This is a genomic window from Suipraeoptans intestinalis (genome assembly GCF_034091795.1).
Lineage (GTDB): Bacteria > Bacillota > Clostridia > Lachnospirales > Lachnospiraceae > Suipraeoptans > Suipraeoptans intestinalis.
In genome coordinates, this window is record NZ_JAXFXH010000002.1 from 1 (window position 1) to 57671 (window position 57671).

Consider the following 57671-nt stretch of genomic DNA (forward strand, 5'->3'; position numbering starts at 1 on the left):
AAATAATTATCCACCCGCATAGCGGGTGGTTTTTCAGTTTCGGGCATAGCCCTAATACCACTAGCCACGCACAAGTGCGTTCTCTTATTGGCCTGCCAGCCACGCGTGGGTTTACTTGCTACCCGTAAACGGGTCTCTTGGATCAAATAGACTTAATTGATCTATTTCCCGATCTTGCTTTAGCTGGTTGGCTATATAACTTTTTATTGCTGCAATGTTCTTTCCTACTGTGTCGACATAGTATCCCTTGCACCAAAACTCGCGGTTTCGGTATGCAAACTTCATATTTCCATACTTCTGAAATATCATTAAACTACTCTTCCCTTTTAAGTATCCCATAAATCCCGAAACGCTCATTTTGGGTGGGATACTCAGTAGTAAATGAATGTGATCCGGACATATTTCTCCTTCAATTATATCTACTCCTTTCCACTGGCATAACGTTCTGATAATATCCCGTATGTCTTCTCTTTTTTCATTGAAGAATACTTTTCTTCGATATTTTGGTGCAAACACCACATGGTATTTACAATTCCACTTTGTATGTGCTAAACTTTTCACGTCTGTATTTTGTTCTGACATTATACGGTCCTCCTAATGTGTTTAATTTACGTAACTGGCAGGTCACGTTTTTATTATACACATTAGGAGTATAAATATCTGAATACATCGCTAAAGCTCCTATAGAACCACGCGACTATCGCGTGGTTTTCCTAATACAAAAAAAGGCCGCTTCCCGCAGCCTTTTCTTTCCACAACAGGCTCTGGGGCCACTTGCCTCCGCCTGTCTGTCTGTTGTTCTTTTTCTGTTTGATCCTGACATTCACCGCCCGGTCCCTGCTCCCGGCTTTTCCTGCTCGGTTGCTGCTTCCCGGTCCTGACGTTCACTGTCCGGCTCTTATTTTTTCTTGATCCTGACGTTTACCGCCCGGTCCCTGCTTCCGGCTTTTCCTGCCCGGTTGCTGCTTCCCGGTCCTGACGTTCACTGCCCGGCTCTTATTTTTTCTCGATCCTGACGTTTACCGCCTGATTCTCTTCCAGCTCTGCACTGACACTGAGCTTGCCGCTGACATTCGTTTTCATGACCCCTGCATTGACCTCATTCAGATAGACGATATACTCGCTGTCGCTCTCCAGCTCCAACGTCAGCTGGGCGTCCTGCAGTCCCGATACCTGAAACCAGGCGCCTGCCTCTGTGGAGCGGAAGCCCTCTACCGCTGTCCCCGGAACGGACTCATACACAAACATTCCGTTTTTTTCCAGTTTGGTGATCCCGGAAAAGGTCTTTACCTTGTAGATGTCTCCTTCAAATTCAAACTCTTCCAGTTTTGTCTTTACGTCCAGTGTATAGTCGCCGAAACTAAGTGTTCCGTCCTTTTCAGCTCTCAAAAGCTCTTTCACTGCTGCCATCTTCTTTTCCTCCTAAGGTTTTTGTCTTCCCATTATATAATAAAAATGTGTTACTTTGTAGCAATTCCTGAAAATTTTATCGCTTTTTTAGAAATCATGACAGTCACCTCTTCCCCTCTCTGAATCTCTCCCTTCAGTAAAGCTTCTGCCAGGCCGTCCTCCAGATGGGTCTGAATCGCTCTTCTAAGAGGTCTTGCCCCATATTTTCTGTCGCTTCCTACCTCTGCCAGATAGGTTTTCACAGAATCTCTGATGAGCAGCGTGATTCCCAGCTGCTCTTTGGCCCGTTTTACCAGTTCTTTACACAGCAGCCCCACGATCTTCTTCTGCTCCTCCTGGCTGAGAGGACGAAAGACCAGCACCTCATCAATACGGTTCAGAAATTCCGGACGGAACAGTCTTTTTACCTCATTCATCACACCCGCCTTCATCTGTCTGTAATCCGCTTCTTTGTCTTCCCCGGCTCCAAATCCCAGCTTTTTCGGCTGAATGATCGACTTTGCTCCCACATTGGATGTCATGATGATCACCGTATTTTTGAAATCGATCTTTCTGCCCTGCGCATCCGTCATATGTCCGTCGTCCAGCACCTGCAGAAGAATATGGAACACATCCGGATGTGCCTTTTCCACCTCATCAAAAAGAACCACCGAGTACGGCTGACGCCGCACTCTTTCGCTCAGCTGTCCTCCCTCTTCATGGCCTACGTATCCCGGAGGAGATCCGATCATTTTAGCCACACTGTGCTTTTCCATGTACTCCGACATATCTACCCGGATCATGGCATCCTCTCTTCCAAACAGTGCCTGGGAAAGTGCTTTGGAAAGCTCTGTTTTCCCTACTCCGGTAGGCCCCAGAAACAAAAAGGAGCCAATGGGTCTTTTTTCATCTTTCAGTCCTACTCTCCCCCGTCTGACTGCACGCGCCACCGCCGCTACGGCTTCATCCTGGCCGATCACCCGCTGATGCAGGCTCTTTTCCAGTCGCTGCAGCCGGATTCCTTCCTTCTCTGTCAGCTTTTGCACCGGGATCCTGGTCCATTCCGCCACGACCTCCGCCACTTCTTTTTCCGTTACCTGCGGTCGTTTTCTGGCGTTCTTTCTTCTGCTTTGCTTCTGTTCTGCTTTTCTTTGGTTCGACTGCCATTCTCCTTTTTCCCGGAACAGACGGGCCGCCGTCTGGGTGTCCCCCGCAGCCAGAGCCGCCTCGATCTCCCTGGTATATTCCTGCTCTTTCGCAAACAGAGGCAGTGTTTCCTCTTCTTTCTGAAAGCCTGCCAGCTTTACTTTGGCGCAGGTTTCATCCAACACGTCAATGGCTTTGTCCGGCAAAAACCTGTCGGTAATGTATCTCTGGGAAAGCTTTACCGCCGCTTTCACCGCATCCTGTCTGATCTCCACGCCGTGATGGGCTTCGTATTTTTCCTGCAGTCCTTCCAGGATCTCCAGCGTCTTTGTTTCATCCGGCTCCTCCACCGTAACCGGCTGGAACCGCCGCTCCAGGGCCGCGTCTTTTTCAATATATTTACGGTATTCTGTCAGGGTGGTGGCTCCGATCAGCTGCACCTCACCTCTGGCCAGGGAGGGCTTTAAAATGTTGGAAGCGTCCATCGCTCCCTCGGCTCCTCCTGCTCCTACCATCGTATGCAGCTCGTCCAGAAACAGGATCACTTCTTTGTCCTGCTTCACCTCCTGGATCAGACGCTTCAGCCTTTCCTCAAACTCTCCCCGGTACTTGGATCCCGCGATCATAGCCGCCAGATCCATCGTCAGGATCCTTTTATTTTGCATGGATGCCGGAACCCTTCCGGAGGCGATCCTGTTCGCCAGTCCTTCGAGAACTGCTGTTTTTCCCACTCCCGGCTCTCCCACCAGACACGGATTGTTTTTTGTCCGCCTGCTTAGGATCTGCATCAGCCGGTGAATCTCCGTATCCCTTCCGATCACAGGATCTAGCAGCCCTTCCTTCGCCTTTGCCGTCAGATCCGTTCCGTACTGTTCCAGCATCCCTTCTTTTCTTCCATGCGTCTCTCCGCCCTCTGCCGGAACCCGGATATCGATCCCTTCCGCCTCCGCCACCTCCTGCATCATCTTTTGAAGATCCATATTCAAAGTGATCAGGATCCTGGTTCCCACACAGTCTACATCCCGCAGCAAAGCCAGGAGCAGATGCCCCGTCCCCATGATCTCGCTCTCATATCTAAGCGCTTCCTGCCTGCTTTCTTCCAAAATGTACCGGAGTCTGGGGCTTTCCTGAATCGTCTGCCCTTTTCGGTCTTCCCCCACCGGCGTCACCAGCGCTTCCATCACCTGGATCACTCTGTCCTCTTCAACGTTATTGGCTGCCAGCACCTGACCTGCCACTCCGGTTTCCACATGGCACAATCCCAGAAGGAGATGTTCGGTCCCCACATAGGGATGCCCCATCTTTTTTGCCATACTCTGTGCATATTTTAAAACGGCTTCTACCTGTTTTGCGTCTTTCATTCTCTGCTTTCCTTTCCATTTCCATATTCTTCAAAAATCTCATCTACCAGCCGATGTACCTCTTCCCTGGAAATCTGCTTGCAGTATCCTCTGGCAAGCAGGATTTTCAATTGTGCCCGTAATCGTTCCAAATACTCTGCCCGATCCCTGTCTATGGCGATCACGGCTCCCCTTCTTCGATCCAGCCTGAGAAAACCTTCTTCTCTTAGGCTGCTGTACGCCTTATTGACCGTATGCATGTTGATCCCTACCGTATCGGCCAGCTGGCGCACAGAAGGAAGGGTATCTCCTTCTTTCAGCTCCTCCATTGCGATCCTCATAATGATCTGGTTCTGCAACTGGACGTAGAACGCCTCTCCGCTTTCAAAATCAATCTCTATCCACATAGTTCTCACTTCCATTTTCATTGTTATAGGCATACTATAACACAAGCAAAGAGAGCTTACAACACTAGATTGTAAGCTCTCTTCTTGCAACTTTGAAGGAATTAAGTTTGGAATCTTGTCATTTAGCTAAGAGTCTTAACGTCTACGTACTCATAGCCTTCGAAACTGTCAGCTACTGCCTTGCAGGTCAGTTTGCCGTCATAAGTATTGATAGCGGAGTAGATCACGTCATTGTCCTTGCAAGCCTGCTCCAGACCCTTGTTTGCGATCTGCAGTCCATAGCTGAGTGTAGCATTGGTCAATGCGATCGTAGATGTTCTCGGAACTGCTCCCGGCATATTTCCTACACAGTAGTGTACTACGCCGTCTACTACGTAGATCGGATCATCATGGTAGGTTACCTTCGTGGTCTCGCCGCATCCGCCCTGGTCAACTGCTACGTCAACAAATACGGAGCCCGGCTTCATCTCTTTCAGGTACTCTTTCTTGAACAGCTTCGGAGCGGATTTTCCTGGAATCAATACGCTTCCGATTACCAGATCTGCTTCCTTAACAGCTTTCTCGATATTTGCATCTGTAGATACCAGCGTCTGGATCCTTGCTCCGAAGATATCATCCAGATATGCCAGTCTCTGCAGATTGATGTCCATGATCGTTACATCCGCACCCATACCTACAGCAATCTTGCAAGCATTGGTTCCTACGGAGCCTCCGCCCAGGATCACTACCTTTGCCTTCGGTGTTCCCGGTACGCCGGAAAGAAGAACGCCTTCTCCTCCGAAGATCTTCTCCAGATATTTTGCGCCTTCCTGGATGCTCAGACGGCCTGCGATCTGGCTCATCGGTGCAAGAAGCGGGATAGATCCGTTTCTCTCGATCAATGTCTCATAAGCAACACCTTTCACCTTGTGTGCCAGCAGAGCATCTGTCTGCGGCTTATCAGCTGCCAAGTGCAGGTATGTGTAAAGGATCAGTCCTTCGTGGAACAGATCATACTCTTCCGGCAACGGCTCTTTTACTTTTATCATCATTTCGCAGGTATCCCACACTTCTTTTGCGCAGTCGATCAGTTTTGCGCCTGCTGCAGCATATTCGTCATCTGTAAACCCGGAACCGATTCCTGCTCCCTTTTCGATCAGCACTTCGTGTCCTGCGTTTACATAACTCTTTACGTTGTCCGGTGTCATACCTACACGAAACTCGTTGTTCTTAATTTCTTTTACGCATCCTACTTTCACTTCTTCTTACCTCCTAATTGTGTAATAATTGAAATGTACCCCTGCTCATTCCCCCGTACTGGAGCAAAGGGCATAATGAACAATAAAATTGCTTTTTCAAGTAATTTATTGTTCACTTCTATCTAAAATCATACTAGCACACTCTTTTTCAGAGTTCAATAAAAGTTATTTTTTTAACGTATAATTCCAGTTGTTTTCTTTTTTCGTCAATTGCAACTACAATTATTCTTGCACTTTTTCCGCCTTTTTGTTTATAATAGCACCTGTAGAGTGCGGTATGTTTTTTTTCGGGAACAATTTGTCTCACTCTGCTTATTTCACTGGAGGAGGTTATCCATGAAAGAGATTTCATCTTTGATCCAAAATACATCCCTTACCAAAACGCAAAAAATCATCGCCAATTTTGTGCTGTCTTCCCTGTCTGACGCCAGCTTTATGACGTCCACAGAGATCGCTCTGGCGCTGGGCGTCAGTGAATCCTCTGTCGTTCGGTTCAGTCGCGCCCTCGGATTCGACGGCTTTATTGAGTTTCAAAAGTCCCTGCGGCAAGAATATCAAAACACGGTACTCAGCATTTCCAGCTCCGTCACCGTCCCTGCCCAGAGAGTCAGCAAATCGGCCCGGTTGGAGAGCAGTGCGGAATCCATCCGCCGCCATTATAAAAATGTTACCCAGAATCTGGAGGCTGCACTGGAGCGAAACTCTGCCGCCAGGTTCAGCGAGGCTGCCAGGATCCTTTCTTCCAGCAAGCGGAAATACATCGCAGCGTCCAGAGGAAACACCTGCCTTGCCAACTACGCTCTGCTTTATCTGAAGCATATGCTGCCGCACGTGGAAAATACCGCTTCCACCTCCATCACACCTTTCGACCATATGTGCAGCATGACCAAAGATGACTGTCTTTTGATCTTTAGCTTTCCGCGCTACTCTGCACTGGACAAGATCACCCTGGAGCTGGCTCTGGAATCAGAAGCAAAGATCATTCTGATCACCGACAGCGAGGATGCGCAGCTGGCTCCCCATGCGTCTGTCGTTCTGACTGCCCCCATCAACAGCAATCTCTTTTTCAATTCTTTCGTAGGCGCCCAGTTTGTGCTGGAGGCGCTTCTGGATGTGGTCAGCCGCAATGCAAAAGGAGTGGAAAAACGATTGAAGAAGATCGACCGGTACCTGGAACAAATCGGCACCTATTAGAGAGATGAGATATATAGCGATATTCTGACTCTTTAATTTTCAGGTATGCAAAAAGACGGTAGAAATACCGTCTCAGACTGTAGAAAGTCCCGGCAAAAGCCGGGTTTTTCTACAGTCTGTCCACTTGCATAGAAGGTGGTTTATTTTTGTCTGCGACACAAGATTAACCCGCCTCACCCCCTTTATTTATAAGGGGTTGTGGCGGGTTAGAGCAACGTATTTTGTCGTATAACTCTTGATTTCTTGCTACTTGTTAGGGTGACCCTAAGACCCCCGAAGTGATTATAATTTTTATCCTACTTTGCCTTTACTCAGCTCAAATATTGCTGTCCAAAATATCTCCTATCGTTTCATATATTGACACTGTTTCTAAAAAATCTATATCCTTGGCATACGGATTTCCTTTTACATATTTATTCCAAAGAGTTTTTACGGAGTCGCTCTTTTTAAGCAAGTCTGCAACCTCTTTATGCTTAAGTACAGACTCAAAAGTTGCTCTGTGCTTGCTTGTTTTTTCTATCGCTTCCGATAAATTTCCAGTGTCAATTTTATCACCATATAGCCTATATATCATATACAAATCATAAAAATCTCTTGCCCTTGTCGTGGTAATATTGCGACCGGAAATGGTCTCAAATTTTTCTGCAAGAATTGTTTCAATGGAATAAGTTATGATGGGAATTTTTCTATCCTCCAATATTGTTGAATAGGCATAATTCATCTCTCTCGGAGTGATTATATCGCCGGTAGTTATATCAATATTAAGGACGGCATTGATTTTTCCAAATGTGCATGAAATACTTGCACAAAAATCTTCATATATATCTTTTTCTCTTATAGGAGATAGCTTAACCAAACGATAATTCACCTCTGAATCTATTTCGATTTCCAAAATCTCATTTATAATTTTTGTCATAGTTTCTTCGTTCAAGGGAATACCTTTTATGGTCGTATCCATATCCATAGTGCTTCTCATATCGACCCCGATAAGAGAAGAAATTAATAAGCCGCCCTTTAAAATAATGTTGTTTCTGTACCTCGATTTAGAAAGCTTTTCCAGTATTCCTTCAAATAAACACATCTGAAGAAGAGAATTGGGATTGACACCTGTTTTCTTGGAAATATTCCTGATTGCCCCCTTCATTTGTTCTGGTGTCTTCATAACAACACCTCCGTGTATTGTCTTAGATGATCTTCCATTTTCATGGCGATAGCGTACTTAGATAACTTCAATAAGTCTTTGTCATTGGATGAAAAATATAGTTTTATTGCCTCGCTAAAAATGAAAGTATCCACTCGATTTTTGTCTTTAATAAGATCTAAAAGCGTTCTCTCCTTGTCATAAACCGCTACTTCTCTGCCGTATGGATTTTTTATTAGAGTTTTCCCAATGTCATAATAATCAGTACGAACATACTTGAAAACAATATCATCTCTTTCCGCTTTAATCCTGCTAACATTGGCACCTTTCATAACACTCATAATATAAATAAGCGGCATTCTGGTAGATAAACCATGTAAGTAAGCGGCAGTTTCATGGGAAAAAATGCCTTTAGGCACTCTGTGAGAAAAATATACATACTCGTCTATTTCTTCCCCCGGAAGAGCATAAAGACCGTTTGCAATTTTGACAATTTCATATTTTGAAAGAGCCTCTTTTAACACATCTTTATGAATACCAAAACCAAGAGCCTCTTTAGTAGTAATAAGCCCATCATTTTCATTCATTTTTTTCAGTAAACATTCTTTCTGAATCATACCAATCACCGCCTTTTCGTACTTAAATTATGTGTTTTATAAGCACAAAAGTCAATATTTTTTCGTCAACATTTACTCTTTAGATTTTAGTAATTAAAGAGCATTTGTAAAGTATAAAGCAAAAATACAGAAGCTCTTTGAGAAAAATATTCCCTAAAAAGCTTCTGCACCTGTTTAGAGTTATAGGACAAAATGTGTTGGCCTACTCCGCCTCTTCGATCGCTTTTCCGATGTCGCTTCGCATATATTTCTTCTCAAAGTCCACCCAGGAAGCAGCCTCATAGGCGTTTTTTCTAGCTTCCTTCAGATCCTTTCCCAAAGCCACCACGCCCAGTACACGCCCTCCGTTAGTCACGATCTTTCCGTCCTTCACCTTGGTTCCCGCATGAAAGCACCGGTACCCTTCCTTTTCGGAAAAAGCCTCCAGTCCCCGGATCTCATATCCCTTTTCATAATGCAGGGGGTATCCTCCGCTTGCCAGTACCACGCAGACTGCCGCATTGTCCTCAAACTCCAGTCGGATCTCTTCCAGCCTGCCGTCTATGCAGGCTTCCATCACCTGAATGATATCGGTTTTCATTCGGGGAAGCACCACCTGCGCCTCCGGATCTCCGAATCTGGCATTGTATTCCAGGACCTTCGGCCCCTCCTCTGTCAGCATCAATCCAAAAAAGATAATGCCGCAAAAGGGACGTCCCTCCGCCCGCATCGCATCTACCGTCGCCTGGTAGATATGCTTCCGACAGAACGCGTCCACCTCTTCTGTATAAAACGGGCTGGGAGAAAAGGTTCCCATCCCTCCCGTGTTTGGTCCCTGGTCTCCATCCAGGGCGCGCTTGTGATCCTGTGCCGATGTCATGATCCGGACGGTGTTTCCGTCTACAAAGGACAGCACGGATACCTCCCGTCCCGTCATAAACTCCTCTATTACCAGTTCCTTCCCTGCCTCCCCGAATCTGCGTTCCACCATAATGGCAGAAACTCCCGCCTTTGCCTCTTCCAGCGTTTCACAGATGAGCACTCCTTTTCCCAAGGCCAGGCCGTCCGCTTTCAGTACGATAGGGAAGCGGGCATGCTCCAGATACGCAAGCGCCTCCTCTGCTTCTGTAAACGTTTCGTAATCCGCTGTAGGGATTCCATATTTTTTCATCAGCTTTTTGGCAAAAGCCTTGGAGCCCTCCAGGATCGCCGCATCCCGGCGGGGACCGAAGGTGCGAATCCCGGCGTCCTCCAGGATATCTACCAGGCCTCCCACCAGAGGATCATCCATGCCCACGATCACCAGGTCTATCTGCTGATCCAGCGCAAACTGCCTGATCCCGTCAAAATCCATCACTTCAATGGGCACACACTTTGCATACTCCGCTATCCCGGCATTGCCCGGCGCTGCATAAATCTCATCTACCTGTTCGCTTTTTGCCACGGAAAAAGCAATCGCATGCTCTCTTCCGCCTCCGCCTACGATCAAGACCTTCATATTTTTCCTCCTACGAACCTTATCCGTCCTTCCGATGTACTCTGCCGTCCCTTACTTCCGCTTTTCCTGCTGCGATCAGGGAGATCGCCTCCGGCAGCAGCTTCCACTCTGCCTCTTCCATGACCCGTCTCTGCAGGGACTGCGGCGTATCTTCCTGCCTTACTTCCACTGCCTTCTGTAAAAGAATGGGGCCGGTATCTGTCCCTTCGTCCACAAAATGAACGGTTGCTCCCGTCAGCTTCACCCCTCGTCTCAGCGCCGCTTCATGTACCCGCAGGCCATAATATCCTTTCCCGCAAAAGGAAGGGATGAGGGATGGGTGGATGTTAATGATACGGTTCTGGTACTGTCTGATCATCTCCTTGGGGATCACCACCAGAAATCCAGCCAGTACGATCAGATCCGGATTCCGTTCCTTTACCGCGCAAAGCAGCGCCTTTTCAAAAGCGCTTCTGTCCGGAAAGTCTCCGGGTGAAACACAGCCGGTCCAAACCTGTGCTTTTTTTGCTCTCTCCAGTGCATAGACTCCCGGATTGTTGCTGATCACACCTGCCAGCTCCACCCCGGGAAGTTCCCCTCTTTCCTTGGCATCCAGGATCGCCTGCAGATTGGTGCCTCCACCGGAAACCAGTACAAGGACCCTGCAGGTGCCGGACTCTATTTTTTCTGGCATAATGTAACTCCCTTTTCTCCGTCTTCTATATGTCCTACCACATAAGCGCTCTCTCCTGCCGCCTCAAGCGCCGAAAGGGTTGTTTCCGCATCCTCTTTTTCTACTGCCAGCAGCATTCCGATCCCCATATTGTAGGTGTTGTACATCATATCCTCTTCGATCTGGCCGTCTCTTTGCAGCTTCCGGAAAATGGGAGGAATAGGATAGCTTTCTTTTTCTATCACAGCCCGAACGCCTTCTCTTAACATTCTTGGAATATTTTCATAAAATCCGCCGCCGGTGATATGGCTGCAGCCTTTGATCACGACGCCTGCTTCCTTTACACTGCGAAGCGCTTTTACATAGATCCGGGTAGGCACGATCAACGCCTCTCCCAGCGTCATCCCCAGCTCTTCATAATAGACGTCCAGGGCCTCCTTTGTCATGTCAAACACCTTGCGCACCAGAGAAAATCCGTTGCTGTGGACTCCGGAGGAGGCGATTCCTATCAGCACGTCTCCCTCCCGCAGGTCTGCGCCTGTGATCAGGTTCTTTTCGTCCACAACTCCCACTGCAAATCCTGCCAGGTCATATTCCTCTTCCGGATAAAACCCGGGCATTTCTGCCGTTTCCCCGCCGATCAGAGCCGCGCCGGACTGCACGCAGCCTTCTGCCACTCCCTTAACGATCTGAGCGATTTTTTCCGGAACATTTTTCCCACAGGCAATATAATCCAGGAAAAATAAGGGCTCCCCTCCCGCACATGCAATATCGTTGACGCACATTGCCACACAGTCGATGCCTACCGTGTCATGCTTGTCCAGAAGAAATGCCAGCTTCAGTTTCGTCCCCACTCCGTCCGTTCCCGACACCAGGGTAGGCTTTTCCATCTCCTGAAACCCTTTCATGGAAAACGCTCCGGAAAATCCCCCGATGTTGGTCAGCACTTCCGGTCTCATGGTCTTTTTAATGTGATCCTTCATCAATTCTACCGAGCGGTATCCCGCCTCGATATCCACGCCTGCCTTCTTGTAATCCATCCTTTTTCTCCTTACTGTTCCCTGCTTCTTTTTGTGGTTTCCTTATTTGCCCTGACTGTTTATATACGCTTCATATCCGATCTCTGCCAGCTTGTCCGCCTTCTTCTGTACCGTCTCCTCCATCTCCGCCGAGTATGCTTTCAGCCTTTCCAGCAGATCGCTGTCGGAGGTTGCCAGGATCTTGGCTGCCAGGATCGCTCCGTTCATTCCTCCGTCGATGGCTACGGTAGCTACCGGGATTCCCGGCGGCATCTGCACGATGGAAAAAAGTGCGTCCTCTCCCGCCAGATGTTTGCCGGACATGGGAACTCCTATCACCGGCATGGGAAACAGCGCCGCACACATTCCCGGAAGATGTGCCGCCATTCCTGCACCTGCAATGATCACCTTGATCCCTTTTCCTTCTGCTGCCTTCGCCCATTCAAAAAAGGTCTCCGGCATCCGGTGGGCAGAAATAATGGTCATTTCATAGTCCACTCCCAGTTTCTCCAGCATGGCTGCCGCCTTGCTCATCACCTTCAGATCCGAGTCGCTCCCCATTACAATTCCTACTTTTGGCATAATCTTCATCCTTTCATATATAAGTTTAGCAAATAAATCATACATTATTTATAAGTACTTTTCAACGGTTCATTTAAAAACTCTGTCCCCTCCAATACAAATTCCCCGTTTCGGATCAGGCAGACACTTCCCTCCTTTCCAGTGACAACAATGTCTCCCAGCTCTCCGTAGGGAATGGTGATGTCTGTGTGGCACTGGAAATATGCTTTGGCCGGATCCTCCTTTCTTTTCAGGGAGATGGCGTTATCTCTGGCGATGATCTCTTTTCCGTCCGGGTTAAAAACCGGGATCTCCTCGCTCCAGGTATAGCAGGTGTCTCCCACCGCAAAATGGGGACCCATTTTTTCTGCGATCAGGATCGGAAGCTTTCCTTCTATCCCATATTTCCGGGAAACGGCATAGGCCGTAGTATTGGTCCCGATGGCAAATTCTCCCATGGGAAGAGAGGGATGACGATGCAGGATATTTTCAAAGACATATCTCCTGTTTTCTTCCTCTGTTTCAAAATTTCCGCAAGAATAGTCCGTTACCATACCATCCTGAAACCACAGCTTCAGATCCCGGTACAAAAGTCCGTTAAGGTAGACCTTTGTTACATGCAAAAGCCCGCTCGTTCCTTCCAGAACCGGAGAGGTAAACACTTCTCCCGCCGGTATGTTTACGTCTGCCACACAGTTCTCAAAGATCGTTTCTTTGTCCGGGGCAGTCAGTTCATGGAGCCTTACCGTCAGATCTGTCTCGTTCTTTCCCCGTCCCGTGATCCTGACGGACGTTCCCTGGTCCAGCCGGTCGATCAGCTTCTGCTGGACTTCTGTGTATACTCCGGCATCCAGTGTGTTGATCCTGACGATCTCCCGAAAGATCTCTTCATATGCTGTGCCGATCTCCCACACAGGGTATGCTACGATGGTATAGCTTCTTTCCTCTCCCTTGATGTAGCGATTGACGATCTCTCCCTGCTTCGCCGCCATTTCTCTTGCCAGATTTTCCTGCTTCTTTGTCAGGCGGATGGCCTCTTCCTTTTGCCGGGGTTCAAACGGCTTTTCTCCAAAGGTTTCCATGCAGGCCGGTCCTGCCATGTTCCCCGCCTGCTTTTTGACGCTTTCGTAAGCGTTTTGTATTACTTCCAGCTTTCTCTCCAGGAAACGCCCGTCCAAAAACAGTCCCTGGTCATTTTTATGATCATACTCGTACTGTCCGTTCGGCATCCCCCCTACGAAACCCAACCGCCTTCCGCCGGGTCTGGTCAAAACGCTGACTCCTCCCCGGTAGATCACCGGCTTTAGTCCCCTTTTTTCAAATTCTTCTATCGCTTTTTTTATGATCCGTTCAAATCCCAGCGTATACCGGATGTTCACCGCATCCTTTTTCGACAGATCCTTTCCGGTATTGACAAACCCTCTTACATAGCCCTCTACAAACGCTTTGGCTATCCTGCGGATCTCTTCTTCCGGCAGACCGCTTAAATATCTGGCACTCTCCCGTTCATTGGCTCCCACGTATTCCCCCGCCTGATACAGATAGCGAAGATCCTGCAGATCCGACTGCTGTACAAATTTTGTCAGAAAATCTTCCGCAGGATCCACCTGCTGTTTTACATAGTCTGCCGCAAACACGTCGCAATAGTCGCTGGCATACCAGTAGATACAGTCCTTTACATGGGTAACGGAAGGCTCTTCCCCCTCAAACAGGTGGTAGATCTCCAGAAACAGCTCCAGAAGAATATCCAGATATTCCGTCTTTTTTTCCACCGCATAGGAGATCCCGCCCCGGATCTCGCTGTACAAAAAACAAAGCGGCTGCCCATAAGCATGCCCCAGCTGCGATACGGCAAACGCCGGATTTGCATAGCTGGATCCATACTGCTCTGGCAGCAGCTCTCCATACAGTCTTTGATTCCATTCTTCCCAGTCTTCCAGGGAAAGCTCGTCTTGTTTTCCGCTCTCCCAAAGCCTCTTCCATTCATCCAGCTGAAGGATCCAGTCCGCCGCCTGCCGGAAGTAAGAGCCAAAAGGCTCCGCCACTCTCTCTTCTTTCTCTATCTGGGCGATCCGTTCCTTCGCCAGCTGATATCTTTCTTCTACCATCGTCTTTCTCCTCTTTATTTCAAACAGCCCCGAACAAAAACGGCCAGCATGGAAAGCAGGATGCACCCGTTCAGCGCCAGCCCGATCTTACAGGTAATGTATCGTTTTTCTCTTTCTTTGAGTCCCTTCCGTCCGGCCTGGATCCCCTTCCACGCCAAAAATGCCACGCCAAAGCCGGCGATCCCGCTAAAAACGCTGATCTCGCCCTTTTTCAGAAACGCTACCGTCAGAAGCCCCAGCAGGATGACAGTCGCGACCCCTCCCAGAAAGCAGGACTCTTTCCCCCACTTTGCATGTTTCAGTGCTTTTTGGCCATACTTGGTCTTGATCAGCTTTTTTCTTCGTTTTTCTCTTTCTTTTGCTGCCTCTTTTGCCCTATCTTTTTCTGTTTTTATTTTTCTTACTGCGAACATTTTTTCTCCTTATTGCTGCACAGACCATAAAAAGGAGGTACCCTAAGAGACTTCCTGCCGTATTCAGCAGCAGGTCGTCCACGTCAAAGCTCCCTACCTTTGTCAAAAGCTGAAAGGTCTCCACCAGAAGACTTAGCCCAAACCCATAGAAAACGGTTAGGAACAAGCTCCTCCCCCTGCTTGCCATGGGCAGGAAAAACCCCAGCGGGATGAAGATCACCACATTTCCCACAATGTTCATTCCCACACTTAAAAGTCCTACCTGGTTTCTATAATACCAGAATCGCTTGATTTCTTTAAACAATTCCAGGTTGTAATGATATTCCTGAAACGTGCCGCTCCTTCCGTACCAGTCGGAAAACAGAAGAAAGTAGATCACAAATGCCAGATACAGGACAAACAGGATCTTTCCCAACAACCGTGTTTTTTTGCTCTGCTTCAATAAATTGCCCAGCCTTCCTTTTGTCTAAAATGTCAGTCCCTTTTTTGCCTGGTGGAGCCTTGCTCCTCCTATGATCGCAAGGATCCCTGTAGTCACTCCTACTGTGATCAGAACCACTCCTATGATCACATTCACTACCGTTCCAAAGCTCATTGCCCGATATGCCTTTTCGTTCATCTTATTTCCTCCTGTTTCACCCCATAGATTTCATAATATGCGTCAATCGCTTCTTTCATTTTATCGTCGATAAGGATCCTTCCCTGTATCGGCCTGTTATACAGATGCTCCACCACCTCTTTCATCGTAACGATGGCTGCCGTAGGAAATCCGTAAGCCTTCCGGATCTCTGTCAGGGCAGAATCAGCGCCTGTTCCTCTTTCCATGCGATCCACAGACACCATCAGTCCCTTCACCTGTACTTCCCCCTGCGCCTTCAAAACAGGAAGCGTCTCTCCGATGGAAGTCCCTGCCGTGGTCACATCCTCGATCAAAACCACCCGGTCTCCATCTTTCAGCGGACTGCCCAGCAGGATCCCTGTGTCTCCATGGTCTTTGACCTCTTTTCTGTTGGAACAATAGCAGACCTCCGTATCATACAGATCCCCAAACGCCATAGACGTTGCCACACTTAAAGGGATCCCCTTGTACGCCGGCCCAAACAGTACATCAAACTCCGTCCCAAAATGCTCCCGGATAGCCCGTGCGTAATACTCGCCCAGTTTTTTCAGCTGTTTTCCCGTCCGATAGAATCCCGTATTCACAAAAAACGGTGTCTTTCTTCCGCTTTTCGTTATGAAATCGCCAAATTTCAACACGTCACATGCTACCATAAACTCAATAAATTCCTGCTTGTATCGTTCCATGACTCTATCCTTTCTTCTTGTATCTTTCTCTGCCCGTCTCCACAGCTTCCCTGTCTGCTCCTAGCGGCAGGTCACCTTCCCTACCATCTCCGCTATCGAAGCAAATCCGTGCCTCTCCTGATAGGCTGCAATCCCTTCCAGGATCTTTATCGTTGCCCCGGGATCATAAAAATTTGCCGTTCCCACGGAAACCGCCGTAGCCCCTGCCAGTAAAAATTCCACCGCATCCTCCCAGGAGGAAATCCCTCCCATGCCGATAATGGGGATCTTTACCGCCTGTGCCGTCTGATAGACCATGCGAACCGCTATCGGTTTAATAGCCGGCCCCGAAAGACCTCCGGTGCGGTTTGCCAGTGCAAAGCACTGCTTTTCCACATCAATCTGCATTCCCGTCAGCGTGTTGATCAAAGACAGAACATCCGCTCCGCCTGCTTCCGCCGCCTTTGCGATCTCTGTAATGTCCGTAACGTTAGGGCTTAGCTTCATGATGATCGGCTGTCGGGCTTTTTCCTTGATCCGCGCCGTGATCTGTTCCACTCCTTTGGGATCCTGTCCAAAAGCGATCCCTCCCGCTTTTACATTTGGGCAGGAGATATTGATCTCCAAAAGATCCACCGCCTCGTCGGCCAGCCGTTCTACCACCTCCAAATAGTCCTCTGTCGTTCTTCCGCAGACGTTGACGATCACTCTGGTATCCTGCTGTGCAAGCATGGGCAGATCTCTTTTGCAGAACACTTCCACTCCCGGATTCTGCAATCCGATGGCATTTAACATCCCGGAGGCTGTCTCCGCAATGCGCGGAGTGGGGTTTCCTTCCCAGGGGACATTGGCGACGCCTTTTGTCACCACTGCTCCCAGTCTGCTAAGATCTACAAATTCACTATATTCTGCCCCGGAGCCAAAAGTTCCGGAGGCTGTCATCACGGGATTTTTCAGTTCCACTCCTGCCAGATTGACACACAAACTCATAGCCATTCCACCTCCGATGCTTCAAAGACCGGTCCTTCTTTACACACCCGTTTGTTTTTCACCCGGCTGTGCTCATCCACTTCCCTGGATCCGCATACACAGGCCAGGCACGCGCCGATCCCGCAGGCCATCCGTTCCTCCAGCGACAGGTAACACAGGATTCCTCGCTCCCTGGCGTAGGCCTGCACTGCCTGCAGCATGGGGGTCGGCCCACAGGCATAGATCACGTCTCCCTCCAGGTTCTTCTCCCGAATGGCGTCCAGGATCGTCCCTTTGCTCCCTGCGCTTCCATCCTCCGTAGCCAGATACAGGTGGCTGCAGGCAGACAGCTCTTCTGTCAAAAACAACCGGTCTCTGTAGCCGGCCACTACCGTCACAGCTTCTTTTCCTGTCTTTTCCTCAAACTCCGCCGCCTCTTTTAAGTCTTTTGCCAGCTGCAGCATCGGAGGGATCCCAATCCCTCCTCCCAGAAGGAGAGGCCGCCGTCCTCTTCCCAGCGGAAATCCATTGCCCAGAGGTCCCATGATCTCCACGTACTGTCCTGCCTGTTTTTCGGATAAAATCGCCGTTCCTGTCCGTTTTCCTGTGACCCGGTAGACCAGTCGGATCTTTCCCGCCTCCCTGTCGATCTCACAGATGCTGATAGGGCGCGGAAGCAGCTTGCTCCCGTCTCCGGTAAATAAAGATACAAACTGTCCGGCTTTTGCCTCCCTGGCAATGTCCTGTACCTGGATCCACATGCTGTAGATCCGGGGTGAGATCTCTGTCTGTTCCAGGATCTTGCCCTGCGTTTTCTGCCTGCTCATCTCATTCTCCTGCTTCTTCTGTTTTCTCTGTTTTTCTATTCCCTGTATGTCCTATCTTTCCCAGGCCTGCCGCAAATCCGCCTTCATGTCCAGCGCCGCCTGTCTGGCCGCCCCCGCATATCCTTCCTCTCCGAAGGAGGCGTAGGACGCCTGCCGATAAGCTGCTATGATCCCTCTGGAGGAATTGACGATAGCGCCCAGCCCATCCTCATTGAAAAATGCTTTCAGATCCTTTCCGCTTCCTCCCTGCGCCCCGTAGCCCGGAACCAGGATAAAGGTATTCGGCATCAGTTTGCGCAGGCTTTTTCCAATCTCGGGATAAGTGGCTCCTACTACCGCTCCCACATAGCTGTAGGATTCTCCCATCAGCTCTTCTCCCCAGCGGGATACCTGCTCTCCCACCCATTCATACAGTGGTCGTCCCTCTATCTGTCTGTCCTGGAATTCTCCACTGGAGGGGTTGGAGGTTTTTACCAACACGAAGATCCCCTTCTTTTCTGCTTTGCATACGTCTAAAAACGGGCGGATCCCATCCGATCCCAGATAGGGATTGACCGTCACAAAATCCTCCGTGAACGGAGCATATTCCCTGCTGCCCACTTTGACTTTTCCCAAATGCCCTACCGCATAGGCCAATGAGGTGGAGCCGATGTCTCCCCGCTTGATATCTCCGATCACCAGCAGCCCTTTTTCTTTGGCATACGCTGCCGTTTTCTGAAACGCTTCAAGCCCGGGAATTCCGAACTGTTCATACATGGCGATCTGTGGCTTTACCGCCGGCACCACGTCCCAGATCTGGTCAATAATCCCTCTGTTAAATTCCCAGATGGCTTCCCCTGCTCCTGCCAGCGTTTCCCCGAACTTTGCAAAGGCTTCCCTTTTGAGCCTCTCCGGCACATAATCCAGCATGGGGTCCAGCCCCACAACGATAGGCGCCTCTGTTTCCTGAATCTTTTTTATCAGCTGATCGATCATTTCTTTTCCTCCGGATCTCTTCTCTCCTGCAGGTCCAATCCTCCTGCCGCTTCTTTTCTGCTTTCCCGGGGCTCCCCGGTTCTGTCTTATCTGGCCTCGTAGACCACCTTGCCGCCCACCAGGGTTTTTTTCACCTGCCCCTGTACGCTTCTTCCGGCAAAAGGCGTGTTTGTCCCTTTTGACACAAACGTCTCCTTTTGGATCTTTCCTTCCGCCCGGGGATCAAAAATGGTAATGTCCGCCAGGCAGCCCGCTGTCAGGCTTCCTCTGTCAGAAAGTCCCAGGATCCTGGCCGGGGCAGTACTCATTCTCTCTACCATCTCCATTCTTCCAAGGATTCCTGTCTTTACCAGTTCCGTATGGATCAGGGACAGGGAGGTTTCCAGTCCCACGACCCCAAAAGCCGCCTCTTTCATGGAGCAGTCCTTCTCTTTACCGGCATGGGGAGCATGGTCTGTTGCCACCGCGTCCAAAATCCCTTCTGCCAGACCTCTTCGCAAGGCCTCCACGTCTTCTCTGTCTCTCAGCGGCGGATTCATCTTGTAATTCCCGTCATCTTCCGGGATCTCTTCTGCCGTCAGGATCAGATGATGGGGACAAACCTCGGCCGTCACAGCAAGTCCTGCTTCCTTTGCCGCCTCTACCATGGCAACGCTGTCTTTTGTAGAACAATGGCAAAGGTGCAGCTTTACTCCCGTTTCCTTCGCCAGCAGGATATCTCTGGCAACGATCACGTCCTCCACGCTATTGGTGATCCCCCGAAGCCCCAGTTCCCTTGCTCTTGCTCCTGCATTCATGACCCCGTCTTCTACCAGCCGGATTTCCTCACAGTGGGCAAACACGGACAGTCCTTCTTCTTTTGCCAGCTTCATCGCCTGCCGGTACAGTCCCGCATCCACCACAGACTTTCCATCCTCGCTGATGGCGTGACACCCGGCCTTTGCCATCCCCCGGATATCCGCCAGAGACTTCCCGCCCTGCTCTTTCGTAACGGCTCCCAGTTGGATCACCCTTGCCGGCGATTCCACCTTCGCCCTGTCGTGTACCGCTTTTACTTTGTCTCCGTCGTCGATGGGAGGGTTGGTGTTCGGCATGGCGCAGACAGTCGTGATCCCGCCTTTTACCGCCGCTTTTCCTCCCGTTTCCAGCGTTTCCTTATATGTAAATCCAGGATCTCTCAAATGTACATGCAGATCGATCAGTCCCGGCATCACCCAGCAGCCCTCTGCGTCGATCACCAGATCCGCTTCCTCCCTGCCAAGAGGCGGATTCTCCCGGGAAGCATCTATGATCCGGTCTCCACGGATCCAGATATCTCCTACTTCGTCCCGTCCTGTCCGGGGATCCAGGATCTGTCCATTTCGAATCAATGTTACCATAGCCTTATCCTTTCTTTTTGCCGCCGTTGTATCAACTTATTGTACCATAGGACACTATAAAAGGGAATGCCAAACTAAGCATTCCCCCTTGTCTCTTTCTCTTGTTGGTTCTGTTTTTTACTGGGCTGAGATGGCTTTTACCGCCTCCGCCACCCAGGCATCCTCTCCGGGCTCTGTCTGACTTTCTGTCCCGGATCCTGAAGCAGGCGCTTCCAGTTTCACATCCGGCGTGATCCCTTTTCCGTTGATATTTCTGCCCTTTGGCGTGAAGTATTCTGCAATGGTCAGTTTTACGCTGGACCCGTCTTTCAGTTCAAATATCTGCTGCACGACGCCTTTCCCGTAGGTCTGCGTCCCCACGATTTTTCCGATTCCATAATCCTGGATCGCTCCCGCAAAGATCTCCGACGCGCTGGCACTGTTGCCGTCTACCAGTACCGCCAGGGGCTTGGTAAACTGATGCTCTGCATCCGAGGTTTCCTCCGTACGTGCTCCGCTCTTATCCTCCATGTAGACGATCAGCCCCTCCGGAAGCATGGTGTCCAGCATCTGACACACGGTATCCAGGCTTCCTCCCGGATTGCCTCTAAGATCCACTACCAGACCTGTCATTCCCTGCTGGGTAAGATCGTCCATCGCTTTCTGATACTGTTCTGCCGTCACGGCGTCAAACTCTGTCACCTGAATATATCCGATCTGATTTTCCAGCATCCGGTAGTCTACCGTCTGCACCTGCACCGTGTCGCGCACCGCCGTGACTGTCAGTTCTTCCTCTCCTTCGCCGCGGGTCACTGTGATCTTCACCTCTGTGCCTTTTTCCCCCTTGATCATGGAAACCACTTCCTGCAGGGTCATTCCCGTCACATCCGTGTCGTCTACCTTGATCACAACATCTCCGGCCTTTAATCCTGCCTTGTCCGCCGGATATCCTTTATAGATCTTAACCAGTTCCACCTCCTGAGTGTCCTTGTTCATGTTTAAGATCGCACCAACCCCCGAAAATTCACCAGAGGTCATTTCGTTAAATTCCTTGGTCTCTTCTTTTGTAAAATAGGATGAATAAGGATCTCCCAGCCCCGCCACATATCCTTTCAGCATACTTTCCTGCAAAGTCTTTTCGTCCACTTCGCCAATGTATACTTCCTGGATCATGGATCGGATGGCTTTTACCTTCCCTTCCATGGAAGCATTGCCTGCCAGCCCCGCCAGACGCCGCCCTACTCCGATACAGCCTACGATCAACAGCACAGCAAGGGCACCGCACAGCGCCCCTGCCAGAAAACTTTTTTTATTTTTCATTTTGTATGTTCCTTACTTTATAAAATTCCACGGACTTACCGGTGTTCCGTTTACGTTTACCTGGAAATGCAGGTGCGGTCCCGTAGAGTTTCCCGTCGTCCCCACATATCCTACATTTTCTCCCCGTGATACACGCTGTCCCTGGCTGACGCTGAACGCGCTCAGGTGAAGATACCAGGTCACCATGCCGTTTCCATGATTGATGATAACCGCCTGGCCTCCCGTTCCAAACCAGCCCACGTGGGTTACGGTACCTGCCTCTGCCGCATATACCGGAGTCCCGGTAGGCGCTGCAAAGTCCACTCCGTCATGACGCGCCGTCGCTCCCGGAAGAGGCTGCACACGATAGCCGTAGTCACTGGATACACAGGTGTATCCCGGACAGGGATGAGAAAATGTCCCGCTGCCGGAAACATTCGCGCTGACCTGGGAAACCATTACCGGAGAGGAGGCTGCTGTCGCCTTGCTGGCCGCTGCTGCCGCTGCCGCCATTTCTTCTCTCTTTCTCTGCGCTTCTGCCGCCGCTGCCTCCAGTTCTGCGATCTTCGCCTTTGCATCTCCCAGCTCGCCGTCCAGACTGCTGATCTCTACTTCCTTATTTGCCACCAGCGTGCTCAGGGTATTCTTATTGCTCTCCAGATCCTTCTGTAGCTTCTCCAGTTCTGCGTATTGTGCCTGCAGGTCTTTCTCCTGTTTTTCCACGCTCCTTACGATATCCTGAAACTCTGTCAGCATGTCTCTGTCATACTGCGATATCGTACTGATATACTCTGCATTGTTCAGAAAGTCTGAAATATTCTTGGATTTGCAGAGGATTTCAATAAACTGTGTATTGCCGTTTTCATACATATAACGGATCCGCTTTTTCATGCTTTCATACTGATCGTTTTCATCATTCTTCGCATCGATCAGCTCTGCCGCCTTTTTGTTGATCTCGTCTTCCTTTTCGCTGATCTTGCTTTCCGTATCCTGCATCTTCTTAACGATTTCCGTCAGTTGCTGTGTCAGCGCCGCCTTCTCCCCTTCGGCGGTCTGCTTTTTGTTTTCCAGTTCCTGTGCCTTTTGCTTTGCATCATCGATACTGGTAGCATGTACCGGAAATACCAGACTCACACACAACACCAATGCCAGCAATCCGCAAAGTCTCTTTCTTACCTGCATCATACAACCCCCTTATGCTCGCTTTCTTGTCTACACTTTCAAATGCTTACGAATCGTTACAAAGCTTCCCAAAAATCCGATGCCCACTCCCATGGCGATCCCGATCGGAAGCAGTGTACGGTACACATGCGTAACCGGAAGAAAATCTATGATATTTCTCAAAAGACTGAATTTGGTCATAATATAGGTGATGGCCTTGTCGTACATGAAATACAATAACACCAGAGGAATCAGCGCTCCGATGGCTCCGATGATCAGACCCTCTATGACGAACGGTGCCCGGACAAATCCATCCTTGGCTCCGATGTACTTCATGATGGCGATCTCTTCCCGTCTGACCGCCACACCCATGGTAACGGTATTGCTGATCAGAAATACGGAAACTGCCAGCAGGATAGTGATGATGACCGCCGACACATACCACAGCAACCGATTGACGCTGGTCAGCGTCTTGGCTACCACATCCGACTTGTTGACCTTGCGGACCCCTTCCAGCTTTTCTGCGTAAGAGACTACGCTCTTTTGCTTTTCTACTTCTTTCATGTAGACTTCATAATGATCTGAGTTGGCCAGCGGATTATCTGCACTGAAGCCATCTGCCAGATCCGCGGATTCCTGGAAATAGTCACCCTTGAACTTCTCCCATGCGCTGTCTCCGCTGACATAATTGACGGACAGAACCCCGTCCAGTTCCTTTAGCTGCTCTCCGATCCGATCCTTCTGGGATTCTTCCACGTCGTCATTGAAAAATACGGTAATGGCCACGCCCTCTTCCGCTTTTTCCACAATATAGTTAAAATTCATTACAATCGAATAAAACAAGCCGAACAAGAAGATACATGCCGCCATGGTCGCAATGGACGCAATAGAGAACATTTTATTTCTGCCGATGTTCTTGACGCCTTGTTTTAAGGAATAACCCACTGTACTAATTCTCATTTTTATACCCACCTTTTTTCTCGTCGCTTACAATTACACCCTTCTTCATGGTAATTACCCGCTTCTTCATCGCATTTACGATTTCCTGGTTGTGGGTAACCACCAGCACTGTCGTGCCTCTTTCATTGGCTTCTTCCAACAGTTTCATGATCTCCCATGAATTGGTCGGGTCCAGGTTTCCTGTCGGCTCATCCGCCAGCAGGATCGCCGGCTCATTTACGATAGCTCTGGCAATGGCAACTCTTTGCTGCTCTCCCCCTGAAAGCTCCTTCGGAAAAGATTTGTATTTTTGTGCCAGTCCCACCAACGACAATGCGGCCGGCACCTTTTTCTTGATCACACGGGAAGGTGTTTCTGTTACCCTCTGTGCGAAAGCGATATTCTCGTAAATATTTCTGTCCTTTAACAGACGGAAGTCCTGAAAGACTACCCCGATCCCTCTCCTGTAAAGGGGGATCTTTCTGTGCTTCATGCGGTTCAGATTCTGTCCGTTGACCACAATGCTCCCCGTAGTGGGCTCCAGCTCTTTCATGATCAGCCGGATCAAAGTCGATTTGCCGGATCCGCTGTCTCCTACAATAAAGACGAACTCTCCCTGCTCTATCTTGACATTGACTCCGTTCAGGGCTGCGATCCCCTTGGAATATTCTTTCGTGACCTCTTTTAATTCAATCATAGTTTCCTCCTAATTATTAATACTCCAGAGTCTCCATATAATTCATATATTTTACCACCATCAGCGCGATCTTAAACGTGATGGCATCCTCAAACACGCGCAGATCGAGCCCTGTGCTCTTCTGAAGCTTATCCAACCGGTAAACCAGCGTGTTGCGGTGAATATACAATTGTCTGGACGTCTCTGATACGTTCAGATTATTCTCGAAGAATTTGTTGATGGTCACCAACGTCTCCTCGTCGAAATCATCTGGAGATTTCCCCTCAAAAATCTCACGAATAAACATTTTGCAAAGCGGGATGGGCAGCTGATAGATCAGCCTTCCGATACCCAGCGTACTGTATGCGATCACATTCCTTTCCCCAAAGAAGATCTTGCCTACATCCAGTGCAAGCTTTGCTTCTTTGTAAGATTTTGACACTTCCTTGATGTCGTTGACCACCGTTCCATAGGCGATCAGCGCCTCTTCTTCTCCTTCCTCTGCCAGAAGTGTCCGAAGGCTCTGTGCGACCTTGTCCAACTCGGCGTGACCGTCCCCGGCCTCCACTTCCTTGACCACGATGATGTTTTTTTCATCTACCGCCGTCACAAAGTCTCTTGTGCGATTGCCTAAAAATCCCCGCACGCTGTCCAGCACACTGCTGTCTTTCTCGTGCTTGGTCTCTATGATAAAGATCACACGCCTGACCTCTGTGTCGATATGAAGCTTCTTGGCCCGATTGTATATGTCCACCAGCAGCAGATTGTCCAGCAGGAGATTCTTGATGAAGTTGTCCTTGTCAAACCTCTCCTTATATGCTACCAGAAGATTCTGGATTTGGAAAGAGGCGATCTTTCCCACCATATATACATCGTCGCCGCCGCCATTTGCAAGTAAAATATACTCCAACTGATGGTCATCAAAGATCTTGAAAAACTGATGTCCCTGTATCACCTGGCTGTCCGCCGGGGAATCCACAAAGGAAACGATCTCTTCCTCATAACTTTGCTGCTCTGTAAACGTAGTCGCCAAAGGTTTTCCATCTGTATCCAGAATGCAAAAGTCGATTCTTGTGATCCCTTTTAATCCCTCAATGGTATTTTGAAGTATTTGATTAGATATCATATGCCATCTCCTCCACTCGTTTCAATATGCACTTTTCACAACAAACCCTCTTGCAAAGTAGTAAAATTGCATACTGCTAAACACATACTAATACATTTAACCAAAAAAATAAAGAGGAAATCCTGTTTTTTTGTTAATTTCCTCTTTGCCTTTTTTCTGTTGTAATCAAGAGTCCTCTTTTGATGACTTTTCCAGCTCTTTTTTGAAGATGTGTTTGATGATGAACCGTCCCACCGGCCCCGGCTTTGATTTTCTGGCAATACTGCGAAGGCTTTCTCCCGCTCCCAGCCAGATTCTTACATCCAGCCGATCCCTGTTGGTGCAAAGGAAACTTTCCTGCAGCGGAGAGGGAAGAAGCGAGATCACACAGTCCGCCTCCTGCCCGTTAATGGCGTTGACCAGCCTGTCGTCCGCCCCGGCTTCCTCTGTCACACCCACATCTTCCAACAGTTGAATGCCTCCATACTTTCTCTTCAGATACCGGCAGCAGTCCTCCGCCTCCTTCCGGGTCTGGGCCAGCACATACACTCTGGCATGCTTTTTGTGAAGATACCGGAAAAACATTTTCAAAAATGTCTTTTCCTCCGTCTCCTGCAAAACCCTTCTTTCCCGGATGGACGCTGCCTCCAAAACCAGACCGTCGCCGGACAGGATCATGTCCGACTCTTTCAGGATCTCCTTGCATCTGACATCCTCGTTCAGATTCATCAGTTCTGTCGCCGTTACCATCCGGATCACGCTGACCGGGTCGGTCTCCATATATGTAATTGCCTTTTTTAACGCCTCTTTTGCAAAACAGGGCTGTATTTCTATATCTAAAATATTGATCCCGTTGTCCATCTCTTCCACCTGCTCTTTTCTTACAGTGGTCGATTATAGCAAAGGGTTCCTTTCTTTTCAACCTTTGTCAGCAAATGTTCACACTTCTTAACATTCGTAACATTTTTGGAATGTTTTTTAATAATTGTTCTGGTTCCCCGGATTTTCCGGCATGATCACCGCCGCGATCAGATAGGTAAAGAGACCGATCCCGCCTCCAAATCCCAGAAGCACTACTCCCAGTCTGACCAGCGTAGGATCCACGTTAAAATATTCTGCAATCCCTCCGCATACACCACAGATCATTTTGTTGTTTTTTGAACGGTATAATCTTTTTTCCATCATCCATTTCTCCTTTCATCTCTAATCTCTATTTGCTATTCATTTCCGTTTACCTGCTGCTTCTGTCCGTTAAACGTTACCCGGATCGCACCCACGCCACATTCTGCAGAGATGCTCTTCTCTGTCGTTCCTTCCGCCGTCTCTTCCCGGCTCAGCGCCGTAAAGCTTTTATTTCCGATCTCGACTTCACCTACGCCGCATTCCACCTCGTATCCGTACTCTTCCTGCGTCCCGTCCAGATCCGCTTCGATCTCTCCTACTCCGCAGTTGAGATCCAGGCTTTCTCCCACATGTCCCGACACAGAGATCTTTCCGGCAGAACAGCCTACATCAATTCCCGTTGCCCACACCTGCGAAAGCGTTCCTTCTCCGGCGCTCATATCCACGGACAGTTCTTCCGTCCGGATCCCTTCTATCCGAAGGGTTCCCGTATCCTGCGCCACCGATACTTCCTCCATCCGGCTGTTTTTGGGTACCCGGATAATGATCTTTCCATTTTGGAACTGTCGGTTCCCAAACCACATCATCCATTTCTTTACTTTGGCCTCCACATGCAGTGTCCCCTCTTCTTCCCGGATCACTGTCCTGGTGTTTTTGTGAAGCCCTCGGGTTTCCACCGTTACCTCCTCCGTGTCGGCAGAGAGGATCTCCACTGCATTGGCATCGGCTTCTACTTCTATCTCTCTTATATTCTGAAAGGTTTTTGTCTCGTCTTCTTTTCTGTTGCTGCCGGTGGCTTCTCCTTCCTTATAGTGAAGTCTTCCGCCCGGCCGCCAGTCTGTTGAGATCTTGAAATTTCCCGGGACTTTTTCTTTTATCTTCTGCCAGTCTACCCCTATACAGAATGCCGCTGTACAAAGTAACAGTCCTGTCATTGTCAGAGCAGCACAGGTGATCCAGAATATCTTCCATCCTTTTTTCATTAGGACGCCACCTCCCTTCTACGAAACGGTATCCGACAAAGATATACAAATCCTCTGCATCCTGCCGCAAAAACCTTGGCCGCAACCCAGACAGACGCCACCGCCAGCATGGCTCCCAGCGCCAGCAGCACCAGTCCTGCGCCCATCAGCGCCAGCCCCATTGCGACTTCCGGTACGACACACAGGATTCCGGAGCAAAACACGATCGCTCCTGTCACCACCATTGCTATGGCTCCTACCACCAGTGCCACAAAGACTCCCAGAACGGCAGCTACTATGCCGATCACCACCGCCAGTACTCCGCCGATGGCCGGACTTGCAAGGATGCAGATCCCTACGATAAGAAGTATCTTTAAAATCCTGTTGTTTTGCTGGTTCAACTCTCCCTGTGGAGCCTTTGGTCCCGGAACCACTTCCGTTCCCCTTTGCTCCCATTTGGGAACTCCCAGTCCCTCTCTGATAGTATCTGCTACCTTCCGGGGGCTTCCCAGTTCTTCTATTACTTCTGCTTCATTCGTCTCGCCGGCATCTCTGAAATAATCTTCATAGTACTGAAGCGCCTCTTTGCGCTCGTCTGCCGGCAGATCCTGTAATAATGCAGCAAGCTGTGTCATAAACTCTGCACGTTTCATGCTGTCGCACCTCCCTCAAATATTCCCATGATCTTTCGTGAATAATTCTTCCATTCCACACGATAAAGATTCAACTGTGCCTCTCCCTTCTCCGTTACCTTATAATAACGGCGGTTTCGGCCGTCAAACTGTCTGTCATAAACCTCCAGACACTCATCCTTTTGCAGTCTCCTCAAAACAGGATATAAGGTGGATTCTGAAACGTCCAGCACCACACGAACGTCCTGCGTGATCTTATAACCGTAGGTTCCTTCCTCCTCACGGGAAACTACCGCCAGTACGATCGCATCCAACAGTGCTGCTCCGGTATTAAATACCATTTCATCACTTCCTTTGCATTAAACAATATTGTTCGAACACGCATATTATATTTCATATAATATTGTTTGTCAATGCAGTATTGTATCTTTTTTCTATTCTTTTTTCGGAGGCTCTCAGAGCAGTTGCAGACTTTCCTTTAATGCAAAGGAATAGATCCATTTTTCCTTGACGGTTTTTCCTTGCCCGGCGCTCAACGCTTTTGCGTAATACTCCAGTTGTATCTGGTATTTGTCCGCCAATTCCCGGGGATGCTGTACCCGATCCGTCTTGTAGTCCAGTACCACGATCCCATCTTCCTCTTCCCACCAGGCGTCTATCATCCCCTGGATCAGAAGAGGCTCCTTCGTCTCCTCCCCTTCCTCCAACTCCATTACAAAGGGCTGCTCTCTGTGCAGGGTTCCTTTTTTCTGTGCCTCCTGCATTCGTTTTCCCACGTCACTGTTCAGAAAGGTTTCTATTTCCTGCAGGTCGATGCACGCTGCCATTTCCTCTGACAGCCGCCCCGTCTGCAGCAGATGATCCAGCTGCCGTTTCAGCTCTGTTTCTTCTGCCAAAGAGACATCCAGCTTTTCCAGAAAACTATGGTACGCCGTTCCTCTGAACGCTCCGGTAGGCGCCTGCGCCCCTTGCAGAAACCGAGGTAAAAGCGGGATCGGATCCGGCTCCTCATACAGATAGTCTCCTTCCGCCGGATCCTGACCGTCTGCTGCCCGCTTTAATTCCGACACGGTATACTTCCATTTTTTCTTGATTCCGGGCGGATAGGGATAAGCGTAGGCTTCCTGCTCTTCCAGGGTCCGGTGCAGTTTTTCCTGGCAGACAGTCTGTCCCAGCCCCTCTGACAGCATGGTTTCTTTGTCCCATGTTCTTTCCCTGTCCTTCTCCTCTTCCCCAAGGATCTCCGATGGGGTCAGGCATTTTACGGAAATGGGGATCTCTTCTGTCAGGCGCACACAGGCAGGCAGGATCCAGTCCCAGTAAGAAACCGCTCCCAAAAGACTGTAGAAGGGCAGGGCAGCTTCTTTTCTCCAGCGTGTTTGCTCATAGGAGGCCAGCTTTTTCCTTCCTCCTTCCAGAAGTCCTGTAAGGATCAGCTTTTCCTTCGCCCTTGTCAGCGCCACGTACAGAACCCGCAATTCTTCTCCCATCCCGTCCTGCAGCTCCTCCTTCTGGATGACGGCCTTGATCAGGCTTTTGGTTCTGGTTCTTCGGCTCAGATCCGCCGCATCTAAACCTATCCCCTCTGTTGCGTGCAGGACCACGCTGCTTCTGGTATCCTGTTTATTGATCTTGCGCCCCATTCCGGCCACGATCACAATAGGGAATTCCAGACCCTTACTTTTGTGGATCGTCATCACTCTTACCACGTCCGACTGCTCGTCCTCTGTTCCGGCCTCTCCCAGTTCCACCTCGTTTTTTTGCAGTTGTTCCACATATCTGACAAAATGATAGACCCCTTTGTAACTGGTGGTATCAAACGTCCTGGCTTTTTCCACCAGAAAATCCAGATTGGCCTTTCTCTGCTTTCCTCCCGGCATGGCTGCCATATAAGTTCCATAGCCCGTCTTTTTCAGGATCAGTCGGATCAGCTGATGTACCGGTGTATGGGATAAAAGGGTGGCAAACTCGTCCAGCATGGTAAAACATTCCTGCAGTTTTTCCCGGATGGAAGCATCTTCCCCTTCTTCTTTGTATGTCATGACTGCGTCATAAAAGGAAAGCTGCGGTCGAAAGCTTTTGATCCTGGCCAGCTCCCACTCTCTCAGCCCTGTGACCGGCGAGGTCAGAACGGACGCCAGCGGGATCTCCTGCCTGCGATTGTCCAGCACCCGCAGATAGTCCAGCAGACCGCCCACCTCTATGGTCTCAAAATATCCCTCCTTGTTGACGGCATGGGCCGGGATCCCTTCCTGTCCCAGCACCTCCACCAGCGTTTCTGCCATCTTGGACATACTCCTTGCCAGGATCACAATATCCGAATAGGCGGCGGGTCTTAGGGCTCCGCTTTCTTTGTCCTTCACTTTCTGAGATCGGATCAGCTCCCGGATCCGCAGGGCAATGGCTTTCGCCTCCAGCCGGACAGCCTCCTTTCCCACAATCTTTTCTCCGTCTTCCTGACTTTCTATACAGAGGATCTCCGTATCGCACTGACCGCTTTCCGGATACTCTGCTCCCGGATACAGAGCCACCTCGTCCGTATAGTCGATCCCTCCCAGGCTTTTGACCATGCACTGACGAAACAGAAAGTTTACACTGGAAAGCACCTCCTTCCGGCTGCGGAAATTTTTGTGCAGATCCACCCTCTGGGTCGGCCCTTCCTCTCTGCTGTAGGTATCAAACTTTTCCAGAAACAGCTCCGGTCTGGACAGACGGAACCGATAGATACTCTGCTTCACGTCTCCTACCATGAAAATATTGTAGGTTCCCGTTTCCATTCCGGAAATACTGGTCAGTATCGTCTCCTGGATCAGATTACTGTCCTGGTACTCGTCGATCATGATCTCCCGGATCTGTTTCCTGTATTCCCCGGCAATGGCAGTGGGTACAAACCTCCCCTCCCGGGACTCTGTCAGGATCCGTAAGGCATACTGCTCCATGTCTGAAAAATCAATGAGATGCCGCTCCTTCTTTTTGGCCTGATAAACTGCTCCAAATTCCAGCACCAGCTCTGCCAGCTCCTCCACTGCTTCTTTGCACCGTCCCAGGTCTGCCACCATTTCCTCCATTGGCTGGAAAAAATACTGTTTTTGCAGCTCCTGCAGCTCTTTTTTGTATTGATCCCTGATTTCCTTTACCAGTTCCTGGTATTCCGGCAGGGCCTCCGGTTCTTTTTTTCTGGAAAGCGGGGAAAATTTCATCTCTGCGAACTGCTTCTGCCATCCGCCGAGGGATTCTTCCCGCCACAGACTGCGTAAAAGCTCTTCGTCTTTGTCCAGATTATCCAGATATTTGGCGGGTCCCCCTTCCATCACGCAGATCTCCCTACACTGGCGGATCTGTTCCAGTACCTCTGTCAGGCAAAGCCTTACTTCTTCTTTAATAGTGGTTCCGCAGGATCCCTCCTCCAATTCTTTCACCGTATGGACGTCATAGGCTTTGCTCTGCCCTTTCAGCCAGGTTTCCCAGTCCGGATAGCTCCTGGCATAGTCATAGACCCTAAGGATCAGCTTTTCAATACTTTCATCTCCCTGCCGGCCTGCATAGCTGTCTATCACCTGCAGGAACCGCTCATCTTTCTGCTGATACTTTTCCTCCAGAAGCTCCTCCAGCGCCTCTTTTTTCAGAAGCTTCAGTTCCCCTTCCTCTCCTGTCCGAAACCCCGGCTCCAGATCTGTCACGTGGAAATATTCCCGAATGACCGACATACAGAAGCTGTGTATGGTCATGATCCTGGCCTGGTGGATAAAGTTTGCCTGTTTTTCTAAATGCTCATCCTGTGGATTTTCTTCCACTTTTTTCTCAATGGCTTTGCGGATGCGCTCTTTCATCTCTGCCGCCGCAGCCTCTGTAAAGGTTACCACCAGAAGCTGATCCACGCCGACAGGCTCCTCCTGATCGGTCAGCCGTTGTACGATCCGCTCTACCAGCACTGCCGTTTTCCCGGAGCCGGCCGCTGCTGACACCAGGATGTTCCGGTTTCGCAGATCAATGACTTTCTGCTGATCCTTCGTCCACTTCATCGCCGTCTCCTCCTTTCCTCGTTCGCAGCCGTTCCAGCACTTCCTCTTTTTTCATAGCTTCCAGCTCCTTATAAGAAAAGCCTGAAACCTTTTTATCAAACCTACATATATTGCTATAGGGACAATAATCGCATCCGGTTCTGTTTTGCTTGCGATAAGGGCGGATATCCGCCTCCCCCTTAAGGATCCTGTCCGAGATCTCCTCCGACTTCTCCTGTGCATAATCCAGTAGCATCCAGAATTCTTCTTCCGTCAGCACTTTGGAATGGGCAGCCAAAGTCCCGTCCTTGTTCCACTTTAGCGGTAGTATGTCCGCCTGCCGCTCTGTATTTAAGTGGCGAAGGATCTCCTTGTCTCCATTGATGACCCCGTCCGGCTTCAGCTCCGCCAGAAGCTGTCCTTCTCTTTTCTTTTGGAGCTCTGCTTCGCTTTCTTTCTCCTTTGGCTGCAGCTTCTGCACCCAGGGCTCCTGCACCCGGTAGTAAAACATGCCGGCAGGAAGGATCTCCTTGTCCGGCCACTCCTGTCTGCCCAGCTTCAGCGCCTCCCTCATATAGATCATCAGCTGCATCTGAAGCCCGTCATATAATTCGGAAAGATCCAGTTCTTTTCTTCCCGTTTTGTAATCCATGATCTTCAGATAGGCCTTGTCTCCGGCCATGCATACGTCTACCCGGTCGATCTTCCCGTGGCCAAACTCCTTTTCCTCCCAGACCGGCTCAAACTCTCCCGCTGCCAGCTGTCTGGTCAGAGCCCATACCGACCAGTCCATCAAGCGCTGTACCCGCACGGCTGTATAGGCGTTTCTGGCCGTGCTTTTTAAGATCTGGTTCCCGTACTCCTCCACGGCTTCCTCCACGCTCTGCCTGCTCCAGGCTTCTTGTTCTTCCCGAGTCAGCTGCGTCCAGGTTTTCCCTTCCTCCCGGATCCTTTTTGCATACCGTTCCAGCGCATCGTGGCACACATTTCCCAGATCGACCTTCTGAAATCCGTATTCCTGCCGTTCTCTCAGCCTAAGGCCGTATGCGAGAAAATGGGCAAACGCACAGGTTGAAAATTTTTCCAGCCGTGTCACGCTTCCCCGGTACGCCTCCCCATACAGGATTCTGGCATCTTCCTCCCCCACAGGATGGGGCAGATAGGAATAACGGAACGCTTCCCATACCTTCTCTACCTCCCTTTTGCAGTCCGGTCTGGCCAGCAGCCAGTTTCTGATCTCCTTCCAGGCGTCGTCCATCTGCTCCTTCTGCCAGCCGTCAATGAGATATGCTATCCCGCTTTCTTCGGTCCACTCTCTTTCGTGTGCCGGCTCCTCTGCCGCTTCTATCCGGATGGAGGGGTAGAGCCTCCTGATCTCTCCCATCAGGTAGGATGGCCGGATGGACCTGCCTTCCGAAGAGGTCTGGCTGTAGGAAATAATCAGTCTGTCCGAGGCCTTGGTCAGATTTCGGTATAAGTCAAATTTCTGGATATAGGCCTGCTCCTTTCCTCCGGCAGCCAAAACCAGCTTTTCTTCTTCAAAGCGTTCTCTTTCCTGCTCTGTCAGAAGTCCGTTCCGGGACAGATTTCCGGGAAGGCAGTGATCTCCTGCCCCCACAAAAAATAACACCTTTACCCGATCCATCCTGGTCCGCTCCAGATCTCCTGCCACCACCTGATCCGGGCTTGGCGGTATCACACCGATCCTGGCTTCCGCAAGTCCCGCATCCAACAGCTGGCAGTACTCTTCCAGTCTGATGTTCTCCTCTCCTAAAAGATCTACAAATTTATCAAATACTTCCAGCACAGTCCGATAGATCTGAGAATATTCCTTTGCAAGAGCCGGTTCCCCTTCCTGCAGCAGGGTCTCTTCCGCCTGCTTCAATTTTTTCTGATGCTCCTGAGACACCATATATCCATATAGTGCCCGGGTCATTTCTCCCACTGTTTTTTTTGATTTTCTGGCCACTTCCCGGACTTCCCGAATCTGCTCCAGAAATGTGGTGCGGCTCTGATTCAGCGCCGTCAGTTCTTCTTCCGCCATGAAACGCAGCCGTTTATCCCAGAGAGCATCCCATCTGCCGCCTCCTTTGATCCCCATCCCGATCACATAATTTTCCAGCCGGTCTACCGCATCCCGGCTTAGCAGGGAAAAATCCGATCGCAAGAAGCGGAATACGCCCTCCACAGAAAAATTTTTCTGAAGCAGGTACAGCAGGCTTCGGATATGTTCCAGATAGGGATGCAGCAAAATATTCCGTTTTCTGTCCAGAAAGCAGGGAATCTGATACTGCTCAAAGGCTTCCGTCAGATAATCTCCGTACAATTCCATGTCTCCGGCAATGACTCCTATCTCCCTGTACCGATACCCTTCCTTCCTTATCAGCTTTCGGATAGCCTGCGCCGTCCAGCCGGCTTCTTCTTTGGGATTTCCGGCCCTTCTCAGCCAGATCCGCTCTGGTGTATACGGGTAAGCCTCTCTTCCTTTTCGGAACAGGTTCTCTTCCAAAAACGCCAGATCCTCCCGTTCCCGAAACCGCGGTGCCGGCATCTCAAACAGAAGTATGTCTTTTTCCACCGGAAGTCCCTTTTCTTCCGCCTGGCTGCAGAGGGAGGCGATCATCTTTTTGCTGCGTGCAAACAGCTGGAACGGGCCTGTATAGTGATAAGCATCCTCCTGTCTCCCTACAGTGGCCGTTACCACTATTTTTTTACAGCAGTCCATCAGGCGTGACAGCACCCGCTGCTGGCGGGGGGTAAATCCCGTAAAGCCGTCCAGTACCAGCGTACTTCCTGCCAGAAATTCTGACTGCCCGCAAAGCTTTGCCAGAATATCCAGCAGTCCTTCTTTGACCACGTAGCTTTTTTCCAGATAGGCCAGAAACCCTTCATACAGGATCTCCATATCTCTTAGCTTGCAGGCAAGCAGGGATCCTTCCCTTTCTTTTTCTATCATGCGACGAAGCTCTTCGGGACCGATATCATACTGCATAAATTCAGAGAGAAGCGACTTGATCTCCCGGATATATCCCGCCTTTTTGGCGTTTCCTTTCAACACAGACAATTCCTTTTCCCTGTCTGACGCCACCTTGCGCAGCACCAGGCTTTTCCCTTCTTCATCCAGAAGAGGCAACGGCTGTCCTGTCTCGTTAAACACCCGGTAGGCCAGCCGCTCAAAGCTTAAGACGTCCACATTCATCAGCGCATGCCGGGGATGGAGCTCCACCAGCTCCTTCTGTGTCTGCAGGGTAAACTGCTCCGGCACCAGAACGATGTAGGTTTCCTCCGGATTTTTGAGCGCTCCCTCCAGTACCATCCGATACAGATAGGTTGATTTTCCTGACCCTGACGGTCCTAATACAAATTGTAAAGGCATAGGTTTTTCCTCCTATGCCTCAGTATATCATATTCATTTTTGATTTTCTATGTTTCGCCAGAGGGCGTCAGAGACGTAAGCCCGAACCAGAATCCCTTCCTGGGTGTACTCTTCTTCCAGGATCTCTCCCCATTTTCGGATCTCCTGTACCACCCCCATCCGATCGTAAGGAAATACCTCTTCGATCAGCACATCCTTCTCCCGAAGCAGCAGCTCCACTCCCTGCAGCAGGGCGTCTTCTCCCTCTCCCGTCCTGGCGGAAATGACTGCCTGAAAGTCGCATCGAAAGTCCTTCATTCGCCTTCCTTCGGACAGCTTATCCACCTTGTTAAAGATGGTAACCAAAGGCTTTCCCTTGATGCCCAGTCTGTCCAGTGTCTCGTATACCGTGTGCATCTGTCCTTCCATCTGCAAAGAGGAGCTGTCCACCACGTGAAATACCAGATCCGCATATTTCGCCTCTTCCAGCGTACTTTGAAAGGCTTCGATCAGATGGTGCGGCAGCTTGCGGATAAACCCTACCGTATCCGTCAGAAGCACTGTCCTTCCCGAAGGAAGGATCCACTGCCTGGTGGTAGGATCCAGGGTTGCAAACAGCTTATCCTCAGCCAGGATATCCGCCTTTGTCAGTCGGTTCAGCAGCGTAGATTTGCCGGCATTGGTATATCCTACAATAGCAATCACCGGCAAAAAGCTCCGGCTTCGGTTCTCCCTTGTGATTTCCCGATGTCTTTTGACCTCCGCCAGTTCCCGGCTCAGACATGCGATCCTGTGGCGGATGACCCTTCTGTCCGTCTCCAGCTTTTTTTCTCCGGGACCTCTGGTTCCGATCCCGCCTCCCAGCCTGGACATGGCGCTTCCCTTCCCTGTCAGTCTGGACTGCCGATATTTCAGCTGTGCCAGTTCCACCTGGATCTTTCCTTCACTGGTCCTGGCCCTGGCCGCAAAAATATCCAGGATCACCAGCGTCCTGTCCATCACCTTGGTTTCCAGCTCCTCCTGAAGATTCCGAAGCTGCACCGGGGACAGTTCATCGTCACACAGGATACCTGTCGCCTCTTTTTCCCAGAGAAGATCCTTGATCTCCTCCAGCTTCCCTTTTCCTACATAGGTCGCCGCATGAGCCATTTCCCGGTTCTGTACGATCTTTCCCACCACCTCTGCTCCCGCCGTCTCCGCCAGGTCTGCCAGCTCCGCCAGTGAATGCTCCGTTTCTTCTTCTGAGGAAGTACTGACTCCCACCAGGATTACCTTTTCTTTCTCTTCCTGTAACTCTATCATCATTTCTCCCTCTGTCTCTGGCACAGGACGGCTCTGTACCCTGCCGCGCCCTTCAAGGCCTCTGTCAAAGATCCCTTGTCCGCAAAAACTCCAGTTCTTTTTTTGCCTTTTCCTGGTCGGGATATTCTTTCACATAGGCTTCCAGCTTTGCTTTCGCACTTTTCCAGTCTTTCAGCTGTTCATACGCTGCGATCTCATTGAGCAGGACCTCCGCCCTTGCTTCCTTGGATAGATCTCCCTCCAACGCCAGGCGATAGTAATTCAATGCGGATCTTGGTTCTCCCAGGTTCAGTTCACAGTCCCCCAGCATTTCGTGAAAGGTGGCAGAGGGCTTTTCCCCCTCTTCCAGCGCTTTTAAAAGCGCCTCCTTAGCTTCCTTGTAATTTCCCAGCTCGTACCGGGCGATCCCGATCCCCCGGTAAGCGTCTCCTTCTTTTATCTTTTCCTGGATAGCCTTTTCAAATTGCGTGATAGCCTTTTCATAGTTTCCTTCTTTTAAATATTCCACACCCTTTTCAGACGGGTTTTCCCTGCAGCCTGCCAGCAGAGCTCCCAGGGCAAGAACGACTCCCAGCTTTCCTATTCGCTTGATCCAGTTTTCTTTTCCCATCCTCTTTCCCCTTACTATTCTGTGATATGCTCCATTCCCTGCTGGAGGATCTGCCGGATATGACCGTCTGCCAGGGAATAGAACACGCTTTTCCCTTCTCTTCTGCTTCCTACCAGTTTCATCTGTTTTAAGATCCGCAGCTGATGCGAGATCGCCGACTGAGTCATTCCCAGCACCTCTGCCAGATCGCACACGCACAGTTCGTAGTCCAGCATGACATACAACAGTTTCACCCTCGTGGCGTCTCCAAACACCTTGTAAAAATCTGCCAGATTTTGAAGTAACTCCTGGGGCGGCAGCTTGTCCTTTGCCTCCTGCACCGGTTTTTCATGGATGCACAGCTCCTCGCAGACATCCTTGTCTGATTTCTTCATGCACTCTGTCCTTTCCTGTGTCCCCGGAACGATTTACCGCCGGGAACCGGCTTTTCGTTACTTCCTCTATTATGGCAAATGCCTTCTTATTTTTCAACTGTTTCCGCCCGCTTTTCCTGTCTTTCCTGCTTTCGGATATCCAGAATCCCTCTTGCTGCATTCAATACACAAAGCATCGCCACTCCGGTATCGGCAAAAATTGCCATCCACATATTCGCATAACCTGCAAATCCCAGCAGCATCACCAGAAATTTGATTCCTAATGCCCCTGCCACATTCTGGAGGACGATCTTTCTGGTCCTTTCTGCAATGGCAAGGCTGTCCGTGACGGCGTCCACCCGGGAAGTCATGTATACCACATCCGCCACTTCCATGGCAGCATCCGCGCCGCTTCCCATAGCGGCTCCTACATCTGCGTTTGCCAGCACCGGAGCATCATTGATCCCATCTCCTACAAAAAGGACGGCGCCGCTGTTTTTTCTGATCTTTTGAAGCTGCTCCAGCTTTTCCTGGGGCAGCAGCTGTGCATAAACCTCTTCTATCCCTGCTGCTTTCGCCGCTTCTTTTGCGGGTGCTTCCCTGTCTCCGGTCAGCATGGCAACGCCCAGCCCCTGCCGCTTTATTTCCCGAACAGCTTCTTTTGCCTCCTCCTTGACCTGATCCGCCACTTCTACAGACCCCTGCAGGATTCCATTGACCGCCACGAACACCTCCGTCCCCCGATCGCCGGACTTTGTGTACCCCTGTACCTGCTCCTCCTTCATCCAGTCTCCGTTTCCACACAGAACAATTCCCTCTTTGAAAACCGCCCGGATGCCCTTCCCCGGAAGCTCCTCCAGCGTTTCCGGCTGTGTCAGCTTCAGTCCCTGCCTGTTTGCTTCTTCCAGGATACTGCGTCCGATCGGATGGGAGGAATGCAGCTCACAATCTGCCGCCATCGTCAGGATCTGCTTCCTTGTCAGTCTTCCAAAAGATACCACGTCCTGTACGACAAATTTTCCGTTGGTCAGCGTTCCCGTTTTGTCCAGAACCACCGTTTTTATTTCTTTCAACGCTTCCATAGCGGCTCCCCCCTTAAACAGGATCCCTCTTTTTGCCGCTCCTCCGATTCCCGCAAAAAATGCCAGAGGCACGCTAAGCACCAGAGCGCAAGGACAACTGATGACCAGGAAGGTAACGGCTGTATAGATCCATTGTCTGGGATTTCCCCAGATGAGGGAAGGAAGAATCGCCGTCAAAAGAGCGATCCCCACTACCACAGGAGTATAGATTCTGGCAAATCGGGTTAAAAAGCGGTCGATCTTTGGTTTTGACGCCGCCGCATGTTCCACTGCATCCAAAATACGGCTGACCATAGATTCTTCCAGCCTTTTTTCTACCCGGATATGCAGCATCCCGTTCTGATTGACACAGCCGGACAAAACTTCCATCCCCTCTTCTACGTATACCGGAACAGATTCTCCCGTAATGGCAGAGGTGTCCACCCTGCCGCTTCCTGCTACCACCTTTCCGTCCAGCGGAACCCTGTCTCCTGCACGCACCAGGATCACGTCTCCCGGTCTCGCTTCCTCTGCCGGAATGGAAACCGTTTTTCCCTCCGTGACCACCGTTACCTGCTCCGGGCGCAGATCCACTGCATCCATGACCATGTTCCGGCTTCTTTCTACTGCAATATCCTCAAACAGCTCTCCGATTCGATAAAACAGCATGACGCCTGCCGCTTCCATCATTTCCCCCATTCCCATAGCCGCAATGGTCGCAACACTCATCAGGAAGTTTTCATCAAACACACTTCCCCGGATGATATTACGCACCGCTTTCCAGAGCACCTCATACCCCAGCCCCAGATAGGCCGCCACCAGCAGGATCGTCCCATAGATCTGTCCTTCCCAGATACGCCCCAGGATCCCTCCTGCCACCAAAAGGATTCCCGACACTCCTATAAGCAGCAGTTCCCTCTTCTGATCCTTTGACAGCTTTTCTCTTCTTGTTTCTTTTTTCTCCCGTTTGTTCTGCCGCGGGATAAGCTGCACCTCCGGCTCTATGGACTGACAGATCTGCTGCAGCTGCTCCAGACTGGCGTCCGGGTCTTCTCCCTCCACCGTCAGGCACTTGGTGGCAAATACCAGCTGCGCCCTCCTGACCCCCGGAAGCTGACCGATCTTTTCTTCCATTTTGGCTCCACAGCCTGCACAGTTTAAATGTTCTATGGTATATTCCCGTTTCATACAAAAACCCCCTGTATCTATATTAACAATTGAACACATGAATGTTTGTTCAATTGTTAATATATTCCTCAGAGGGGTATCTGTCAAGTACTTTCTTTATTCGTATTTGCTTTTGTATTTGTTTTCGTATTTCTTTTTTGTAGCTCTCTTTTACACTTGTTCTTGTATCCGCTTTTCTTCTGTTGTTTCGTGCGGTTTATTCAATCTGCCAATCAATAGGAATTTCTCCGTTCTTTTCCAAAAATTGGTTCGCCGCGGAAAAATGGCGGCTTCCAAAGAATCCCCGATATGCGGACAACGGGCTAGGATGGGGTGCCTTCAAAACCAGATGCCTGGGATTATCCAGCATAGCCGCCTTCCTCTGTGCAGGGCTTCCCCACAGCAGGAATACCATTGGCCGATCCTGTGTATTCAAAATCCGGATCGCAGCATCGGTAAACTCCTCCCAGCCGATCCCTCTGTGGGAATTTGCCTGATGCGCCCTCACCGTCAGTACCGTGTTCAAAAGCAGGACTCCCTGCCTGGCCCATTTAGTCAGGCAGCCGTGCTTCGGTATCGTGCAGCCCAGGTCGTCATGCAGCTCCTGATAAATATTCACGAGAGACGGCGGAATCAGCACCTGCTTTCGCACGGAAAAACAAAGCCCGTGCGCCTGGCCCACATTGTGATAAGGATCCTGCCCCAAAATCACCACCTTCACCTCTTTCAGCGGGGTCAGATGAAAGGCATTAAACAGATCCTCCGCCGGCGGAAACACCACCTGCGTCCGGTACTCCTTCTTCACCGTTTCAAATAGCTGCCGGTAATACGGTTTCCCAAACTCCTTTGACAAGGGCGGCAACCAGTCGTTTTGAATTCCTGCCATTTTTCCTCCTCCTATTTTCTGTCCAGTTCAAACCAGAACTCCACTCCATCCTCCATGTTTTTCACGCCAAAGTCCTGATGGAAGGAATCCATGATGGCCTTGACAATAGACAGTCCGATTCCGTTTCCTCCATATTCCCTGGTGTGGGCTTTGTCTACTTTATAGAATTTTTCCCAAATATGTGGCAGATCTTCCTCCGGAATGGGATTTCCGGTGTTGAACACCCGGACTCTCGCCTTCTCCTCCGTCGTCTCAATCGCCACCTGCACCCGCTTTTCTCCTTTTACATGGTGAAATGCATTGGAGATGTAATTGCGGATCACCTGCTCCACCTTAAACTCTTCTGCCCATACATACACCGGCCGTTCCAGGGATGCCGTTACCTGAACCCCCTCCTGCGTAGCCAGGATCTCCATGCTCTGCAAAACACCTCTGGTCAGCTCTGTTAAGTCAAATCGTTCAAACGGCGTCTCCTCACTGCCAAACTCCAGCTGGTTCAATGTCAGAAGATTTCGGACCATCTGGTTCATTTTTCCCGCTTCATCCAAGATCACATCACAGTAAAAGTCTCTGCTGTCTGCGTCTTCGCTGATTCCTTCTTTCAATCCTTCCGCATATCCCTGGATCAAAGCCAGAGGGGTTTTTAACTCGTGGGACACATTCCCCAGAAATTCATTTCGCATTTCTTCCAGCTTTTCTTTTCTCCGGATATCCTGTTTCAGTTGATTATTGGCGCTTTTCAGCTGTGCGACCGCCTCCTTCAGACTTTGTGACATCCGGTTGAAATTTTCTCCCAGCTCGGCGATCTCATTTTTCCCGCCTCTTTCATACCTGGCTTCAAAATCCAGATCCGCCATTCGTCTGGAAAGCACTGCCAGTTCCTGAATGGGATCTGTCAGTCTTTTGGAAAAATACCAGATAAAGACAGCCGATATTCCAAGAAGCGCCGCTCCCGAAAGAAGCAAAAAGCGATTGGATACCGCCACGCTTTCTTTGATGCTTTCCAGCGGACTTCTGATCAGAAAAGTCTGACCGCTTTTCAGCTTGCCCCACATTTCCACATAGTCTGTTTTATTCCACGGATCCCAGGACTGGTTAATCTCATACCCGTCCGTCCTCGCCAGCACCTTCCCTTTTTTCTGCGTTTGGTTCAGCAGATATCCCAGCAGCTGATTGTACAGCATTTCCTTATCGTTGACATTGGTCAATACCTCCTGGGAATCCTCTCCCATGATCAAAAAAGAAATATTGGATTTTTCCGCGAACCGGAGAAGATCATCCGGGATATCCCGCCATTTGATCTTGTCCTGGGCTGCCGTCAGCTGAAGCCGTCTGTAGACCTCCACAAACTGATTTTTTTTGTTTGAGATATAATAGGGCTGCAGAAACCTTCCGTTCAACACCATCAGGGCAACCACCCACAATGCCAGCAGCCCGATAAATACCAGCAGCATCTGCTTTTTTATGGACTGTCTTTTCTGCGTTTTCATGCCTCCACCTCAAACTTATATCCCATCCCCCATACGGTTTTGATATAGTCGCCCTTGCTTCCCAACTTGTTGCGCAGCTTTTTCACATGGGTGTCGATGGTTCTGGCATCTCCAAAGTAATCGTAGTTCCACACATGGTTCAGGATCTTCTCCCTGGAAAGCGCCAGTCCCTGATTCTGGGCGAAATAGGTCAGAAGTTCAAATTCTTTATAGCTGAGCACCACCTCTGTTCCGTCTATGCTGACCTGGTGCGCCGCCTTGTCGATCACGATGCCTCCTACGTCCAGCACTTCCCCGCCTCCTCCGGCAGAACGCCGCAAAATAGCCTCTACCCGTGCCACCAGGATCTTGGGACTGAAAGGCTTGGAGATGTATTCATCCACTCCTATGGCAAACCCCTGCAGCTCATCTCTTTCCTCCGACCGGGCCGTCAGCATGATGATGGGAACCTCCGATGTCTGTCGAATCTCCCTGCAGGTCTGCCACCCGTCCATTCTGGGCATCATCACGTCCAGGATCACCACCCCGATATCCCTTTCCCGATAAAAGACTTCCATGGCCTCCATTCCGTCAGAAGCCTCCAAAACCATATAGCCCTCCCGGTGTAAAAAGTCTCCCACCAGCTTTCTCATCCTTGCCTCGTCATCCACCACCAGGATCTTTGTCTTTTCCATTTGCGTCACCTCTTTTTCTATCCTTTTTGCAGAAAGCTTCTTCTGCCGAAAATTCTCTCTATATGGTTTTTTATTTTAACAGATAAGTATGTTATTTGTGTGAAATCTTTTTGTTTCCTTCTAGTAAAAAGGAGAGCCGCCTAGCCCGACTCCCCTTTTTTGGTATTCCGTGTTATTTTTCTCGGCTCACCTGGAATGTTCTGCTTCTTCCCTCCCGGAGATATCGTTCTATCTCCCTTTTCAGGCATGACATCTGAGAACGGCTTACCGGAATTTCCTCGCCGCCTTCCATATAGACAGAACGCTTTCCGATGCCTGTCACATACTTCAGGTTCACGATATGTCCTCTGTCTACCAAAAGAAATCTTTTTTTGTCCAGTTCTTCCAGTAAAAGAGCGATGCTGATCCTTTCCCGAATCCTTTCTTCTTTTATGACATATTCCACATATTTGGCGCCCTTGAGTTTTCTGATACAGACAATATCCTCCTGTCTGATCTTTCTGTAGATCCGTCCCAAGGATACCCATCTGTTTCTTTCTATGCCCTCTTTCTGAACAGCCTCTTGCTCCTCTTCTGTGATCTTCCTCTCTATCACCTTGTTCTCTCTCACTCCTTTAAGTGTTCGACGCTTTCTTTCAAATGTTGGAGACTTCTCCCAAAATATGTTTCCGGGAGAAGCGCTCCCCCTCTATGCCCTCCATTCCATCAGACATCATTTGGAAAATCAGATTTGTCTCAAAAGATGTGTCGATTCCGATCGGTGTTTGCTGAACTGCAAAAGAGATGTCCTTTTTCATGGTGACAGCCCGTCTTTTCTCTGATTCTGATCCTATTATATCCTATTTCTTTTTCTTTGTTTTCTCTCTTGTCTTTTCTTGATATTGAATATTATTAAACCGGTTTCTTACTTGTAAATTTCTATTTTCCCTATCTGTTGGTACAATAATAGAGCGAAGGAGTTGGATATATTCATGCAGATTGGATCACGCATTAAATCTATTCGAGAATCAAAACAAATGAGCCAGAAAAAGCTTGCAGACTCTATTCATGTTTCTCCGAGTTTGATCAATCGGATCGAAAAGGGAACTGCAAACGTCAGCTTGGAGAGTGTATGCGACATTGCAAAAGCGCTGGGTGTCACTCCCCAGGACGTTTTGTGCGATATTTTTGTCTACCCGGAGATTGATGAGATGTCGGTTGCCGAACAGGCCAGATACGTGATCGAAAAGCTCCCACTTCGCAAGCAGGAAGAGATCCTGCGCATCTTGGAATTTATACAGTCTTCTTTGTCAGATCCTGCAGAATGATGCGTTTTCCCAGTCTATTTTCTCAAACAGTGCTTTATGATCGCCGTCATTTCTCATAAAGCCCTTTCTGTGTCGGTTTGTTTCCCTTCAAATACGTTTTGGAAACATACGATTTTTTCTTGGATTATACCCTATTCTCCCTTGTTTTTCACCTATTTGGCCATCAACCGTATAGTTTTAGGACATGAATAGCGACATTATGCAAAAAAATTCGGAAGATTTTCATTTTTGAGAACTTCTCCCGAATTTATCAGTAATATATCTTTCAAAATACTCCTGTCACAAAAATCTCCACGCCGATGGCGATCAGAATCACTCCTCCCAGAATGGAGGCCTTGCCGGAAAACCCTGTTCCAAATTGTCGGCCGATCTGCAGTCCCAGAAGGGACGTGGCAAAGGTAACAGCCGCAATGATAAGGGAACAGACCAACGCCATCAAAGCCCCGTAGTCGGCAATGGTGAAGCCTACGGACAGCGCGTCGATAGAGGTTGCCACTCCCTGCAGAAACAAGACAGAAAGCCCCAGTTTTGTCTGCGCCGCCTCTTCTTCTCCTCCCCGGATCCCTTCCAGCAGCATTTTCCCGCCTATAAACGAAAGCAACAGCAGCGCGATCCAGGGGATTCCTCTGGACAGCAGTTGAAAGCGCTGCACCATCGTATGTACACACATCCACCCAAGCATGGGCATAGCCGCCTGAAACCCTGCAAACATCCCTGCGATCCCACACATTTTTCGCCTTCCCATCTGCGGCTCATTCAGTCCGTTGGCCAAAGAAACTGAAAAAGCATCCATGGCAAGTCCCTCGCCCAGTAAAATACTATTGACAAAAAACAACACGCTCCACTTCACTTCTCTGTCTCCCCCCTTTCCAGGATCCGGCTTTTTTCGCCTGTCCCTCTCTCTTTTTCTCCGTCTCATAACATACGAAAAAGTTTCCCATGTTTCTTTTCTTTTGTCAATCTTTTCTTTCCCGCCTGTTCCTTTGATTTCTCCTTTGATTTTTTCCCGCCTCTTTTCGCATTTCCCCGCTTCTTCTCCTTCTCTTGCCATCTTTTTTCATTTTTCCACGCCCCCTCTCACTGTTTACCGTTTGCTTTTCAATATCACACAAGCCGTAGAAAAATCTGTCAGGGACAGGCCGGCTTCTTGTCTTTTTACTTCTGCCATGATAAATTATAGAAAAACACCCGTTGTCTGACACGATTCTATTTCATAGAAATGAGGTATGATGATGCACTTTCAAATGATCCACGAAAATCTGAATGTTTTTGATCTAAAGCGCTCCCTGCACTTCTATCAGGAGGCGTTGGGACTGACGGAGGTCCGCAGAAAAGAAGCCCCGGACGGTTCTTTTATCATTGTATATCTGGCCGCCCCGGAGGGGAGCTTTCAACTGGAGCTTACCTGGCTAAGAGACTTTGACCGTCCCTACCAGCTTGGCGACAACGAATTCCACCTGGCGTTTCGCACCGACGATTTCGAGGCTGCTCATCGGCATCATAGTAACATGGGCTGCATCTGTTTTGAGAACCCTTCCATGGGTATCTACTTCATCAGCGATCCGGATGGATACTGGCTGGAAATCCTGCCCCCCGCTTAAATCGACCATCATTTTGTTCTACGGGATATGAGGATCTTCTGCACCGAAGGCATTGCTTCTTCAGTTTCGTCAGTATTCCGTTTCCCTGTCATGCTGCACCTGCCAAAAACGATCTGCTCCCAGATAAGGAGGACGATTATGGAAAGAAAACCCGAATGGCTAAGAGCCATGTTTTTACATCAAAGCAGTCACGCGGCGCGTATCAGCGCTTCTAAGGTCCGTCATCTGATGAACGACCTGCATCTGAATACAGTCTGTAAGGAAGCCAACTGTCCTAACCTGGGAGAATGTTATGCCAAACAGACTGCCACCTTTATGATCCTGGGTAGCCAGTGCACCCGCAACTGCGGCTTCTGCAATGTTACCTGCGGAAAGCCGGATGCTGTAGATCCACAGGAGCCGGATCATGTAGCCAACGCTGTAAAAGAACTGGGTCTGAAGCATGTAGTCATCACCAGTGTAACGAGAGACGATCTTCCCCACGGAGGCGCAGAGCATTTTGCCCGGACCACCGAGGCGGTCCGAAGAGAAAACCCAAAGGTCACCATTGAACTGTTGATCCCCGATCTGAAAGGAGACAAAGAAAGTCTGGATCTTGTGCTGGCCTCTTCTCCCGATATCCTCAACCACAACATGGAAACCGTTGCCCGGCTTTATCCTGCGGTACGCCCGCAGGCCCGATATGAACGTTCTCTGGAAGTCCTGCGCTACTGCAAGGAAAAAGGCCACGGGCTCCTGACAAAAACAGGGATCATGGTGGGGCTTGGCGAAGAGATCCCGGAGGTGGAAAAGCTGATGGACGACGTCCTTGCTGTCGGCTGTGACATCCTGACCATCGGCCAGTACCTTCGTCCTTCCATGAAGCACCTGCCGGTGGTGGAGTATGTGCATCCTGACCGATTTGAACACTACCGCAGAGTGGGACTGGATAAGGGCTTTGCTTTTGTTGCCAGTTCTCCTTTGGTGCGCAGCTCTTATCAGGCGGAGGACGCCTTTTCTGCCTGCAAACAAAAAAAAGAGGCTGATTCCCTCTAATTTTTTCCATACCCGCATCTGTACTTGTATCGGAGGTTTTGTTCATGCTCTACATCGAAAGCGGCTCCAACAGCCCTTCCTACAATTTCGCTTTAGAATATTATCTGATGACCGAAAAGCTGTTTGACGACATGGTCTTCCTGTTTTGGAGAACTACTCCCACTCTGATGGTGGGAAAATTTCAAAACACCTACAGCGAGATCGACCTGGATTATGCCAGATCCCGAAAGATCCGGATCGTGCGGCGTCTGTCCGGCGGCGGCACGATCTACACGGATATGGGAAGCTGGCAGTTTACCTTTATTTCCCCCAACAGGACATCCAGCCCCTCCATCGAATTTACCGGTTTTATCCAGCCGGTTGTAGCTGCCGTCCGTGACCTGGGCGTCGATGCTTCCTTCAACGGAAGAAATGACCTGGTCGTGTCCGGCAAAAAGTTTTCCGGCAATGCGCAGTACATCAAGAATGGCCGTACCCTTCATCACGGATCCATTCTGTTTGATACGGATCTGGAGGAAATGGTGCGTGCCAGCACCGTAGACCCGCAAAAAGTCATCTCCAAAGGCATCAAGTCGGTTCGGGACCGGGTGACCAATCTAAAAGAACACCTGCCCCGGCCGCTTAGCATGGAGGAATTTAAAGCGATCATGATCGACAGGATTTTGGGCAATGACGGTACCGAATATCTCTTGTCTACGGAAGACCAAAAACGGATCCTCCTGATCCAGCAGGAACAGTTTGACAATCCGCAGAAGATTTTTGGCGCCAACCCCAGATGTCAGCTCCATCTAAAGAAATATTTTCCGGGAGCCGGCACCATCCACAGCCATATCGACGTGGAAAAAGGGCAGATCCGGCAGCTTCATATCTTCGGGGACTTTTTCGGAGACATCGACCTGGAAGAAATCCGTTCCTGTCTCCTTCTTTGTCCCTATACGAAAGAAGAGGTTCGAAAGAGACTGCAGTCTCTTTCCTCCCCCTCCGCCATCTATGGCCTTACCAAAGAAGATCTGGTAGCAGCACTGTTCTGATGGTTCGTCTAAGAAGCTTTTACCTGTGCAGGCGCCATCGCCTCCACGGCTTCTCTGATGATCTCCACCGCCCTGTCGCAGTCCTTCCTGGTAACCACAAGAGGCGGGACCATTCTTACGACACTGCTTCCAATGGCTGTCACTAAAAGCTTCCTGTCAAAGCATGCATGCTTTACATCTACTGCCGAAATGCTTTTGTCCAGTTCGATCCCCACCAGAAGCCCCTGTCCTCTCGCTTCTTTTACATGGGGGATCTTTCTCAGCTGTTTGACAAAGTAAGCCCCCACCTCTTTGGCATTTCTTGCCAGATCTCTCTCCAGCAGCTCCTCTACCGCTGCAAGTGCGGCGGCACAGCTGACCGGATGTCCTCCGAAGGTGGATCCATGGGATCCTCTGGTAAAGGCCTTTGCCACCTTTTCAGACGTACAGATGGCTCCGATCGGCATCCCACCTCCCATGGCCTTGGCCATGGACACAATATCCGGCTTGATCCCGTAATTCATATAAGACATGACAGCGCCTGTCCGGCACCATCCTGTCTGAATCTCGTCCAGTAGCAAAAGAATCCCCTTTTCATCACAAAATTCTCTCAGTCCCTGCATAAATTCTCTGGTGGCAGGGTGGACGCCTCCCTCTCCCTGTACCGGTTCGATCATGATGCCAATGGTGTTTTCCGTACAGGCATCCTTAAATGCCTGCAGGTCGTTAAAGGGTGCATAAGAAAATCCGTAGGTCATCGGTCCAAAGCCGATCTGGCAGGCGTTTCCCGGTTGCCCTGTGGCAGACATGGCTCCAAAGGTCCTGCCGTGAAATCCCATTTTAGCCGTCACAATATGATATTTGTTGGGTCCAAAATTTTCCACCCCGTATTTTCTTGCCATCTTGATCATGGCTTCATTGGATTCTGCTCCGGAATTCTGAAAAAAGATCTTATCCATCCCTATGGTGGTACAGATCTTCTCCGCCAGCAGCGCCTGGGGAATTGTGTACGGATAGTTAAAAGTCTGCATAACCGCTGCCGCCTGTTCCTGTACTGCCTTCACCACTTTTTCGTTGCAGTTTCCCACAGAATTTACTGCAACTCCTGCATAGAAATCCAGATATGCCTCTCCTTTTTCATCATACATATACTGATCCTTTGCTGTTTCTGCCAAAAAATCAAAGCGCTCATAGGTTTCGATCATATAGGTGCTCACCTTGTCCTTGATCTCCTGCGCCGTAAGTCCCGTATCCTTCAATCTCATAATCCATGCCTCCTTGTTAAAACGACAACATATAAAAAGCGCCAGACTCCCCGCAGGGATCGTCTGACGCCATTGCCATTTCCTGTTCATTTTTTAAACGCATTCAATATAGCACAGGGAAATGCCGCTGTCAATTTACTATTTTTATCTTTTCCTGCACTATTTTAATCTTCCTTTCCCGTTACCGTCCTGATACGCCGGTGATTTCCCCCTCTTTTTCTATCTCCAGCAAAAGGCTTCTTTCCTTATTTCTGCTTATAAGAGGTTAGCAACTGCTGAATGCTTTCCGGCAGTTTTTCCTGGGAAGAATATACCGGATACCGGTCCAGCTTCCCTCGCTTTTCAAAGCTATCCGAAGACTTCATCTGCAGTAGATACCGGTCAAATACATAGTGTTTTCCCTTTTTGGTAAACTGCGGCTCCGGATTATATCCGGTTGCTGCGTAAGACACTTCATTTGCCACTGCATACTTCTTTTCCTTCACATCTGCTACCGTTTCAAAAACGATCTGCATTCCTCTGGTCTCCTTGATGAAGATGTCTTCCCCCTTCCGGTAGTATTCTCCTTCTGCCACAAAGATCTCCGGATAGATATCCTCTGATTCCATGATCCATCTGGTGTCTTCCAGCTCCTTCTGGTTGGCATAGCCGCTGTAGTCTATGGTGTATACAAAGTGTGTCTCATCCACCATCTGAAACACCATGTCCTCCACCTCATAACTTTCTCCGATCTTCATTTCCTTTACAGGATTTCCCGAAAAAGTCTGTTTCAGGTCATGCACCTCTTCGTAGTATTCTTCCGGCCAGAAAAACCAGTAGGCAATCACACCCAGCAACAGCAGAAACACAATCAGAACTCCTGTGATCAACCATTTTCTCTTACTCATCTGCCGCCTCCTTTACTGCCTTTTTCAGCCGTTTGATCTCTTTTCTTACAGATTGGGAGCAGCTTTTTTTCTGGTAGGAATAGAGGCCCTTCTTGTTGAAATAGGACTCACTCCAGTCTCCCGTTCCCACCTGCACAAGCTCCGTCCGGATATTGTTTGGCGCCTGATACACGTAGTCGGCCGTCCTGGTCACCGCCTTCCGATAAGCAGGATCGTGCGCACGGACCGGCGTGATATCCAGCGTTCGGTGCAGCTTATTGTTTTTGTTGGCATAGTTAAAGGAAGCTCCGTTGATGATCCCGTTGGTGTCTGTCCCCTCCGGATCCAGCTCATTGACAAACCGTCCCTCACTGGAAAGGATAAATTCGGTGTGGAAATTCATTACGATCTTGATGTTTACCAGTGTGTCATAGTTGGGATAGCGAATCACCACAGAGCCCGACTGTCCCCGCAAGGTGGCCACCTTATTGTGAAGCCGGGAGGATTCCTCCAGATCATACTCCACGAAGTATCGGAATTCTTCCAGTCCAAACTGATCTACCGCTTCCTTCGCCTTACGTTTTGCAGCCAGATAGGCCACCAGCGCATCTTTGTCGGTCTGCCCTTTCTCCCGGAAATTCTCCCGGACCCACTGTGCCTGCTGCGCCGAGATCACATACCGGAACTGATGGATCTGTTTTGCCAGCGGATCCATCCGGGACAACTCCTGCCTGGGAAATGCCTTTTGCACAACCCGGGCAAAGCTTCCCCAAAAATAGTCATCCGGCTGTAATTCGTCGGAAAATTTCTCAACCAGCCGTCCGGTCTCTTCTTCCTCTCCCGAAAGCTCCTCCGGAGCTCCCACCAGCTGCAGGCTGTAAGTCAGCAGCTGCCTGGCCCGTTTCTTCTTTATCCCCTTGGCTTCTTTCTGCCACAGCTCCTGAAATACCCGACTGCCAAATACCTGACTGTCGGCAAACATGGTTTCCAGTTGCTCTTGCGCCGTCTTAAGATCCTTTTTCGTGTCCAGCTGATGCACATACCCTCCTGCAACTGCCTTGGAGGACCAGCCTGCCTCCTGAAGCTTTGCAATCTGCTCTTCCAATACTGCTTTCAGCTTCTCTGCCTCTTCTGCATCCAACACTTTTTTGTGTGCGTTTAAGAATTTTTCCTTTTCTTTCTTCAGGCTCAGTACCTTTTCCTCTTTGGCTGTCTCTTCATACATCTGCCTGAGTTCTCTCTTTCCCCCAAACAGGTACCAGATGAAACAGGCCGCCAGCAGGATCAGTCCCCCTGCGATTATTTTTTTCTTCATAGCAAACCCTCTCTTTGATCCATCTTTTCCTCCGGCTGTCTGCTTTTCCCCTTTTGCAGCTTCGCCTTCCTGTGATTTTTGTTTTTCGTTTACGGCTTTTTCTTTTTTCCTCTTTGTTTTCTTTCTTTTTTGTTCCCTTGTCTTTTATTTCTTTGTCTTTTCTTCTCCCCTCTTCCAGCTTCACTCGTTCGGCTGTTTCTCCTCTGCTGCCTGCACCGTCGCCTTTTCTGCCGTTTCCTGCCCTGCTTCCTTCTCTCTGGCAAGAAAATATCCGATCGCCCCGGCAGCCGCCAATCCACTGATCCCATCTGAAACCGCATGGGACAAGTAGACCCCGTCGATTCCCAAAAGTCCGGGCAGGATCAGAAGCGCCGGAAGCAGGATCCCACCATACCTTAAAATATACAGGATCGTTGTTACCCTGGGCTTTTTGACACTTTGCAGGAAGGTGGTTCCCATGGAATGAACTGCCACCAGAGGAAGCATGGACAGATAGATCCTGGCATTGTGCACCGTCATTTGAATCAGCGCCTGGTCTTCCGTAAACAGGGAAATAAACACCTGCGGGATCAACTGGATCAGAAGCAGGATCAAAAGCATCAGACCCACTCCGAATTTCAATGCAAGCATCAGGCAGGCTTTCACCCTTTCCTGCTTTCCCGCCCCGTGATTAAAGCCCAAAATAGGCTGGATTCCCTGTCCGATCCCATAGATCACCATCAGGAAAAACTGGGAAAGGGAAGCGATGATGGTTACGGAAGCCATTTGATAATCTCCGCCATAGCTTATGATAAACTGATTTAAAGAGATATTGACCACCGTCCCAAACAACTGCATACAAAAATTCGGGATTCCGTTGACGGTAATTTCCACCAGATTCCTGCCGAATTCTTTTGCGGAAAGGAAGAAGAGCTTCCCTCCTCTCCCACCTTCCGCAATGGGATTCCGGAGGAAAAACCGCAGTACAAAAACTGTCACCAGTGTCTGTGACAGCACAGTGGCGGCCGCGGCTCCTTTGACTCCCCAGCCAAGCTCCCAGACAAACCATGCATCCAGCAGGATGTTCACCCCTGAACTGACCACGACATAGATCATAGAAGACCTGGCATGCCCCAGGGCACGCACACTGTTATTCAGGCAGTACCCTGTCAGTCCCGGAACGCCTCCCAGAAGAATGATCCACGTGTATTCCCGGGCGTAGGGATAGACTTCCTGTGATACTTTTAAAAGATGGAACAGCTGATCCATAAAAACGATCCCCAGTACCGTCACCAGTGTCTGCATCCCTATAAAATACCAAAAGGCCGTATTCAAAAGTCTCTGTGCCTTGTCTCTGTCCCCTCTGCCACATTCGATGGAGATCAATGTGGCAGAGCCTATCCCGATCATCAGGACAAACGCCATCTGCATGATCTGAAATGGCATGGTGATCCCAATCGCCGTCAGACCCAGCGGGTTCATGCGTCCCACAAAGATCCTGTCTGCCAGATTGTACACCGCCGCCGTGACCATGCTCAGGATCGCCGGAAGCGACAGACGCACCATCAGCGTTCCCAGCTTTTCTGTTCCCAAACGGTTTGTCATTTCCTGACTTTCCATATGTCTTCCTCTCATTTCTTCCGATGATTCTTTGGAATGTATTCCGCCGTTTTTTCAGTATAGGTGGTTTTGGGGAACATGACAATCCTTTTTTACAAAAACCTACCCTGACAGTCCTGCACAGTCTTCCTGTGTTTCCCATCAGGGTAGGTTCTTCTTTTTATCTTTCGAGGTTCTTTTTCAGCTATCTTGACTGCTCGCTTCTCCTCCTGCGTCTCTCCCTGTTCATCACGAGAATCCCCCCTGTCAGCAGCATTACAGCCACATAGCCTCTGCCATCCCTGGCATCTGCCGTCTTAGGTGCTTTCTTCCCTCGTTTTCTTGCTTCTTTCGTCTTATCTGAAGAAGCCGGTTTCTTCGGATCCTGCGGATTTTCCGGCGTGTTCGGTCCACTGTGATCTATGGAAGTGTCCTCCTTTTTTACGACCACCGTATATTGAATGGTATCCATATCTCCTTCTGCCTGGTCTACATCCCTTCCTGCCGGATCCTGCTTTGCCGTCCAATGGTAGTAATAGAATTCTCTTTTGCCCCCGGCGGAGACAGCCACGCTGCGGAAGCTTCCGTCTACCTGACCGGTTACCGTCAGCTTCTCCTCCGCTTTTACCGTTTCCCGTACCTTCACCTTGCTGATCGTCAGATTCAGATATTCCGATATACTGTTGACGTCTTTCTGAAGATCCACAAACTTACTGTACTGTTTTTTCAAAGTCATCTTGACCGTAACCGCGTGATCCTCCCTGATGATATTTTCCGGCTTTACTTCAAACAGGTCATTTTCCGTAAATGTGACCTTGGAGTCTTTCTGAAGGTCCAGTGTATCCGGAAGCGTAAAGACAGCCGTAAAGGAAGAATCTAAGCCTTCTACCCGGATTGCCTCCAGATCGCCTCCGTAGGCAGCTGCCAGCAGATTGATCTTATCCTGGATATCCGTAATGTTCAGCCTTCCCGTATAGTCTACTTCCTCGTCTTTTTTCACTTCATGCAATTTGTCGTGCTCTGTATCGTCTCCGATCAGAATGTCCCCCAGAAGCGTTTCCTCCTGTGGGACTCTTCCCTCCACCGTAAACTGGATCGTAGCATCGTCTTGGGCCACTTCATCTTTGCCGGAAGGCTCCTGCGTCGCTTCAAATCCAAAATCAAATATTTTCACACTCTTCGTAGAATCCTCCAGCGTCACAGCGGCAATAGAGTGGAAAGTTCCCGTTACCGTTCCGGTCACCGTCAGCATCTTCCTGTCCACAATCTCCGGTGCAAGCTCAAACCCGTCTACCGTCACCGTCAGATACTCATCTGTTCCGGAAATCGCCTGCTTCAGATCCGCATACGTCTTGATCTTCTCCGCTTTCAGTGCAAAGTCCACCACGATCGTTCTGTCCTGTATCTTTGTTCCCGTGACTTCAAAGGCTCCATTCATTCCTGCAGCTTTGGCTTTCGCTGTTTCCGGCATACGGACTCCTTCCGGTACAGTCAGGGTTGCCGTAAAGGAGGAACGCAGTTCACTCAGATCGATCGTCTTATCCGTCGGATACAGGGCTTCTATGCCCTTCATCTTCTCCTTTATCTCAGCTGTTTTGACCGCTCCCGTAAAGGAGATGGTCTCCCCCGCAACATGGAATTCTTTTTGAGAGCTGGTCTCACCGGACCTTCCCCAGATATCTCCCTGAATCCCCACTTCTTCCCGGATCTCCTCCACTCCGGCATCCGGCTTCCACTTGATATAATACGTCATATCCTCTGTAATGGATGCCGAGGCACTTGCCGTCTTATTTTGATCCGGATCGCTGTACCAGTAATAGGAATCTCCGAACCAACCATCCACATAGTAAATACTGTGGTAGTCCCGTGCTGCCATTGTCTTGTTGGGTTCGTTGATTCCGTTTACCTGAATGGCTGACGTAAATTTTCGCAAAGTAGTCCCGTGCTCTGCCTTTTCTTTTGCGACGGCCCCTCGCCGCCTGTGGCATCTGTTTCTATCGTAAATTTATCCTTCGTGGCTTCCGCCTTAAACGGACTGTCCGCGCTGAATTTTCCACCATTTGCAGAAAATCGTACCGTATATTTTTTCGGCTCCCAGTTGGCATATATCGTAACAGCATCTTTCCCGTTCAGAGGAACAAAGTCACCTGCTTCTACCTTCTCTTTTCCTTCTTTGTCCGTGGACCAGTAGGTAAAGTTTTTTCCTACTGTTTCAAAGGCAGGATTGACTTTCTGTACTTCTGCCAGGGACACGATCTGAATGGTATCCTCTTTGACTTCTCCGGCTATGATCGTAGGCTTTGCTCCGCTTCCATTATTGATCTCGTATGCCACCAGCTTATTGATCGCTTCTCCCGTCCACTTTGCATACACCACCAGATCTTTTGTCAGTACTGCCCGCGGATCGTACTGCTTTTCTTCCTCTCCGTCCTTATAAAACCAACCCGCAAAGGTCTTGCCGGACGCAGCCGTCGGCTCTCCCGGAATCACCACCTCTGCTCCGTTTGCCTCTTTGGCATCGGAAAGCTTCATTCCCCGCATGCCAAGCACTTCCTTGTCGGCCGCAGAGCCGTCCGGAAACACTGCGCTGACCTCATTTACCTGAAAAGTGACCTTTGCTGCCGGCACCCATACATGCTTCTTTTGATCACTGGAAGGATTGGCTACCAGATAGGTGTAGGCCGCCCCGTTTTGATCCAGGACATTCAACTGAGACACACTGCTGTCACTTAACGTAAACAGGGACAGTCTTTCATTTCCATGTTCCTCTCCATTGACGGGAATAGCCTTTCCCGACTGATATTTGTCGTCATATTTTACCAAATGGGAGCCTCCCAGTACCACGTAGTCCCGCTTACTGTCGGAAAGACCATTGTCCACAGACGCTTGTGCCGGCGTTTCTACTCTGGAATTTCCCAGGAAAGTAATCTTATTCCCCGCCTTGTTCTGTACCCCAAAATGAGAACCGCTGTGATTTGCCCCTTCCAGGGTGGCTCCGTCAAAGGTGACCTGTCCCTCGTTTACATTCAGTCCACCGTTTCTGTTGTTGGTCACTCTTACGGTAGAATCGTTGTCTACCAGCATCTTTATCCCGTATCCCAGGGTGATTCCCTTGCCTCGCCAGTGACTGCTGAAGTTCTTCACTTCCAGCAGAGAGTGATTGGTAATATGGTACTGTCCCACTGTCCACGCATTGTCCAGGTTCAGTCCTGTCTGGTAGCTGACGCCTGCTCCGTCTATGGACAGGGTGGAACCATCCAGAGTTACCGGTCCTTTAAAGTAAACCGGAAGATGATAGAGCTTCAACGTGGAGTTCACTGCCCGGAATCCGTTCCACTCGTACAGCTGCCATTTATCTCCCTCATATCTTTGGTTCAGCGTCAGATTCTCAAATACGCTGTCTGCACTATTGGACTGAAAGTATCCGTTAGTAATGTCCATGTTCACCTTTCCCGGCGCGCTTCCTTTTATCTGACCTCCGCTTATTACAAAGGCAAATCCGTTGGCCGGAAACGTAAACTTATATGTTCCGTCGTTGATCTGTGCATCCTTTTCTACCACGACAGCCTTTCCATATCCGCTCATGGTCAGTGTTTTACCATCTGCCACTTTCAGATGTGTTCCCTTTTTCAGTGTAATGCCGACTCCGCTCCCCTGCATGGCGAGGTCTTCTGCGATCACCAGCGTTCCCGGCTTGTTAAATACGATTCCGGCGGCTTTATCAAAGCTTTTCACCTGGATCGTACCATTCTCCGGCATCAGGCTGACCGCCTTCGCAAATGTCTTTACTGCCGTTTCCGGTGTCAGCCCATCCCGCGTATCGTCTCCTGCCGCAGCATCCAGGTAGATAGTCGAGTCCTCTGCCTGTACCTGCAGCGCACCTTGCGATGACCATCCCAGCAGCCACGCAAACAGCAGCGCCCACAGCAGCTTCTTTCCAAGTTTCTCCATTCCTCTTCTCCTTCCTTTTATCCTTCTATTTGGATATGTTTCCCGTCAGAGCAATCTCATACGAGTTTAGTCTACTACTTTACTTTTCCAGATTCAAGCCATCCTATCCTATTTTTTATTTTTCTGATACATATTGTCTGAAAAATATGCGTTTTTTCCCTCCTGCAGCGTTCCCATTGTCCGGGAAATTTCCCGCTTTTCCCATATCCTTTAGTTTCCTTCCCTTTTCCTTCGTGGTACAATAAGGCAAACGGTACGCTTCCTTATCTGTCGGACTCGGATTCGATGTTTTAGGAGGCGGCGCATCTGTCCGATACAAAATCAAGAGAGAGGTTGTTTGAAAAATTATGCATTCCGTACACAGTGATTCCCGCGAAACAAAAGAGAGGACAGCTTCCCCTCTTTCCCGAAAATACGATCTATCCTCCAGCCCTATCACCCGGTCTCTTCTTCGGCTGACTGCTCCGATCCTGGGAACTTCTCTGGTGATGATGCTGCACAGTCTGGTAGATATGTGGTGTGTCAGTCAGCTGGGAAGCGGGGCTGTGGCCGCCGCCGGAACCGGAGGATTTTATATTTGGCTGGCTCTGTCCCTTGCCTCCATCCCCCGGATCGGAGCACAGATCAAAACCGCCCACGCCATGGGCGAAAAACAGTACGAAGAGGCCGCTTCTTTTATTCAAACCGGTCTTTTTCTTGCGTGTTCCATGGGGCTTCTTCTGGGTCTGATTCTTTTGGTTTTCCGGCACCCGCTGATTCACTTTTATGGATTTCGTGATCCTTCTGTCATATCTTCCGGTATTACCTATTTGACCACCATCAGCATTGCCATG

Annotated in this window: 53 protein-coding genes (1 of these 53 running past the window's edge); 6 read left to right on the forward strand and 47 right to left on the reverse strand. The window is 49.7% G+C overall.

All coding sequences use genetic code 11. The annotated features are described in order from the left end of the window. Positions 1 to 111: 111 nt before the first annotated feature. The 5 genes from tnpA to ald form a co-directional block, all read right to left on the reverse strand. On the reverse strand, positions 112 to 582 hold the full coding sequence (gene tnpA / locus SOW26_RS00110; RefSeq protein WP_276958975.1) for an IS200/IS605 family transposase: 471 nt from the start codon (positions 580 to 582) through the stop codon (positions 112 to 114). A 414-nt stretch (positions 583 to 996) separates the two neighbouring features. Beyond that, on the reverse strand, positions 997 to 1410 hold the full coding sequence (locus SOW26_RS00115) for an endosialidase (protein ID WP_154477913.1): 414 nt from the start codon (positions 1408 to 1410) through the stop codon (positions 997 to 999). 50 nt (positions 1411 to 1460) lie between these two features. Next, positions 1461 to 3896, reverse strand: a complete 2436-nt coding sequence (locus tag SOW26_RS00120) for an ATP-dependent Clp protease ATP-binding subunit (RefSeq protein WP_320651672.1) — start codon at positions 3894 to 3896, stop codon at positions 1461 to 1463. Then, the gene (locus SOW26_RS00125; RefSeq protein ID WP_154477909.1) at positions 3893 to 4282 is read right to left on the reverse strand and encodes a GntR family transcriptional regulator; all 390 of its coding nucleotides are present in this window, start codon (positions 4280 to 4282) and stop codon (positions 3893 to 3895) included. The genes SOW26_RS00120 and SOW26_RS00125 overlap by 4 nt, the downstream gene beginning before the upstream one ends. Before the next feature lie 122 nt (positions 4283 to 4404). Continuing rightward, complete coding sequence (gene ald, locus SOW26_RS00130; RefSeq protein WP_276958970.1) at positions 4405 to 5520, reverse strand: alanine dehydrogenase; 1116 nt, start codon at positions 5518 to 5520, stop codon at positions 4405 to 4407. Positions 5521 to 5856: 336 nt separating this feature from the next. Between ald and SOW26_RS00135 the strand changes: the two genes are divergently transcribed. Further along, positions 5857 to 6714, forward strand: coding sequence for a MurR/RpiR family transcriptional regulator (locus SOW26_RS00135; RefSeq protein WP_154477907.1), 858 nt, complete (start codon positions 5857 to 5859; stop codon positions 6712 to 6714). 316 nt (positions 6715 to 7030) lie between these two features. Here the strand turns inward: SOW26_RS00135 and SOW26_RS00140 are convergent, their stop codons facing one another. The 35 genes from SOW26_RS00140 to SOW26_RS00310 form a co-directional block, all read right to left on the reverse strand. Next, positions 7031 to 7876 (reverse strand): nucleotidyl transferase AbiEii/AbiGii toxin family protein, encoded by an 846-nt coding sequence (locus SOW26_RS00140; protein ID WP_276958967.1) that lies wholly within the window; start codon positions 7874 to 7876, stop codon positions 7031 to 7033. Continuing rightward, complete coding sequence (locus SOW26_RS00145; protein ID WP_154477905.1) at positions 7873 to 8472, reverse strand: type IV toxin-antitoxin system AbiEi family antitoxin domain-containing protein; 600 nt, start codon at positions 8470 to 8472, stop codon at positions 7873 to 7875. The genes SOW26_RS00140 and SOW26_RS00145 overlap by 4 nt, the downstream gene beginning before the upstream one ends. 202 nt (positions 8473 to 8674) lie before the next feature. Then, positions 8675 to 9949, reverse strand: coding sequence for a phosphoribosylamine--glycine ligase (gene purD / locus SOW26_RS00150; protein WP_276958965.1), 1275 nt, complete (start codon positions 9947 to 9949; stop codon positions 8675 to 8677). Between the two features lie 19 nt (positions 9950 to 9968). After that, positions 9969 to 10622, reverse strand: a complete 654-nt coding sequence (gene purN, locus SOW26_RS00155; protein WP_276958962.1) for a phosphoribosylglycinamide formyltransferase — start codon at positions 10620 to 10622, stop codon at positions 9969 to 9971. Next, positions 10607 to 11641, reverse strand: a complete 1035-nt coding sequence (gene purM, locus SOW26_RS00160) for a phosphoribosylformylglycinamidine cyclo-ligase (RefSeq protein ID WP_154477899.1) — start codon at positions 11639 to 11641, stop codon at positions 10607 to 10609. The genes purN and purM overlap by 16 nt, the downstream gene beginning before the upstream one ends. A gap of 42 nt (positions 11642 to 11683) precedes the next feature. After that, positions 11684 to 12202, reverse strand: a complete 519-nt coding sequence (gene purE, locus SOW26_RS00165; RefSeq protein WP_154477897.1) for a 5-(carboxyamino)imidazole ribonucleotide mutase — start codon at positions 12200 to 12202, stop codon at positions 11684 to 11686. Positions 12203 to 12246: 44 nt separating this feature from the next. Then, positions 12247 to 14289, reverse strand: a complete 2043-nt coding sequence (locus SOW26_RS00170) for an aminopeptidase (protein ID WP_320651673.1) — start codon at positions 14287 to 14289, stop codon at positions 12247 to 12249. Positions 14290 to 14303: 14 nt separating this feature from the next. After that, positions 14304 to 14702: a DUF6142 family protein gene (locus tag SOW26_RS00175; protein ID WP_320651674.1), complete on the reverse strand. Its 399-nt coding sequence runs from the start codon at positions 14700 to 14702 to the stop codon at positions 14304 to 14306. Continuing rightward, the gene (locus SOW26_RS00180) at positions 14665 to 15144 is read right to left on the reverse strand and encodes a VanZ family protein (protein ID WP_276958955.1); all 480 of its coding nucleotides are present in this window, start codon (positions 15142 to 15144) and stop codon (positions 14665 to 14667) included. The genes SOW26_RS00175 and SOW26_RS00180 overlap by 38 nt, the downstream gene beginning before the upstream one ends. 24 nt (positions 15145 to 15168) lie before the next feature. Continuing rightward, positions 15169 to 15321, reverse strand: a complete 153-nt coding sequence (locus SOW26_RS00185; RefSeq protein WP_173017086.1) for a hypothetical protein — start codon at positions 15319 to 15321, stop codon at positions 15169 to 15171. Further along, positions 15318 to 16007, reverse strand: a complete 690-nt coding sequence (gene pyrE, locus SOW26_RS00190; protein WP_276958952.1) for an orotate phosphoribosyltransferase — start codon at positions 16005 to 16007, stop codon at positions 15318 to 15320. The genes SOW26_RS00185 and pyrE overlap by 4 nt, the downstream gene beginning before the upstream one ends. Before the next feature lie 60 nt (positions 16008 to 16067). Next, on the reverse strand, positions 16068 to 16976 hold the full coding sequence (locus tag SOW26_RS00195; RefSeq protein ID WP_276958986.1) for a dihydroorotate dehydrogenase: 909 nt from the start codon (positions 16974 to 16976) through the stop codon (positions 16068 to 16070). After that, entirely contained in the window at positions 16973 to 17782 is an 810-nt protein-coding gene (locus tag SOW26_RS00200; RefSeq protein ID WP_276958949.1) for a dihydroorotate dehydrogenase electron transfer subunit, read from the reverse strand. The genes SOW26_RS00195 and SOW26_RS00200 overlap by 4 nt, the downstream gene beginning before the upstream one ends. A gap of 51 nt (positions 17783 to 17833) precedes the next feature. Further along, a complete protein-coding gene (gene pyrF / locus SOW26_RS00205; protein ID WP_276958946.1) occupies positions 17834 to 18757 on the reverse strand; it encodes an orotidine-5'-phosphate decarboxylase in 924 nt (307 codons plus the stop codon). Positions 18758 to 18843: 86 nt separating this feature from the next. Next, the gene (locus SOW26_RS00210; protein WP_320651675.1) at positions 18844 to 20136 is read right to left on the reverse strand and encodes a dihydroorotase; all 1293 of its coding nucleotides are present in this window, start codon (positions 20134 to 20136) and stop codon (positions 18844 to 18846) included. A gap of 117 nt (positions 20137 to 20253) precedes the next feature. Further along, positions 20254 to 21435: a S41 family peptidase gene (locus SOW26_RS00215; RefSeq protein ID WP_320651676.1), complete on the reverse strand. Its 1182-nt coding sequence runs from the start codon at positions 21433 to 21435 to the stop codon at positions 20254 to 20256. 12 nt (positions 21436 to 21447) lie between these two features. Continuing rightward, positions 21448 to 22599, reverse strand: a complete 1152-nt coding sequence (locus SOW26_RS00220) for a murein hydrolase activator EnvC family protein (RefSeq protein WP_276958939.1) — start codon at positions 22597 to 22599, stop codon at positions 21448 to 21450. A gap of 27 nt (positions 22600 to 22626) precedes the next feature. Next, on the reverse strand, positions 22627 to 23535 hold the full coding sequence (gene ftsX, locus SOW26_RS00225) for a permease-like cell division protein FtsX (RefSeq protein WP_276958935.1): 909 nt from the start codon (positions 23533 to 23535) through the stop codon (positions 22627 to 22629). Next, on the reverse strand, positions 23525 to 24211 hold the full coding sequence (gene ftsE, locus SOW26_RS00230; protein ID WP_154477878.1) for a cell division ATP-binding protein FtsE: 687 nt from the start codon (positions 24209 to 24211) through the stop codon (positions 23525 to 23527). The genes ftsX and ftsE overlap by 11 nt, the downstream gene beginning before the upstream one ends. A 16-nt stretch (positions 24212 to 24227) precedes the next feature. Then, positions 24228 to 25316, reverse strand: a complete 1089-nt coding sequence (locus tag SOW26_RS00235) for a PucR family transcriptional regulator (protein WP_154477876.1) — start codon at positions 25314 to 25316, stop codon at positions 24228 to 24230. Positions 25317 to 25481: 165 nt separating this feature from the next. Then, positions 25482 to 26156, reverse strand: a complete 675-nt coding sequence (locus tag SOW26_RS00240) for a WecB/TagA/CpsF family glycosyltransferase (protein WP_235899483.1) — start codon at positions 26154 to 26156, stop codon at positions 25482 to 25484. Between the two features lie 117 nt (positions 26157 to 26273). After that, positions 26274 to 26480: a PspC domain-containing protein gene (locus SOW26_RS00245; RefSeq protein WP_276958932.1), complete on the reverse strand. Its 207-nt coding sequence runs from the start codon at positions 26478 to 26480 to the stop codon at positions 26274 to 26276. Between the two features lie 32 nt (positions 26481 to 26512). After that, a complete protein-coding gene (locus tag SOW26_RS00250) occupies positions 26513 to 27400 on the reverse strand; it encodes a DUF4097 family beta strand repeat-containing protein (RefSeq protein WP_154477870.1) in 888 nt (295 codons plus the stop codon). Further along, positions 27400 to 28032, reverse strand: a complete 633-nt coding sequence (locus SOW26_RS00255) for a DUF1700 domain-containing protein (protein ID WP_276958928.1) — start codon at positions 28030 to 28032, stop codon at positions 27400 to 27402. Before SOW26_RS00255 ends, SOW26_RS00250 begins: the two co-directional genes overlap by 1 nt. Further along, positions 28029 to 28352 carry a PadR family transcriptional regulator gene (locus tag SOW26_RS00260; protein ID WP_154477866.1) on the reverse strand — a complete coding sequence of 108 codons (324 nt, stop codon included), beginning with the start codon at positions 28350 to 28352 and terminating at the stop codon, positions 28029 to 28031. The genes SOW26_RS00255 and SOW26_RS00260 overlap by 4 nt, the downstream gene beginning before the upstream one ends. A 114-nt stretch (positions 28353 to 28466) precedes the next feature. After that, positions 28467 to 32033 (reverse strand): helicase-exonuclease AddAB subunit AddA, encoded by a 3567-nt coding sequence (gene addA, locus SOW26_RS00265; RefSeq protein ID WP_320651677.1) that lies wholly within the window; start codon positions 32031 to 32033, stop codon positions 28467 to 28469. Then, on the reverse strand, positions 31999 to 35388 hold the full coding sequence (locus SOW26_RS00270) for a PD-(D/E)XK nuclease family protein (protein WP_320651678.1): 3390 nt from the start codon (positions 35386 to 35388) through the stop codon (positions 31999 to 32001). Before SOW26_RS00270 ends, addA begins: the two co-directional genes overlap by 35 nt. Positions 35389 to 35421: 33 nt before the next feature. Continuing rightward, positions 35422 to 36669 (reverse strand): GTPase HflX, encoded by a 1248-nt coding sequence (hflX, locus tag SOW26_RS00275; protein WP_276958919.1) that lies wholly within the window; start codon positions 36667 to 36669, stop codon positions 35422 to 35424. 64 nt (positions 36670 to 36733) lie between these two features. Continuing rightward, positions 36734 to 37279 carry a tetratricopeptide repeat protein gene (locus SOW26_RS00280; protein ID WP_154477860.1) on the reverse strand — a complete coding sequence of 182 codons (546 nt, stop codon included), beginning with the start codon at positions 37277 to 37279 and terminating at the stop codon, positions 36734 to 36736. A 14-nt stretch (positions 37280 to 37293) separates the two neighbouring features. Then, positions 37294 to 37653: an ArsR/SmtB family transcription factor gene (locus tag SOW26_RS00285; RefSeq protein WP_154477858.1), complete on the reverse strand. Its 360-nt coding sequence runs from the start codon at positions 37651 to 37653 to the stop codon at positions 37294 to 37296. 86 nt (positions 37654 to 37739) lie between these two features. Beyond that, positions 37740 to 39881: a heavy metal translocating P-type ATPase gene (locus SOW26_RS00290; RefSeq protein ID WP_320651679.1), complete on the reverse strand. Its 2142-nt coding sequence runs from the start codon at positions 39879 to 39881 to the stop codon at positions 37740 to 37742. 196 nt (positions 39882 to 40077) lie between these two features. After that, entirely contained in the window at positions 40078 to 40746 is a 669-nt protein-coding gene (gene ung / locus SOW26_RS00295) for a uracil-DNA glycosylase (protein WP_276958913.1), read from the reverse strand. An 11-nt stretch (positions 40747 to 40757) separates the two neighbouring features. Next, positions 40758 to 42236, reverse strand: coding sequence for a sensor histidine kinase (locus SOW26_RS00300; protein ID WP_320651680.1), 1479 nt, complete (start codon positions 42234 to 42236; stop codon positions 40758 to 40760). Further along, the gene (locus SOW26_RS00305; RefSeq protein WP_276958906.1) at positions 42233 to 42910 is read right to left on the reverse strand and encodes a response regulator transcription factor; all 678 of its coding nucleotides are present in this window, start codon (positions 42908 to 42910) and stop codon (positions 42233 to 42235) included. The genes SOW26_RS00300 and SOW26_RS00305 overlap by 4 nt, the downstream gene beginning before the upstream one ends. 172 nt (positions 42911 to 43082) lie before the next feature. After that, positions 43083 to 43505: a LytR/AlgR family response regulator transcription factor gene (locus tag SOW26_RS00310; RefSeq protein WP_154477849.1), complete on the reverse strand. Its 423-nt coding sequence runs from the start codon at positions 43503 to 43505 to the stop codon at positions 43083 to 43085. A gap of 376 nt (positions 43506 to 43881) precedes the next feature. On the opposite strand from SOW26_RS00310, the gene SOW26_RS00315 reads away from it, so the two are divergent. Then, positions 43882 to 44217: a helix-turn-helix domain-containing protein gene (locus SOW26_RS00315; protein ID WP_154477847.1), complete on the forward strand. Its 336-nt coding sequence runs from the start codon at positions 43882 to 43884 to the stop codon at positions 44215 to 44217. Positions 44218 to 44482: 265 nt separating this feature from the next. Here the strand turns inward: SOW26_RS00315 and SOW26_RS00320 are convergent, their stop codons facing one another. Continuing rightward, the gene (locus tag SOW26_RS00320) at positions 44483 to 45268 is read right to left on the reverse strand and encodes a manganese efflux pump MntP (RefSeq protein ID WP_320651681.1); all 786 of its coding nucleotides are present in this window, start codon (positions 45266 to 45268) and stop codon (positions 44483 to 44485) included. A 181-nt stretch (positions 45269 to 45449) separates the two neighbouring features. On the opposite strand from SOW26_RS00320, the gene SOW26_RS00325 reads away from it, so the two are divergent. The 3 genes from SOW26_RS00325 (at position 45450) to SOW26_RS00335 (ending at position 47884) form a co-directional block, all read left to right on the forward strand. Then, the gene (locus tag SOW26_RS00325; RefSeq protein ID WP_276958981.1) at positions 45450 to 45818 is read left to right on the forward strand and encodes a VOC family protein; all 369 of its coding nucleotides are present in this window, start codon (positions 45450 to 45452) and stop codon (positions 45816 to 45818) included. Between the two features lie 90 nt (positions 45819 to 45908). Then, positions 45909 to 46853 (forward strand): lipoyl synthase, encoded by a 945-nt coding sequence (lipA, locus tag SOW26_RS00330; protein ID WP_276958903.1) that lies wholly within the window; start codon positions 45909 to 45911, stop codon positions 46851 to 46853. A 44-nt stretch (positions 46854 to 46897) separates the two neighbouring features. Beyond that, entirely contained in the window at positions 46898 to 47884 is a 987-nt protein-coding gene (locus SOW26_RS00335; RefSeq protein ID WP_320651682.1) for a lipoate--protein ligase, read from the forward strand. Between the two features lie 8 nt (positions 47885 to 47892). Here the strand turns inward: SOW26_RS00335 and SOW26_RS00340 are convergent, their stop codons facing one another. From SOW26_RS00340 to SOW26_RS00365, 6 genes are all read right to left on the reverse strand, one after another. Further along, positions 47893 to 49128: an aspartate aminotransferase family protein gene (locus SOW26_RS00340; protein WP_276959090.1), complete on the reverse strand. Its 1236-nt coding sequence runs from the start codon at positions 49126 to 49128 to the stop codon at positions 47893 to 47895. Positions 49129 to 49373: 245 nt separating this feature from the next. Next, positions 49374 to 50015 (reverse strand): hypothetical protein, encoded by a 642-nt coding sequence (locus SOW26_RS00345; RefSeq protein WP_320651683.1) that lies wholly within the window; start codon positions 50013 to 50015, stop codon positions 49374 to 49376. Next, positions 50008 to 51309: a DUF3114 domain-containing protein gene (locus SOW26_RS00350; protein ID WP_154477833.1), complete on the reverse strand. Its 1302-nt coding sequence runs from the start codon at positions 51307 to 51309 to the stop codon at positions 50008 to 50010. The genes SOW26_RS00345 and SOW26_RS00350 overlap by 8 nt, the downstream gene beginning before the upstream one ends. Before the next feature lie 180 nt (positions 51310 to 51489). Further along, positions 51490 to 52908 carry an MATE family efflux transporter gene (locus tag SOW26_RS00355; RefSeq protein WP_276959087.1) on the reverse strand — a complete coding sequence of 473 codons (1419 nt, stop codon included), beginning with the start codon at positions 52906 to 52908 and terminating at the stop codon, positions 51490 to 51492. A 184-nt stretch (positions 52909 to 53092) separates the two neighbouring features. Further along, positions 53093 to 54820 (reverse strand): phage tail domain-containing protein, encoded by a 1728-nt coding sequence (locus SOW26_RS00360; protein ID WP_320651684.1) that lies wholly within the window; start codon positions 54818 to 54820, stop codon positions 53093 to 53095. Further along, positions 54790 to 56838 carry an InlB B-repeat-containing protein gene (locus SOW26_RS00365; protein WP_320651685.1) on the reverse strand — a complete coding sequence of 683 codons (2049 nt, stop codon included), beginning with the start codon at positions 56836 to 56838 and terminating at the stop codon, positions 54790 to 54792. Before SOW26_RS00365 ends, SOW26_RS00360 begins: the two co-directional genes overlap by 31 nt. Before the next feature lie 347 nt (positions 56839 to 57185). Here SOW26_RS00365 and SOW26_RS00370 point away from each other — a divergent pair, with 347 nt between their 5' ends. Beyond that, on the forward strand, positions 57186 to 57671 hold the beginning of the coding sequence (locus SOW26_RS00370; protein ID WP_320651686.1) for an MATE family efflux transporter. 933 nt of this gene lie beyond the right edge of the window; only the first 486 of its 1419 coding nucleotides appear in the window; the start codon lies at positions 57186 to 57188; the stop codon falls past the right edge of the window.

Excerpts from the sequence above, each read along its gene's own strand:
- tnpA (WP_276958975.1), bottom strand. The coding sequence starts at position 582 with ATGTCAGAACAAAATACAGACGTGAAAAGTTTAGCACATACAAAGTGG.
- SOW26_RS00335 (WP_320651682.1), top strand. The coding sequence starts at position 46,898 with ATGCTCTACATCGAAAGCGGCTCCAACAGCCCTTCCTACAATTTCGCT.
- pyrE (WP_276958952.1), bottom strand. The coding sequence starts at position 16,007 with ATGGAACGATACAAGCAGGAATTTATTGAGTTTATGGTAGCATGTGAC.
- pyrF (WP_276958946.1), bottom strand. The coding sequence starts at position 18,757 with ATGATCGATCAGCTGATAAAAAAGATTCAGGAAACAGAGGCGCCTATC.
- SOW26_RS00245 (WP_276958932.1), bottom strand. The coding sequence starts at position 26,480 with ATGATGGAAAAAAGATTATACCGTTCAAAAAACAACAAAATGATCTGT.
- ftsX (WP_276958935.1), bottom strand. The coding sequence starts at position 23,535 with ATGAGAATTAGTACAGTGGGTTATTCCTTAAAACAAGGCGTCAAGAAC.
- purM (WP_154477899.1), bottom strand. The coding sequence starts at position 11,641 with ATGGATTACAAGAAGGCAGGCGTGGATATCGAGGCGGGATACCGCTCG.
- SOW26_RS00300 (WP_320651680.1), bottom strand. The coding sequence starts at position 42,236 with ATGAAAACGCAGAAAAGACAGTCCATAAAAAAGCAGATGCTGCTGGTA.
- SOW26_RS00185 (WP_173017086.1), bottom strand. The coding sequence starts at position 15,321 with ATGAACGAAAAGGCATATCGGGCAATGAGCTTTGGAACGGTAGTGAAT.
- SOW26_RS00325 (WP_276958981.1), top strand. The coding sequence starts at position 45,450 with ATGCACTTTCAAATGATCCACGAAAATCTGAATGTTTTTGATCTAAAG.
- purD (WP_276958965.1), bottom strand. The coding sequence starts at position 9,949 with ATGAAGGTCTTGATCGTAGGCGGAGGCGGAAGAGAGCATGCGATTGCT.
- SOW26_RS00200 (WP_276958949.1), bottom strand. The coding sequence starts at position 17,782 with ATGAGCAGGCAGAAAACGCAGGGCAAGATCCTGGAACAGACAGAGATC.
- SOW26_RS00320 (WP_320651681.1), bottom strand. The coding sequence starts at position 45,268 with ATGGCAAGAGAAGGAGAAGAAGCGGGGAAATGCGAAAAGAGGCGGGAA.
- purN (WP_276958962.1), bottom strand. The coding sequence starts at position 10,622 with ATGCCAGAAAAAATAGAGTCCGGCACCTGCAGGGTCCTTGTACTGGTT.
- purE (WP_154477897.1), bottom strand. The coding sequence starts at position 12,202 with ATGCCAAAAGTAGGAATTGTAATGGGGAGCGACTCGGATCTGAAGGTG.
- SOW26_RS00140 (WP_276958967.1), bottom strand. The coding sequence starts at position 7,876 with ATGAAGACACCAGAACAAATGAAGGGGGCAATCAGGAATATTTCCAAG.
- SOW26_RS00290 (WP_320651679.1), bottom strand. The coding sequence starts at position 39,881 with ATGAAACGGGAATATACCATAGAACATTTAAACTGTGCAGGCTGTGGA.
- SOW26_RS00170 (WP_320651673.1), bottom strand. The coding sequence starts at position 14,289 with ATGGTAGAAGAAAGATATCAGCTGGCGAAGGAACGGATCGCCCAGATA.
- SOW26_RS00240 (WP_235899483.1), bottom strand. The coding sequence starts at position 26,156 with ATGGACAACGGGATCAATATTTTAGATATAGAAATACAGCCCTGTTTT.
- ung (WP_276958913.1), bottom strand. The coding sequence starts at position 40,746 with ATGGCAGGAATTCAAAACGACTGGTTGCCGCCCTTGTCAAAGGAGTTT.
- SOW26_RS00195 (WP_276958986.1), bottom strand. The coding sequence starts at position 16,976 with ATGAGTTTGTGTGTCAATCTGGCAGGAGTGGAACTGAAAAATCCCGTG.
- SOW26_RS00255 (WP_276958928.1), bottom strand. The coding sequence starts at position 28,032 with ATGAAACGTGCAGAGTTTATGACACAGCTTGCTGCATTATTACAGGAT.
- hflX (WP_276958919.1), bottom strand. The coding sequence starts at position 36,669 with ATGATAGAGTTACAGGAAGAGAAAGAAAAGGTAATCCTGGTGGGAGTC.
- SOW26_RS00210 (WP_320651675.1), bottom strand. The coding sequence starts at position 20,136 with ATGGTAACATTGATTCGAAATGGACAGATCCTGGATCCCCGGACAGGA.
- SOW26_RS00355 (WP_276959087.1), bottom strand. The coding sequence starts at position 52,908 with ATGGAAAGTCAGGAAATGACAAACCGTTTGGGAACAGAAAAGCTGGGA.
- SOW26_RS00215 (WP_320651676.1), bottom strand. The coding sequence starts at position 21,435 with ATGAAAAATAAAAAAAGTTTTCTGGCAGGGGCGCTGTGCGGTGCCCTT.
- SOW26_RS00175 (WP_320651674.1), bottom strand. The coding sequence starts at position 14,702 with ATGTTCGCAGTAAGAAAAATAAAAACAGAAAAAGATAGGGCAAAAGAG.
- addA (WP_320651677.1), bottom strand. The coding sequence starts at position 32,033 with ATGAAGTGGACGAAGGATCAGCAGAAAGTCATTGATCTGCGAAACCGG.
- SOW26_RS00280 (WP_154477860.1), bottom strand. The coding sequence starts at position 37,279 with ATGGGAAAAGAAAACTGGATCAAGCGAATAGGAAAGCTGGGAGTCGTT.
- SOW26_RS00350 (WP_154477833.1), bottom strand. The coding sequence starts at position 51,309 with ATGAAGAAAAAAATAATCGCAGGGGGACTGATCCTGCTGGCGGCCTGT.
- SOW26_RS00145 (WP_154477905.1), bottom strand. The coding sequence starts at position 8,472 with ATGATTCAGAAAGAATGTTTACTGAAAAAAATGAATGAAAATGATGGG.
- SOW26_RS00340 (WP_276959090.1), bottom strand. The coding sequence starts at position 49,128 with ATGAGATTGAAGGATACGGGACTTACGGCGCAGGAGATCAAGGACAAG.
- SOW26_RS00250 (WP_154477870.1), bottom strand. The coding sequence starts at position 27,400 with ATGAAAAAAGGATGGAAGATATTCTGGATCACCTGTGCTGCTCTGACA.
- SOW26_RS00260 (WP_154477866.1), bottom strand. The coding sequence starts at position 28,352 with ATGGTATTTAATACCGGAGCAGCACTGTTGGATGCGATCGTACTGGCG.
- ftsE (WP_154477878.1), bottom strand. The coding sequence starts at position 24,211 with ATGATTGAATTAAAAGAGGTCACGAAAGAATATTCCAAGGGGATCGCA.
- SOW26_RS00345 (WP_320651683.1), bottom strand. The coding sequence starts at position 50,015 with ATGAGTAAGAGAAAATGGTTGATCACAGGAGTTCTGATTGTGTTTCTG.
- SOW26_RS00135 (WP_154477907.1), top strand. The coding sequence starts at position 5,857 with ATGAAAGAGATTTCATCTTTGATCCAAAATACATCCCTTACCAAAACG.
- SOW26_RS00120 (WP_320651672.1), bottom strand. The coding sequence starts at position 3,896 with ATGAAAGACGCAAAACAGGTAGAAGCCGTTTTAAAATATGCACAGAGT.
- lipA (WP_276958903.1), top strand. The coding sequence starts at position 45,909 with ATGCTGCACCTGCCAAAAACGATCTGCTCCCAGATAAGGAGGACGATT.
- SOW26_RS00315 (WP_154477847.1), top strand. The coding sequence starts at position 43,882 with ATGCAGATTGGATCACGCATTAAATCTATTCGAGAATCAAAACAAATG.
- SOW26_RS00125 (WP_154477909.1), bottom strand. The coding sequence starts at position 4,282 with ATGTGGATAGAGATTGATTTTGAAAGCGGAGAGGCGTTCTACGTCCAG.
- SOW26_RS00305 (WP_276958906.1), bottom strand. The coding sequence starts at position 42,910 with ATGGAAAAGACAAAGATCCTGGTGGTGGATGACGAGGCAAGGATGAGA.
- SOW26_RS00220 (WP_276958939.1), bottom strand. The coding sequence starts at position 22,599 with ATGATGCAGGTAAGAAAGAGACTTTGCGGATTGCTGGCATTGGTGTTG.
- SOW26_RS00235 (WP_154477876.1), bottom strand. The coding sequence starts at position 25,316 with ATGATATCTAATCAAATACTTCAAAATACCATTGAGGGATTAAAAGGG.
- SOW26_RS00285 (WP_154477858.1), bottom strand. The coding sequence starts at position 37,653 with ATGAAGAAATCAGACAAGGATGTCTGCGAGGAGCTGTGCATCCATGAA.
- SOW26_RS00270 (WP_320651678.1), bottom strand. The coding sequence starts at position 35,388 with ATGCCTTTACAATTTGTATTAGGACCGTCAGGGTCAGGAAAATCAACC.
- SOW26_RS00365 (WP_320651685.1), bottom strand. The coding sequence starts at position 56,838 with ATGGAGAAACTTGGAAAGAAGCTGCTGTGGGCGCTGCTGTTTGCGTGG.
- SOW26_RS00115 (WP_154477913.1), bottom strand. The coding sequence starts at position 1,410 with ATGGCAGCAGTGAAAGAGCTTTTGAGAGCTGAAAAGGACGGAACACTT.